General features: G+C 69.5%; 50 protein-coding genes and 4 pseudogenes (1 of these 54 only partly in view). 28 read left to right on the forward strand and 26 right to left on the reverse strand.

The genetic code is table 11. The features are described 5' to 3' along the window. Positions 1 to 115 precede the first annotated feature (115 nt). Positions 116 to 883, reverse strand: a pseudogene (locus M2271_RS36080) (VWA domain-containing protein); the annotation flags it as partial. Positions 884 to 1311: 428 nt separating this feature from the next. On the opposite strand from M2271_RS36080, the gene M2271_RS36085 reads away from it, so the two are divergent. Further along, entirely contained in the window at positions 1312 to 2337 is a 1026-nt protein-coding gene (locus tag M2271_RS36085; RefSeq protein ID WP_280891750.1) for a C40 family peptidase, read from the forward strand. A gap of 174 nt (positions 2338 to 2511) precedes the next feature. Here the strand turns inward: M2271_RS36085 and M2271_RS36090 are convergent, their stop codons facing one another. Genes M2271_RS36090 through M2271_RS36110 form a run of 5 tightly spaced genes read right to left on the reverse strand, consistent with a single transcriptional unit; the run spans position 2512 to position 8314 of the window. After that, on the reverse strand, positions 2512 to 3765 hold the full coding sequence (locus tag M2271_RS36090) for a styrene monooxygenase/indole monooxygenase family protein (RefSeq protein ID WP_280891683.1): 1254 nt from the start codon (positions 3763 to 3765) through the stop codon (positions 2512 to 2514). Positions 3766 to 3794: 29 nt separating this feature from the next. Next, entirely contained in the window at positions 3795 to 4442 is a 648-nt protein-coding gene (locus tag M2271_RS36095; RefSeq protein WP_280891684.1) for an ATP/GTP-binding protein, read from the reverse strand. Beyond that, complete coding sequence (locus M2271_RS36100) at positions 4423 to 4833, reverse strand: DUF742 domain-containing protein (protein ID WP_280891685.1); 411 nt, start codon at positions 4831 to 4833, stop codon at positions 4423 to 4425. Before M2271_RS36100 ends, M2271_RS36095 begins: the two co-directional genes overlap by 20 nt. Beyond that, complete coding sequence (locus M2271_RS36105) at positions 4830 to 5339, reverse strand: roadblock/LC7 domain-containing protein (protein ID WP_280891686.1); 510 nt, start codon at positions 5337 to 5339, stop codon at positions 4830 to 4832. The genes M2271_RS36100 and M2271_RS36105 overlap by 4 nt, the downstream gene beginning before the upstream one ends. Beyond that, positions 5336 to 8314 carry a nitrate- and nitrite sensing domain-containing protein gene (locus tag M2271_RS36110; protein WP_280891687.1) on the reverse strand — a complete coding sequence of 993 codons (2979 nt, stop codon included), beginning with the start codon at positions 8312 to 8314 and terminating at the stop codon, positions 5336 to 5338. The genes M2271_RS36105 and M2271_RS36110 overlap by 4 nt, the downstream gene beginning before the upstream one ends. Positions 8315 to 8701: 387 nt before the next feature. On the opposite strand from M2271_RS36110, the gene M2271_RS36115 reads away from it, so the two are divergent. Continuing rightward, positions 8702 to 9490 carry a protein phosphatase 2C domain-containing protein gene (locus M2271_RS36115; protein WP_280891688.1) on the forward strand — a complete coding sequence of 263 codons (789 nt, stop codon included), beginning with the start codon at positions 8702 to 8704 and terminating at the stop codon, positions 9488 to 9490. Positions 9491 to 9546: 56 nt separating this feature from the next. Here M2271_RS36115 and M2271_RS36120 read toward each other — a convergent pair whose 3' ends face one another. Beyond that, positions 9547 to 10041, reverse strand: coding sequence for a MarR family transcriptional regulator (locus tag M2271_RS36120; RefSeq protein WP_280891689.1), 495 nt, complete (start codon positions 10039 to 10041; stop codon positions 9547 to 9549). A gap of 332 nt (positions 10042 to 10373) precedes the next feature. Then, complete coding sequence (gene lon, locus M2271_RS36125) at positions 10374 to 12788, reverse strand: endopeptidase La (RefSeq protein ID WP_280891691.1); 2415 nt, start codon at positions 12786 to 12788, stop codon at positions 10374 to 10376. 414 nt (positions 12789 to 13202) lie between these two features. Between lon and M2271_RS36130 the strand changes: the two genes are divergently transcribed. From M2271_RS36130 to M2271_RS36160, 7 genes are all read left to right on the forward strand, one after another. Next, positions 13203 to 13901: a spermidine synthase gene (locus M2271_RS36130; protein ID WP_280891692.1), complete on the forward strand. Its 699-nt coding sequence runs from the start codon at positions 13203 to 13205 to the stop codon at positions 13899 to 13901. A 125-nt stretch (positions 13902 to 14026) separates the two neighbouring features. After that, positions 14027 to 14764 carry a response regulator transcription factor gene (locus tag M2271_RS36135; protein ID WP_280891693.1) on the forward strand — a complete coding sequence of 246 codons (738 nt, stop codon included), beginning with the start codon at positions 14027 to 14029 and terminating at the stop codon, positions 14762 to 14764. Further along, entirely contained in the window at positions 14761 to 15870 is a 1110-nt protein-coding gene (locus tag M2271_RS36140; protein WP_280891694.1) for an ATP-binding protein, read from the forward strand. Before M2271_RS36135 ends, M2271_RS36140 begins: the two co-directional genes overlap by 4 nt. A 283-nt stretch (positions 15871 to 16153) precedes the next feature. Then, positions 16154 to 19960, forward strand: a complete 3807-nt coding sequence (locus tag M2271_RS36145; protein ID WP_280891695.1) for a multifunctional oxoglutarate decarboxylase/oxoglutarate dehydrogenase thiamine pyrophosphate-binding subunit/dihydrolipoyllysine-residue succinyltransferase subunit — start codon at positions 16154 to 16156, stop codon at positions 19958 to 19960. 87 nt (positions 19961 to 20047) lie between these two features. Then, complete coding sequence (locus tag M2271_RS36150; RefSeq protein ID WP_067236968.1) at positions 20048 to 20230, forward strand: DUF6104 family protein; 183 nt, start codon at positions 20048 to 20050, stop codon at positions 20228 to 20230. Between the two features lie 250 nt (positions 20231 to 20480). After that, the gene (locus tag M2271_RS36155) at positions 20481 to 21482 is read left to right on the forward strand and encodes a DUF4097 family beta strand repeat-containing protein (RefSeq protein WP_280891696.1); all 1002 of its coding nucleotides are present in this window, start codon (positions 20481 to 20483) and stop codon (positions 21480 to 21482) included. A 1-nt stretch (position 21483) separates the two neighbouring features. Beyond that, positions 21484 to 22563 (forward strand): helix-turn-helix transcriptional regulator, encoded by a 1080-nt coding sequence (locus tag M2271_RS36160; protein ID WP_280891697.1) that lies wholly within the window; start codon positions 21484 to 21486, stop codon positions 22561 to 22563. A gap of 104 nt (positions 22564 to 22667) precedes the next feature. On the opposite strand, the pseudogene M2271_RS36165 reads toward M2271_RS36160, so the two are convergent. From M2271_RS36165 to M2271_RS36175, 3 genes and pseudogenes are all read right to left on the reverse strand, one after another. Continuing rightward, positions 22668 to 22793: pseudogene (locus M2271_RS36165) on the reverse strand (peptidase); the annotation flags it as partial. 56 nt (positions 22794 to 22849) lie between these two features. Next, the gene (locus M2271_RS36170; RefSeq protein ID WP_280891698.1) at positions 22850 to 23815 is read right to left on the reverse strand and encodes a zinc-binding dehydrogenase; all 966 of its coding nucleotides are present in this window, start codon (positions 23813 to 23815) and stop codon (positions 22850 to 22852) included. Between the two features lie 382 nt (positions 23816 to 24197). Then, positions 24198 to 25421, reverse strand: coding sequence for an NADP-dependent malic enzyme (locus M2271_RS36175; protein WP_280891699.1), 1224 nt, complete (start codon positions 25419 to 25421; stop codon positions 24198 to 24200). Positions 25422 to 26065: 644 nt separating this feature from the next. Between M2271_RS36175 and M2271_RS36180 the strand changes: the two genes are divergently transcribed. The 3 genes from M2271_RS36180 to M2271_RS36190 are packed head-to-tail and all read left to right on the forward strand — an operon-like array spanning position 26066 to position 28787. After that, complete coding sequence (locus M2271_RS36180) at positions 26066 to 27022, forward strand: ABC transporter substrate-binding protein (RefSeq protein ID WP_280891700.1); 957 nt, start codon at positions 26066 to 26068, stop codon at positions 27020 to 27022. Positions 27023 to 27057: 35 nt separating this feature from the next. Further along, complete coding sequence (locus M2271_RS36185; RefSeq protein ID WP_280891701.1) at positions 27058 to 27984, forward strand: amino acid ABC transporter permease; 927 nt, start codon at positions 27058 to 27060, stop codon at positions 27982 to 27984. A gap of 50 nt (positions 27985 to 28034) precedes the next feature. Beyond that, a complete protein-coding gene (locus M2271_RS36190) occupies positions 28035 to 28787 on the forward strand; it encodes an amino acid ABC transporter ATP-binding protein (protein WP_280891751.1) in 753 nt (250 codons plus the stop codon). Between the two features lie 68 nt (positions 28788 to 28855). On the opposite strand, the gene M2271_RS36195 is transcribed toward M2271_RS36190, so the two are convergent. After that, complete coding sequence (locus tag M2271_RS36195; protein ID WP_280891702.1) at positions 28856 to 29257, reverse strand: hypothetical protein; 402 nt, start codon at positions 29255 to 29257, stop codon at positions 28856 to 28858. A 512-nt stretch (positions 29258 to 29769) separates the two neighbouring features. On the opposite strand from M2271_RS36195, the gene M2271_RS36200 reads away from it, so the two are divergent. After that, the gene (locus M2271_RS36200) at positions 29770 to 30399 is read left to right on the forward strand and encodes a CGNR zinc finger domain-containing protein (RefSeq protein WP_280891703.1); all 630 of its coding nucleotides are present in this window, start codon (positions 29770 to 29772) and stop codon (positions 30397 to 30399) included. On the opposite strand, the gene sodX is transcribed toward M2271_RS36200, so the two are convergent. Beyond that, entirely contained in the window at positions 30303 to 30737 is a 435-nt protein-coding gene (gene sodX, locus M2271_RS36205) for a nickel-type superoxide dismutase maturation protease (protein WP_280891704.1), read from the reverse strand. The genes M2271_RS36200 and sodX overlap by 97 nt on opposite strands. 145 nt (positions 30738 to 30882) lie before the next feature. Between sodX and sodN the strand changes: the two genes are divergently transcribed. Continuing rightward, positions 30883 to 31278, forward strand: coding sequence for a superoxide dismutase, Ni (gene sodN / locus M2271_RS36210; protein ID WP_030928916.1), 396 nt, complete (start codon positions 30883 to 30885; stop codon positions 31276 to 31278). Positions 31279 to 31529: 251 nt separating this feature from the next. Here sodN and M2271_RS36215 read toward each other — a convergent pair whose 3' ends face one another. After that, positions 31530 to 32216, reverse strand: coding sequence for a DUF2848 domain-containing protein (locus tag M2271_RS36215; RefSeq protein WP_280891705.1), 687 nt, complete (start codon positions 32214 to 32216; stop codon positions 31530 to 31532). A 122-nt stretch (positions 32217 to 32338) separates the two neighbouring features. On the opposite strand from M2271_RS36215, the gene M2271_RS36220 reads away from it, so the two are divergent. From M2271_RS36220 to M2271_RS36230, 3 genes are all read left to right on the forward strand, one after another. Continuing rightward, the gene (locus M2271_RS36220; RefSeq protein ID WP_280891706.1) at positions 32339 to 33697 is read left to right on the forward strand and encodes an MFS transporter; all 1359 of its coding nucleotides are present in this window, start codon (positions 32339 to 32341) and stop codon (positions 33695 to 33697) included. Between the two features lie 115 nt (positions 33698 to 33812). Continuing rightward, positions 33813 to 34616: a carbon-nitrogen hydrolase family protein gene (locus tag M2271_RS36225; RefSeq protein ID WP_280891707.1), complete on the forward strand. Its 804-nt coding sequence runs from the start codon at positions 33813 to 33815 to the stop codon at positions 34614 to 34616. Next, complete coding sequence (locus M2271_RS36230; RefSeq protein ID WP_280891708.1) at positions 34613 to 34966, forward strand: cupin domain-containing protein; 354 nt, start codon at positions 34613 to 34615, stop codon at positions 34964 to 34966. The genes M2271_RS36225 and M2271_RS36230 overlap by 4 nt, the downstream gene beginning before the upstream one ends. A gap of 127 nt (positions 34967 to 35093) precedes the next feature. On the opposite strand, the gene M2271_RS36235 is transcribed toward M2271_RS36230, so the two are convergent. After that, positions 35094 to 35720: a GntR family transcriptional regulator gene (locus tag M2271_RS36235; protein WP_280891752.1), complete on the reverse strand. Its 627-nt coding sequence runs from the start codon at positions 35718 to 35720 to the stop codon at positions 35094 to 35096. Positions 35721 to 35876: 156 nt separating this feature from the next. Between M2271_RS36235 and M2271_RS36240 the strand changes: the two genes are divergently transcribed. Both M2271_RS36240 and M2271_RS36245 read left to right on the forward strand, forming a co-directional pair. After that, the gene (locus M2271_RS36240) at positions 35877 to 36290 is read left to right on the forward strand and encodes a helix-turn-helix transcriptional regulator (RefSeq protein WP_280891709.1); all 414 of its coding nucleotides are present in this window, start codon (positions 35877 to 35879) and stop codon (positions 36288 to 36290) included. Positions 36291 to 36299: 9 nt separating this feature from the next. Further along, the gene (locus tag M2271_RS36245; RefSeq protein WP_280891710.1) at positions 36300 to 36710 is read left to right on the forward strand and encodes a VOC family protein; all 411 of its coding nucleotides are present in this window, start codon (positions 36300 to 36302) and stop codon (positions 36708 to 36710) included. A 228-nt stretch (positions 36711 to 36938) separates the two neighbouring features. Here the strand turns inward: M2271_RS36245 and M2271_RS36250 are convergent. The 3 genes and pseudogenes from M2271_RS36250 to M2271_RS36260 form a co-directional block, all read right to left on the reverse strand. Further along, positions 36939 to 37103: pseudogene (locus M2271_RS36250) on the reverse strand (GNAT family N-acetyltransferase); the annotation flags it as partial. Positions 37104 to 37424: 321 nt separating this feature from the next. Further along, entirely contained in the window at positions 37425 to 38528 is a 1104-nt protein-coding gene (locus M2271_RS36255; protein WP_280891711.1) for a family 2 encapsulin nanocompartment cargo protein polyprenyl transferase, read from the reverse strand. A 112-nt stretch (positions 38529 to 38640) separates the two neighbouring features. Further along, the gene (locus tag M2271_RS36260; RefSeq protein WP_280891713.1) at positions 38641 to 40047 is read right to left on the reverse strand and encodes a family 2B encapsulin nanocompartment shell protein; all 1407 of its coding nucleotides are present in this window, start codon (positions 40045 to 40047) and stop codon (positions 38641 to 38643) included. 416 nt (positions 40048 to 40463) lie between these two features. Between M2271_RS36260 and M2271_RS36265 the strand changes: the two genes are divergently transcribed. Both M2271_RS36265 and M2271_RS36270 read left to right on the forward strand, forming a co-directional pair. Next, complete coding sequence (locus tag M2271_RS36265) at positions 40464 to 41054, forward strand: N-acetylmuramoyl-L-alanine amidase (RefSeq protein WP_280891714.1); 591 nt, start codon at positions 40464 to 40466, stop codon at positions 41052 to 41054. A gap of 33 nt (positions 41055 to 41087) precedes the next feature. Further along, complete coding sequence (locus tag M2271_RS36270; RefSeq protein ID WP_280891715.1) at positions 41088 to 41981, forward strand: pyridoxal-phosphate dependent enzyme; 894 nt, start codon at positions 41088 to 41090, stop codon at positions 41979 to 41981. A 26-nt stretch (positions 41982 to 42007) separates the two neighbouring features. Here M2271_RS36270 and M2271_RS36275 read toward each other — a convergent pair whose 3' ends face one another. Continuing rightward, entirely contained in the window at positions 42008 to 43603 is a 1596-nt protein-coding gene (locus M2271_RS36275; protein ID WP_280891716.1) for a Na+/H+ antiporter, read from the reverse strand. Between the two features lie 109 nt (positions 43604 to 43712). On the opposite strand from M2271_RS36275, the gene M2271_RS36280 reads away from it, so the two are divergent. The 3 genes from M2271_RS36280 (at position 43713) to M2271_RS36290 (ending at position 45782) form a co-directional block, all read left to right on the forward strand. After that, positions 43713 to 43973, forward strand: coding sequence for a UBP-type zinc finger domain-containing protein (locus M2271_RS36280; protein ID WP_280891717.1), 261 nt, complete (start codon positions 43713 to 43715; stop codon positions 43971 to 43973). Positions 43974 to 44223: 250 nt separating this feature from the next. Next, positions 44224 to 44637: an anti-sigma regulatory factor gene (locus M2271_RS36285; RefSeq protein ID WP_019058277.1), complete on the forward strand. Its 414-nt coding sequence runs from the start codon at positions 44224 to 44226 to the stop codon at positions 44635 to 44637. Then, the gene (locus M2271_RS36290; protein ID WP_280891719.1) at positions 44634 to 45782 is read left to right on the forward strand and encodes an RNA polymerase sigma factor SigF; all 1149 of its coding nucleotides are present in this window, start codon (positions 44634 to 44636) and stop codon (positions 45780 to 45782) included. The genes M2271_RS36285 and M2271_RS36290 overlap by 4 nt, the downstream gene beginning before the upstream one ends. An 8-nt stretch (positions 45783 to 45790) precedes the next feature. Here the strand turns inward: M2271_RS36290 and M2271_RS36295 are convergent, their stop codons facing one another. Beyond that, the gene (locus tag M2271_RS36295; protein ID WP_280891721.1) at positions 45791 to 46255 is read right to left on the reverse strand and encodes a hypothetical protein; all 465 of its coding nucleotides are present in this window, start codon (positions 46253 to 46255) and stop codon (positions 45791 to 45793) included. A 133-nt stretch (positions 46256 to 46388) separates the two neighbouring features. Between M2271_RS36295 and M2271_RS36300 the strand changes: the two genes are divergently transcribed. Together M2271_RS36300 and M2271_RS36305 are read left to right on the forward strand one after the other, a co-directional pair. Continuing rightward, a complete protein-coding gene (locus M2271_RS36300; protein ID WP_280891722.1) occupies positions 46389 to 47357 on the forward strand; it encodes a diacylglycerol kinase family protein in 969 nt (322 codons plus the stop codon). A 320-nt stretch (positions 47358 to 47677) separates the two neighbouring features. Further along, a complete protein-coding gene (locus M2271_RS36305; protein ID WP_006142322.1) occupies positions 47678 to 47935 on the forward strand; it encodes a WhiB family transcriptional regulator in 258 nt (85 codons plus the stop codon). Positions 47936 to 48168: 233 nt separating this feature from the next. Here the strand turns inward: M2271_RS36305 and M2271_RS36310 are convergent, their stop codons facing one another. Both M2271_RS36310 and M2271_RS36315 read right to left on the reverse strand, forming a co-directional pair. Then, positions 48169 to 49635: a PAS domain-containing sensor histidine kinase gene (locus M2271_RS36310; protein WP_280891753.1), complete on the reverse strand. Its 1467-nt coding sequence runs from the start codon at positions 49633 to 49635 to the stop codon at positions 48169 to 48171. Between the two features lie 397 nt (positions 49636 to 50032). Then, positions 50033 to 50110 (reverse strand): annotated as a pseudogene (locus M2271_RS36315) (TetR/AcrR family transcriptional regulator); the annotation flags it as partial. A 242-nt stretch (positions 50111 to 50352) separates the two neighbouring features. On the opposite strand from M2271_RS36315, the gene nagB reads away from it, so the two are divergent. Continuing rightward, complete coding sequence (gene nagB / locus M2271_RS36320; RefSeq protein WP_280891723.1) at positions 50353 to 51138, forward strand: glucosamine-6-phosphate deaminase; 786 nt, start codon at positions 50353 to 50355, stop codon at positions 51136 to 51138. A gap of 144 nt (positions 51139 to 51282) precedes the next feature. Here nagB and M2271_RS36325 read toward each other — a convergent pair whose 3' ends face one another. The 4 genes from M2271_RS36325 to M2271_RS36340 form a co-directional block, all read right to left on the reverse strand. Next, positions 51283 to 52887, reverse strand: coding sequence for a glycoside hydrolase family 3 protein (locus M2271_RS36325; protein WP_280891724.1), 1605 nt, complete (start codon positions 52885 to 52887; stop codon positions 51283 to 51285). A gap of 9 nt (positions 52888 to 52896) precedes the next feature. Beyond that, the gene (locus M2271_RS36330) at positions 52897 to 53787 is read right to left on the reverse strand and encodes a carbohydrate ABC transporter permease (protein ID WP_280891725.1); all 891 of its coding nucleotides are present in this window, start codon (positions 53785 to 53787) and stop codon (positions 52897 to 52899) included. Beyond that, positions 53784 to 54767 (reverse strand): sugar ABC transporter permease, encoded by a 984-nt coding sequence (locus M2271_RS36335; protein ID WP_280891727.1) that lies wholly within the window; start codon positions 54765 to 54767, stop codon positions 53784 to 53786. The genes M2271_RS36330 and M2271_RS36335 overlap by 4 nt, the downstream gene beginning before the upstream one ends. Positions 54768 to 54906: 139 nt before the next feature. Beyond that, the gene (locus tag M2271_RS36340; protein ID WP_280891728.1) at positions 54907 to 56193 is read right to left on the reverse strand and encodes an extracellular solute-binding protein; all 1287 of its coding nucleotides are present in this window, start codon (positions 56191 to 56193) and stop codon (positions 54907 to 54909) included. A 360-nt stretch (positions 56194 to 56553) separates the two neighbouring features. On the opposite strand from M2271_RS36340, the gene M2271_RS36345 reads away from it, so the two are divergent. Beyond that, on the forward strand, positions 56554 to 57315 hold the 5' portion of the coding sequence (locus M2271_RS36345; RefSeq protein WP_280891729.1) for a GntR family transcriptional regulator. It continues 3 nt past the right edge of the window; the window shows 762 of its 765 coding nt (coding positions 1-762); it begins with the start codon at positions 56554 to 56556; its stop codon lies off the right edge, out of view.

Consider the following 57315-nt stretch of genomic DNA (forward strand, 5'->3'; position numbering starts at 1 on the left):
GCCATGGTCATCGGCCGCCGACCGGCACGAGTACCCAACTCGCCATTCAGACCAGACCCGTGACCTGCGACTTCACGATGCACACCACTCATTGATAATCAGAGCATGATGGATTTCAGAGCATGATGAGCAGACGCGTCCCCTGCTTGAGCTTCCTGTTCACCGAACGGCTCTGTACGTACACCTCCAGCTTGGGGTTGTTCCCCGCCTTCACGGAGACGGTCCCCTGGACATCCGTACCGAACAAAAGGCTGCGTGCCGCGTCGCCCGTATAGGCGCGGTCGGTGTCCTTCTCGACCACGACTTCCTTGTTCTGCTGAACCTGAGCCCGAGCACCCAGCTGGTAGTAACACGAACCACGTTCGTACGTCACGCCCGGATGCGAGTCGACGAAGGAGCGAATCTCGACCTCCTTGTCGACTTTCAGGAGCCGGTACTTGTCAGCCGGAATCGGTTCGAGGTTCGCCCGCACCTCGTCAACCGATATGTCCTGGCCGACGGTGAACAGGTTCTTCGTACCGCGCACCCCCTGCTCTCGCCCGCGGAGGAAGCTGGTGGCAGCAGCACGCGCGGCGCCGATCGCCTCCTCGACGCCCTTCTGGGAATCCGCATCCCAGATGGCGATGTTCCCGGCCGGGAAACCGTAGTTCTGGGCGGTCCGCTTGGCCAGGGAGTTCGGAACGAGGATCGCGGAGGTCCAGTGGCCCGGAAGCCCCCTCATTTTCGCCGCGATCTTGTCGAGCCAGGGGCCGAGAATGGCCATGTCGCCGTCGTGCCTCCGGTCGCCGCCGGAGGCGTTCTCCTCACCGTCCGTCACGACGATCTGGAGGAAACTGTGCTCGCCGTATTCCTCCCAGATATGGCCCAGGTCGTCCAGGGACTTGTGTTCCCCCTCCGAGGCTCCCCAAGTGTTGTCTTCACTTTATGGGGAGGCACTGACAACGGCGTTTGGCGCTTCGGCCGGGGCCGGGGCGGTTGGGTGTCGGCGCACGTACGGCTTCTGACGCCAGCCCTGACGCAGGGTCGGACTCCGAACCCGACGCCGGCCCGGACACCGAACCCGACCTCGGCCCGGACGCCGAACCCGACGCCGATCCAGACGCCACGCCGGGCGGCAAGCCGGACGACACCCACGGGTGACCCCGTTGCGCCGAACCGCGCACACCCGGCGCGCGAACCTCCGGCACACGTCTGAAGCTCGCGATGCGGAGCCCCGCGGAAAGACCGCCCGCTCCCCGCAACGGAGGTGATGACGTGTCAGGAAGGCTTCTGCGTCTGGTCTGCACGACGGCGATGGCGGCGACGGCGGCGATGGCGGCCGGAACCGTCCTCGCACCCCGGCCCGCGACGGCCGTCCCCGAGCCCCGGGAACCAGGCAGCCGTTCCCTGCCCGCTCTGCTGACGGACCTTCAGCGGCTGTACCGGGAGGCCGAACAGGCCACCGAGACGTACAACGCCACCGAGGAGAAGCTGACGAGACAGCGGGCCGAGACCGGACGGCTGGAGAAGGAACTCGCCCGCGCCCGCCTCTCCCTGCACGACAGCCGGGGCGCGGCGGGCCGCCTGGCCCGGCAGCAGTACCAGAACACCGGCGATATCTCCCCGTACGTCCGTCTCCTCCTCGCCCGCGATCCCCAGCACGCGCTCGACCAGGGCCACGTGATCGGTCAGGTGGCCCGCGAACGGGCCGAGACGGTCGGACGCCTGGCCGGCACCGAGAAGAAGGCCGCCGGCCTGGCCCGTGCGGCCCGCAAGGCCCTCGACAACCAACTCACCCTCGCGGCCCGGCGGAAGAAGACCCGCGACGACGTCCACAGGCGCCTGGGGGACGTCGAGAAACTCCTCGCCTCTCTCACCCCCGAACAGCTCACCGCCCTCGCCGCGTTCGAGAAGGACGGCGTCGACAAGGCCCAGAAGAAGCTCATCACGTCCGGCACCCTCAACGACGACGACAACAAGCCGTCGGCCAAGGGTCAGAGGGCCGTACGCTACGCCGTACGCCAGATCGGAAAGCCGTACGAATGGGGCGCCGAGGGCCCCAGGTCGTACGACTGCTCGGGCCTGACCTCCGAGGCCTGGCGGAACGCCGGGACCCCCATCCCCCGCACCAGCCAGGAACAGTGGGCGAAACTCCCGAAGATCCCGCTGAGGAAACTGCGCCCCGGCGACCTGGTGATCTACTTCCCCGAGGCCACCCACGTGGCGATGTACGTGGGCAAGGGCAAGGTGGTCCAGGCCCCCCGCCACGGGGAGAAGATCAAGCTCTCACCGCTCGCGTCCCACCCGGTCCTTGGAGCCGTACGCCCAGATGTGCGGCCTTCAGGGGCGCGGAGCTGAGACCTGGTGCGGCTCCGGCGCGTGGGCATCACGCGGCTCCGGCGCGTGGGCATCACGCGGCTCCGGCGCGTGAACGCTCCCGGCCGCGCACAACCCGCAGCCGCCGGCAGCCGCGCCCCCAGCCCCTCGGCGCCCCAGCCCCAGCCCCTGGCACCCCAGCGCCCCCTACCGCCGCTAGGCTCCGGCGACCGACCCCAGATACGCCTGCGTCTTCTCCGGCTCATAGAAGAAGTTCTCGAAGTCCGCGGGGTTGTCGAAGGCGTTGGCGAAACGATTCGCCACCGGCTGCAGCTCGCCTGCCGCGCCCATGAGGTTCAGCACATGCTCCGGCGGCGGGGCCAGCATCGCGTTCGTCCACTTGGTGACATGCTGAGCCATCTCCCAGTACCGGTCGAACGTACCCAGCATCCACTCCTCGTCGAACTCCTTCTCCCCGTGGTCGAGAATCGACGCGAGATAGGCCGCCGCGCACTTGGACGCCGAGTTGGCCCCCTGCCCGGTGATCGGGTCGTTCGCGACGACCACGTCCGCGACGCCGAGGACCAGACCGCCGCTGGGCAGCCGGCCGACCGGATTGCGCACGGTCGGCGCGTACCGTCCGCTCAGCACCCCGCCCGCATCCGTCAGTTCGGCCTTCATAGCCCGCGCGTACTCCCAGGGGACGAACTTCTTCATGAGTTCCAGGGTCAGGGAGAGGTGCTCCGACGGGTCCTTGACGCCGTTGAAGACGTCGAGCGGGCCGCCGGGTACGCCCTCCAGGAAGAGGATGTCGGCGCGGCCGGAGGTGGTGAGCGTCGGCATGACGAACAGCTCACCGACGCCGGGGACGAGGTTGCTGCGGACCGCGTCGTAGTCGGGGTGTTCCGGGCGCGGGCCCACCCCGTGGACGTACGCCACCGCCAGGGCCCGCTGCGGCTCGCTGTAGGGAGAGCGCCCGGGATCCCGGGCGAACATCTGCACCAGCTCGCCCTTGCCCGCCGACACCAGCACCAGATCGTACGTACGGGAGAAGTAGTCGAGGTCGCCGACCGCCGCGCCGTGGATGACCAGCTGGCCGCCGCGCTGCTCGAACGTCTCCATCCAGCCGGCCATCTTCACCCGCTGGTCGACCGACTGCGCGTACCCGTCGAGCCTGCCCACCCAGTCGATCGCCCGCTGCGTCGGACCCGGGTCGTGCGAGCCGGGGGCCGCCACCGAGACGCCGAGTCCTTCGATCTTCGGGGCCTGGGACTCCCAGAAGTTCAGCTGGAGATCACGCTCGTGCTGGAGCGCCGTGTCGAACATGCACTGCGTCGACATCACCCGGCCGGAGCGGATCTCGTCCGCCGTCCGGTTGGACATCAGGGTGACTTCGTAGCCGTGCGACTGGAGCCCGAGGGCGAGCTGGAGACCGGACTGGCCGGCTCCGACGACGAGTATCTTCCGCATACGGGTGCTGGCTCCTTACGGGGGACTGCTCAGGACTGCTCGGGGGTCTCGTCCAGCGCGTGGCGGACGAGGGACAGGAGGGTCTCGATCGCCGAGATCCTGCGCCGAGCATCCATGATCATGACAGGTATATGTGCGGGAATCGTGAGCGCGTCGCGCACATCATCCGCGTCGAACAGCTCGCTGCCGTCGAAGTGGTTGACCGCGACGACGTACGGCAGCCCGCAGCTCTCGAAGTAGTCCAGCGCCGGGAAGCAGTCCTTCAGGCGGCGGGTGTCGGCCAGCACGACCGCGCCGATCGCGCCGCGCACCAGGTCGTCCCACATGAACCAGAACCGCTGCTGGCCCGGCGTGCCGAACAGGTAGAGCACCAGGTCGTCGTCGAGCGTGAGACGGCCGAAGTCCATGGCCACGGTGGTGGTCAGCTTGCCCGGGGTGGCGGTGAGGTCGTCGTGGTCCTCGCTCGCCTGGGTCATCAGCGCCTCGGTCTGCAGCGGCGTGATCTCCGAGACGGCGGTGACCATGGTGGTCTTGCCGACGCCGAACCCGCCCGCCACGACGATCTTCGTGGCGATGGGGGCGCGGGTGCGGTCCGTCTGCCAGGACCTCAGGTCCTCCTCGGCCTCGACGAACGGGGAGACGACGCTACGACCGGCGTCAGAGACGACGGAGTCCACTCAGCACCCTTTCCAGCAGCGCACGTTCCGGGCGGCCGGTGCCATGACCGGTCCCCGTTCCGTACACACGGATCTTTCCCTGGTCAGCGAGGTCGCTCAGGAGCACCCGGACCACACCGAGCGGCATCTTCAGCAGCGCGGCGATCTCGGCCACCGTGCGCATCCGGCGGCACAGTTCGACGATGGCCCGCATCTCCGGCATGACCCGGCTGGTGAGCGAACCGTTCGGCAGTTCCTTGCGCTCCTCGGGCGCTTCGATCGCCGCGACGAACGTCTCCACGAGGAGGACGTGTCCGAAACGGGTACGGCCGCCGGTGAGCGAGTAGGGGCGCACCCGGGCCGGCTTGCGGTCGGCGCCCCGCACGGGAAGCCTGTCCGGCGAATCGCTCATGGCGTACTCCCCGTCGCGGTCGACTCCTGCTCCAGTGATTCGCGTAGCTCGCTGCGGAGTTCGGGCGTCAGGACGTGCCCGGCGCGGCCGACGAAGAGCGCCATGTGGTACGCCACGACGCTCATGTCGCAGTCCGCGTTGCCGTGCACACCGAGCAGCGAGCCGTCGCTGACCGACATCACGAACAGGCTGCCCTCGTCCATCGCGACCATGGTGTGCTTCACCGGCCCGGAGTCCATCAGCCTGGCGGCGCCGACGGTGAGGCTGCCGATGCCGGAGACGATGGTGGCCAGGTCGGCGGCGGAGCCGCGCGGGCCGGAGGGTCTGACCTCGCGGGCATCCCGGGCCTCGGTGTTGCGGCCCTGGTCGGAGGAGAGCAGCAGCAGGCCGTCGGAGGAGACGACGGCCACGGACTGGATGCCCGGCACCTCCTCGACGAGATTGGTCAGCAAGAAGTGAAGATTGCGGGCCTCACGGCTCAGTCCGAAGGTACTGGGCGCGGTCAACTGCTTGCCTCCTCGGCTGTGGCCCCCGTGGTCTCTTCGGCTTGTGCGGTTCCTGCGGCGTCCCTGGCGGGTGCCTGGTGCTGGCCCGGCTGCCCCGGCTGCTCGGAGATCTCAGCCTCCACGTCGCGGTAGCCGGCCTCAGCCCCCCGGCGGAAGCCGCCCAGCCGGCGGCGGAGGGCCTCGGCGTCGACGGATCCGCCCCGCGAGCGCGAGGCGGTGGCCGGGGCACTGATCTTCGGGGTGCGCTTGGGAAGACCCTTGTCGGTGACGCGCTCTTCCGGCTGGTCGAGGACGCGCTCATGGCTGTCGGGACCGATCGTGTACGGACCCGTGTCCGTCGTCTCGGACGTCTCGGACAGCTCGTGCGACTCGGACGGCTCGGACGGCTCCTCGGCCGACTGGTGGAGTTCCGCCTCCGGTTCGTACGGCTCGGCGGCCGGCTCCGAGAGCTCCGGGAGCAGGAGTTCCATCGTGGTCTCGGCCGGCGTCTCCGGGACAGCCTGAGTCTGCGGGACCGGTCGTTCGTCCCCGTTACCGTCCCCGCCCCGGCTGCCGTCCCCATCCCGGCTGCCGTCCCCGGCCCGGTCTGCCTCCGACCGCCGTACGGCCTTCTCGGCGAGCGCGACCAGCGGGTCCTCGTCCTTCGAGCGGCCGCTGACGATGTTGGAGTTGACCTCCGCGTCCGCGCCGGGCAGGGAGAGGTGCGGGTCACCGGCCTCGGGCGGCGCTGACACCGTCGCTACGGCGGCGGTCGGCTGCGCGGCGGACGGCGCGGCCGCCAGCAGGCCCTTCGGCAGGACGACGACCGCGGCGATCCCGCCCTGCTTCTGCAACCGCAACCGCACCCGCACTCCGTGCCGGTGGGCGAGCCGGGCCACCACGTACAGGCCGAGGCCCAGCCCCTCCTCGCCCTCCGTGGCCGCGGAGTCGTAGGACTCGTACGAGATGTCGGGAGTGAAGTCCGCGAGGCGGGTGTTGAGCCGGGCCAGCCGGTCGTCGGTCATGCCGATGCCCTCGTCCTGGACGGAGAGCATCACCTCGCCGCTCTCCAGGAACCAGCCGGAGACCTCGACGGGCAGGTCGGGCGGGGAGAACGAGGTGGCGTTCTCCATGAGTTCGGCGAGCAGGTGGGAGAGGTCGTCCGCGGCGAAGCCGGCCACCTGCCCGTGCGGCGGCAGCGCGGCGATACGGACGCGCTCGTACCGCTCGATCTCGCTGACCGCGGCGCGTACGACGTCGACCAGCGGCACCGGACCGGCGGTCTGCTGGACGTGTTCGGTGCCGGCGAGGACGAGGAGGTTCTCGCTGTGCCGACGCATGACGGTGGCGAAGTGGTCGAGCTTGAAGAGCGTGGCGAGCCGCTCCGGATCCTGCTCGCGCTCCTCCAGGCCCTCGATGACGGCGAGTTGCCGCTCGACCAGGCCCAGGGTGCGCAGCGCGAGGTTCACGAAGGTGGCCGAGATGCTGGTGCGCAGCCGCTCCGACTGGGCGGTGGACTCGGCGAGTTCGGCCTTCAGCTGCTCGCGGGCGTCGGCCATCTTCTGCCGCTGCCCGACCAGGTGCTTGCGGTCGGACTCGAGAGTGGTGACGCGCTCGGCGAGGGCGACGGCGTGTGCGTGCAGGGCGTTGACCGAACGGACGACCTGGGCGAACTCGTCGTTGCGGCCGGTGAAGGCGACCGGCTCCTCGGCAAGGTGGTTCTCCGCCTCGGCGAGCCGGGCCGAGCCCCGCCGCAGGACGGACAGCGGCCGGGTGAGGGTGCGGGCCATGGCCGTGGAGATGCCGACGGCCAGCAGCATCAGGGCGCCGAGGACGGCGATACGGATCTCCAGCGCGGTGACGTCGTCGTCGCGCAGCTGGGCGAGGTCCTTGACCTGGCGGTCGTAGAGGGCGGCCTCCGCACCGCGCATCGCGTCGACACGGGCGGAGAGGGCGGCTTCCGCCTTGCTGGTACTGGTGTCGAGCTCGTCGGCGCTCAGGGCCGGCTGGTCGGTGAGGGTGGCGAGGTACTTCTCGGCGGAGTTGACCTCGGGGCCGGTGACCGTGGCGTCGTAGCGCGACCTGGCCTCGGTGGGCGCGGAGTCCTGGAAGCCGGCGAGGTCCGCGTCGGAGCGCAACCGGGCCTGCTGGGCGGCGGCGCTGAGGGCACCGCGCAGCCTGGAGTCGGCGCCCGAGGAGCCGGTCTGCGTGGTCGGCAGGCCGGTGATGGGGTCGATGACGGTCCGGGTCGTCGTCGGCACGTCGAGCGCGGCGAGCAGCAGGCCCCGGGTCGCGGCGGCCTGCTGGACGGCGGAGTCCAGCTCGGCCAGCGCGTGGGCGCCGGAGCCCGCGCGGGGCGGCATCTGCTCGGCCAGCTGCCCGGCGAGCCGGTGCAGGTCGGTGATGGCGGCGGAGTAGGCCTGGTGCGTTTCGAGGGCGCCGCTCTTGCCGGTGAGCGCGGCCCGGCGTACGGCGGCGACGTCGCCGAGGTCGCCGCGCAGGGAGGCGGGCGTGTCCGTGTCGCCGCGCATCTCCTCGACCTGCCGGTCGACCCGGGAGCTCTGCTGCTCGGAGGGGGCCTTGGACTTGGGCCGGCCGGCCGCGACGTACGAGGTGACCTCGTCGCGTTCATCGGCGAGCGAGTGGGCGAGGGCGAGCGCGTCCTGGGTCTGCTCGGCGAGGGTCACCAGATCCTGGGAGTCGCTGAGCTGCCCCGACGCGGTGATCAGGGAGGGGGTGCCGGCCCCGGCGATCGCGGCGGCCACGACGACGGCGGCGAGAATGAGCCGCGTACGGACGTGGGTGGGACGGCCCTTGCCGACGGCAGCGGCGGCGAGGCCGGCAAAGGCGGCGCCGGGCGTGTCGGGGTGCGGGATTCCGGGCGTGCCGGGGTGCGGGATTCCGGGCGTGGCGGAGTGGGGCGTGCCGGGTGCCTGCTCCACGCCTTTGCCGGAGGCCGCCTGCTTGCCTGTACGACGAGGCCGCGTCTTCTGCACCGGTGCTCGCATTCCTGACTCGTGAATACCCATGGCCCGGGTGACGTCCCGTCAACCCCCCTACAGGGTCGAACTGGTGCATCCACCCGGTGCGGTCCCCGACCCTCCCAGTGCCGGTGGGCGGTGGTCGCGCATCACCTGACCCGCCACCCGAAGGAGTGAACATCGGACAGGAGCGGGCGGGCAAGTTCCTGCGGCCCATGCGGCGGCCTTGTCCGGCGGGCCGGTTGGACGTCCACGGCAGGCGGTGGCACTATTCGCCACCACGCCTTCCCGGAGCTATCGATTCCACCCCAAATCAGGCGGCTGACCTGCGCGGCTGCGTCAGTTCCGCAATGATTGCCAGCCTCTTGCGCACCGCGTGAAGGGCTCGTGCAGACTGGCCGAATGCGTACGGAACTTGTTTCGGAGCCCGGCGACCGGGACCGCCCCAACGAGGACTTCGCGAGCGTCGCCCTACCGGCTTCCGGACTGGGCGGCACGCTCGTGGTCCTGGACGGCGTGACGCCGCCGAAGGGCGCGACCGGTTGTCTGCATTCCGTCCCCTGGTTCACCGCACGCCTGGGCGGAGCGCTGACCGAACTGACCGTTTCCTGCCGAGATCTGACCCTGTCGGAGATTCTCTCCCGGGCGATTCTTCGAACTGCCGAGCCCCACCGATCCTCTTGTGACCTTTCTCACCCACGCACCCCGCAGGCCACGGTGGTTGTGGCCCGCTGGTCGGCGGAGACCGTCGAGTACCTGGTCCTCTCGGACTCGGCGCTCCTGCTGGAGTCCCCCGACGGCACGGTGACCCCCCACCTCGACGACCGTCTCGCCCTCCTCCCCCGTTCCGCCCTGGCCACGGACGCCCTCGCCGACGCGACCATCCGCAACAAGGAGGGCGGTTTCTTCACAGCGGCGGCGGACCCGACGGTGGCGACGCGGGCAGTGACGGGGGTGGTACCGCGCGCCGAGGTCCGCGCCCTGGCCGCCCTGACGGACGGCGCGACCCGCTGGGTCGAGAAGTTCCAGGAGGGCGACTGGACCGACTGCTTCACCTACGTCCACAAGGAGGGCGCGCAAGCGCTGGTGGACCGCGTACGGACGCTGGAGCGGGCGGACGCGGAGCAGCGGGCGCACCTGGGCCGCAGCAAGACCCACGACGACGCGACGGTGGTGTACGTGGAGCTGTGAGGCGGCCGTGGCGGACGTCGGCGGACCCGGCCGGCGCGAACGCGAGACCGGCGAACCTATTTCTCCGTTCCCCGGTTCAACTGGTGCAGCAGCCGGGCCAGTTCCGCGACCTCCCGTGACTGCCAGTCGTCCAGGCGGCGGGCGTACCGAGCGCGCCGCGCCTGTCGCACCCGGGTCACCCGGTCATGCCCCTCCTGGGTGAGGGCGACCAGCCAGGCGCGACCGTCGGCCGGGTCGGGTTCGCGGGCCACCAGGCCGAGGTCCTCCAGGGCGCGCAGCTGACGGGACATCGTGGCCTTGCCGACGCCGATGTAGGCGGCGAGTTCGGTGGCCCGCTGCCGACCGCACTCGTCCAGACGTACGAGGAGGCCGTACGCCGCCGATTCCAGGTCCGGGTGGACCTCCCGGGCCATCTCGGCCTGGTTGGCGCGGGCACGCCGCAGCAGAACGGTCAGTTCCCGTTCCAGCGCCAGGAACGCGGGGTGGTCCATCCCGCTCGCGGACACGCCGGATTCGACTCCTCGTCCGTCGCCGTTTCCGTCTTCGTGCACGTCAGCCCCTGCCTCGGTTTCCCGATCCTGATTGTTTCCGCCCGCCGCCGTCATCACCGCAGCTCCGCCAGTATTTCGCAGGGCTGGGCCAACGGCAGCTTTCGGTGCCCCTTCCCACCCCCGGGTCTACGTGCGTAGCTCGCCTTATCAGGCAACGACGGGCATGCCCACGCCAGTACCGCAGCCAGTGCCACAGGCCGGCAGCTGCCCGCGCTTTCCCGTGGTCGCGCTCGCCCATGGCTGACGACCACACCACACGTACGGCGAAGGCCCGGGCCTCCCTCACGGGACCCGGGCCTTGCCCTGACCGATGACGATGACGCTGACCTACGTCACGCCGCCACCGGAACCTCCGACGCTGCCCCGTTCGTCGCCGGGGCGAGCGCCAGCTCCAGGACCTGGCGGACGTCCGTGACGGCGTGGACGTCGAGCTTGTCCAGCACCTCCGCCGGAACGTCGTCCAGGTCGGGCTCGTTGCGCTTCGGGATGATCACGGTCGTGACGCCTGCCCGGTGCGCGGCAAGCAACTTCTGCTTCACACCACCGATGGGCAGCACCCGACCGGTCAGCGAGACCTCACCGGTCATCGCCACGTCCGTACGCACCGGACGACCGCTGAGCAACGACGCCAACGCCGTCGTCATCGTGACGCCCGCGCTCGGTCCGTCCTTCGGCACCGAGCCCGCCGGGAAGTGAATGTGCACGCCCCTGTCCTTCAGGTCGGCGACCGGCAGCTCCAGCTCGGCTCCGTGCGAGCGCAGGAAGCTCAGCGCGATCTGCGCCGACTCCTTCATCACGTCACCGAGCTGCCCGGTCAGGGTCAGACCCGCGGCACCCGTCTCCGGGTCGGCCAGCGACGCCTCGACGTACAGGACGTCACCGCCCGCGCCCGTGACGGCGAGACCCGTCGCCACACCCGGCACCGCGGTCCGCCGCTCGGCCGGATCCTGGGCGGACTCCGGCACATGGTGCGGCCGGCCGATCAGCCCGCGCAGATCCTCGTCCCCGACCGTGAACGGCAGTTCCCGCTCGCCCAGTTCGTGCTGGGCCGCGACCTTGCGCAGCAGCCGCGCGATGGCCCGCTCCAGGGTGCGGACACCGGCCTCGCGGGTGTACTCGCCGGCGAGCTTGCGCAGCGCGCTCTCGTCCAGCGTGACCTCTTCCGTCTCCAGACCGGCACGCTCCAGCTGACGCGGCAGCAGGTGGTCCCGTGCGATGACGATCTTCTCGTCCTCGGTGTACCCGTCGAGCCGGACCAGCTCCATCCGGTCGAGCAGCGCCTCCGGGATGGCCTCCAGCACGTTGGCCGTGGCGAGGAAGACGACATCCGACAGATCGAGCTCGACCTCCAGGTAGTGGTCCCGGAAGGTGTGGTTCTGCGCCGGGTCGAGGACCTCCAGCAGAGCCGCGGCCGGGTCGCCCCGGTAGTCCGACCCCACCTTGTCGATCTCGTCGAGCAGCACGACCGGATTCATGGACCCGGCCTCCTTGACGGCCCGGACGATCCGGCCGGGCAGCGCACCCACATACGTACGCCGGTGCCCGCGGATCTCGGCCTCGTCCCGCACCCCGCCGAGCGCGACCCGTACGAACTTCCGCCCCATGGCGTGCGCCACGGACTCGCCCAGCGAGGTCTTACCGACACCAGGAGGCCCGACGAGTGCCAGTACGGCACCGCCACGGCGCCCGCCGATGACACCCAGCCCCCGGTCCGTACGACGCTTGCGCACCGCCAGGTACTCGGTGATCCGCTCCTTCACGTCCTGCAGCCCGGCGTGCTCGGCGTCGAGGATCGCCTTGGCGCCCTGGATGTCGTACTGGTCCTCGGTCCGCTCGTTCCACGGCAACTCCAGCACCGTGTCGAGCCAGGTACGGATCCACGACCCCTCGGGCGACTGGTCACTCGCCCGCTCCAGCTTCTCGACCTCCTTGAGAGCGGCCTCGCGGACCTTCTCCGGCAGATCGGCGGCCTCGACGCGGCTCCGGTAGTCGTCGGACTCGTCGCCCTCCGACTCCCCGTTGAGCTCGCGCAGTTCCTTCCGCACGGCCTCCAGCTGACGGCGCAGCAGGAACTCCCGCTGCTGCTTGTCGACGCCTTCCTGGACGTCCTTGGCGATGGTCTCGGCGACATCCTGCTCGGCGAGGTGGTCACGCAGTTGCTGGGCGGCGAGCTTCAGCCGGGCCACCGGGTCGGCGGTCTCCAGGAGCTCCACCTTCTGCTCGGTGGTCAGGAAGGGCGAGTACCCGGAGTTGTCGGCAAGAGTGGACACATCATCGATGGCCTGCACCCGGTCCACGACCTGCCAGGCCCCACGCTTCCGCAACCAGGCCGTCGCAAGAGCCTTGTACTCCTTGACGAGTTCGGTGACCTGCCCCGGCAGCGGCTCGGGCACGCTCTGGTCGATCCTCGTCCCCTCGACCCACAGGGCCGCCCCCGGCCCGGTGGTCCCGGCACCGATCTTCACCCGCTCCCGCCCGCGGATGAGGGCGCCCGGGTCGCCGTCGGCCAGCCGGCCGACCTGCTCGACGGTGCCGAGCACACCGGTGCCCGCGTACGTCCCGTCGATGCGCGGCACCAGCAGAACCGTGGGCTTCCCGGGTTCCGACCGCGCGGCAGCCTGAGCCGCCTCCACCGCGGCTCGCACGTCGGCGTCGTTCAGGTCGAGCGGAACCACCATTCCGGGCAGAACGACCTCGTCGTCGAGCGGCAGCACGGGCAGAGTGAGCGGTGTGGACGTCGAAGCCATGATCTCCCCTTCGGTAATCAAGTTGAGCTATGCCGACTCAATGCACGTGAGCCCCAGAATGTTCCCCACCCCGCGTTCGCTGTGAGCGATCACCCCGCCGGCGCAGGCAGGCCCCCTGGGCTCCGCCCTTACGCCCGCCGCCACCGACGCCCTCGTGCCGGCGGCGACCCTCGCAGTCCGTTCCACGGTGAGGCGCTCCTTCCATTTCGCCCCACCCTTCGCCCCCCCGCGCGACGCTGTCTATGACGGGCCGCCACGGGAGCCACCATTCACAGCAAGTTCCCAGCAAACCCCGCACTCCCACCCTCGTCCCTCCGCCCCCTTCCCACTCCCCTCCCCATCCCTTTGGCTCGCCCTCCCCTCCCCCTCCCCCTCCCTCTCCCCCTCCCCCTCCCGCCCTGCCAAAATGGCCCGATGCTCACCCCGTACGACATCCCTGAAGTCCTGGACCGTCGCGAGGGCCCCCACGGCGAGATCGTGTTGCGGCGGCACGGCGGGTTACTGCAGATCATCGCCAACGGCTGCTTCCTGATGGACACCTCGGACGGCCGCTCGGAAAAACGGCTGGTCGAAGCGGCACTGGACGCACTCGACGCACTGGACGCCCCCCGCGAACGCGCCAAGCCAAGCATCCTGATCGGCGGCCTGGGCGTCGGCTTCTCGCTCGCGCACGCCGCCGCCAACCCCCGCTGGGACCGCATCACGGTGGTGGAACGCGAGGCCGCCATCATCGACTGGCACCGCGACGGCGGCCCGCTGTCGCCCCTCTCCTCCCGCGCCTTGGCCGACCCCCGCACCGAGATTGTGAAAACCGATCTGGTCGCATTCGTCAATGAGACATGCGACACGTTCGACGCACTGTGCCTCGACATCGACAACGGCCCCGACTGGACGGTCACGGACGACAACGACGGCCTGTACTCCCCCGCCGGACTCGCGGGCTGCGCAAGGGCGTTGAGGCCGGGAGGGGTACTGGCGGTATGGTCGGCCCAGCCCTCTCCGGAATTCGAGGGAACCTTGCGGAATGCCGGGTTCCAGCAGGTGCGTACCGAAGAGATCCCCGTTGCCCGGGGCGTTCCGGACGTCGTGCATCTCGCCGTCCGGCCTGGATAGCAAAGGCGCGGTGACTCCCCGTACCCTGCTTCTCTGACGCCAATGATTCAAGCGTCAATCGCAGTCATGCATAGACAAGGAACCACCCCACTGGTTCCGGAAAAGCCACACCTCAGGGGCGGGCGATGGAGCAGACACACACCTCCCACAACGGCACGGCGGCGACTCCGGGCGCTCAACGCCGGGTCCTGGTCGTCGAGGACGACCCGACGATCGTGGACGCCATCGCGACCCGCCTGCGCGCCGAGGGATTCCTCGTGCAAACGGCGGTCGACGGTCCGTCCGCCGTGGATACGGCAGAGGCCTGGCAGCCCGATCTGCTGATCCTCGACATCATGTTGCCCGGCTTCGACGGTCTGGAGGTCTGCCGACGCGTGCAGGCCGCCCGGCCGGTGCCGGTCCTCATGCTCACCGCGCGCGACGACGAGACCGACATGCTGGTCGGGCTGGGCGTCGGCGCCGACGACTACATGACGAAGCCTTTCTCCATGCGGGAGCTGGCGGCACGCGTGCACGTGCTGCTGCGGCGCGTCGAGCGGGCCGCGCTGGCCGCCGCGACACCGCGCAGCGGCATCCTGCGACTCGGCGAGCTGGAGATCGACCACGCGCAGCGCCGGGTCCGGGTGCGCTCCGAGGACGTCCATCTGACGCCCACGGAGTTCGACCTCCTGGTCTGCCTGGCGAACACCCCGCGGGCGGTGCTCTCCCGGGAGCAGCTGCTGGCCGAGGTGTGGGACTGGGCCGACGCCTCCGGCACCCGCACGGTCGACAGCCACATCAAGGCGCTGCGCCGGAAGATCGGCGCCGAGCGGATCCGTACGGTGCACGGCGTGGGTTACGCCCTGGAGACGCCGACGCCATGAGCGACGGGCCGGCCGGTCGGAGCAACCCCAGGGATCCCTGGGGCGGCGGGGTGAGCCCGTACTCGATCAAGACCAAGCTGGGCGCGCTGGTCGTCTCCTCGGTACTGATCACCACCGGGCTGTCGATGATCGCGGTGCGCACCAACACGGAGCTGCGTTTCATCACGGTGTTCTCGATGATCGCCACACTGCTCATTACGCAGTTCGTGGCGCATTCGCTCACCGCTCCGCTGGACGACATGAACGCGGTGGCCAAGTCGATATCGCACGGCGACTACACCCGCCGGGTGCCCGACAACCGCCGGGACGAGCTGGGTGACCTGGCCCAGACGATCAACCGCATGGCGGACGATCTGGAGGCCCAGGAGCAGGAGCGCAAGGAACTCGTGGCGAATGTCTCGCACGAGTTGCGCACACCGATCGCAGGTCTGCGCGCGGTCCTGGAGAACATCGTCGACGGTGTGACCCAGGCCGACCCGGAGACCATGCGCACGGCCCTGAAACAGACGGAGCGGCTGGGCCGGCTGGTCGAGACGCTGCTGGACCTGTCCCGGCTGGACAACGGGGTCGTACCGCTGCGGAAGCGGCGTTTCGAGGTGTGGCCGTACCTGTCGGGCGTGCTGAAGGAGGCCAACATGGTCGCCTCCGCGCGCGCGGGCATCGCCTCCGGCTCCGGAAGTCACACCCGTACCGACGTCCATCTGCACCTGGACGTGTCCCCGCCGGAGCTGACCGCACACGCCGACCCGGAGCGGATACACCAGGTCGTGGCGAATCTCATCGACAACGCGGTCAAGCACAGCCCGCCGCACGGCCGGGTCACCGTCAAGGCACGGCGCGGGGCCCGGCCCGAGTCCCTGGAGCTGGAGGTTCTCGACGAGGGCCCCGGCATTCCGCCGTCGGAGTGGCACCGGGTCTTCGAGCGATTCAACCGCGGCAACGTCAGCCGGCCGCACGGGCCCGGCAGCGACGGCGGTACGGGGCTCGGTCTGGCGATCGCCCGCTGGGCGGTGGATCTGCACGGCGGCCGGATCGGAGTGGCCGAATCCGAGCGGGGCTGCCGAATCCTTGTCACCCTTCCGGGACTTCCTTCTTTGCCAAGTTGACGTAAAGTCCGAAGCGGAACCGCAAGATCCACGAGCGTCCGCACAGCTGGACACGTGTGATCAGGCACAGGCCCGCGCGCTCGGCGCGCCGAGGCCGGGCCGAGCCATCCCCTATGAAGCGGAACTACGCTTGTTTCCCGCCATTTCCACCCCCGAAACCCGCTCTTCGATGTGACTTGCACGACGATGAGCGGGCCCGGCCTGACCTTCCCGGTCAAGGGGGCGTAGCCTTTATTCCCGCTGTCCATCACCTTGTGAGAAGCGGAAGAGGGCGGTTGCCGCCGTGTCGCCACAGTCCCCCAGTAACTCGAGCATCTCGACCGACACCGACCATGCGGGCAAGAACCCCGCGGCCGCGTTCGGACCCAATGAGTGGCTCGTCGACGAGATCTATCAGCAGTACCTCCAGGACCCGAACTCGGTAGACCGTGCCTGGTGGGACTTCTTTGCCGACTACAAGCCGGGGGCAGCTGTCGCCTCGGCTCCGGCGGGTACTGCGGCCGCGGGGGCCGCAGGGACCACCACCCCGGCCCGGACCGCACCCGCGGCCCCACCGGCCCAGGCGCCAGCTCCAGCGCAGGCTGCTCCGGCTCCTGCAGCGAAGCCCGCCGCCGCGGCTCCGGCGCCCGCCAAGGCCGCCGCGCCCGCCCAGGCTCCGGCTCCGGCCGCGAAGCCGGCCGCCGCCAAGCCGGCGGCCAAGGCCGAGCCCGCCGGGGCCCCGGAGGGCCCTGAGCTGGTGACGCTGCGCGGTCCCGCCGCCGCGGTCGCGAAGAACATGAACGCCTCCCTGGAGCTGCCCACGGCCACGTCCGTGCGCGCGGTCCCGGTGAAGCTGCTCTTCGACAACCGCATCGTCATCAACAACCATCTGAAGCGGGCCCGGGGCGGGAAGATCTCCTTCACGCACCTGATCGGCTACGCGATGGTGCAGGCCATCAAGGCCATGCCGTCGATGAACTGGCACTACGCGGAGAAGGACGGGAAGCCCACCCTCGTCAAGCCCGCGCACATCACCTTCGGCCTGGCCATCGACCTGGTGAAGCCGAACGGTGACCGCCAGCTCGTCGTCGCCGGCATCAAGAAGGCCGAGACGCTGAACTTCTTCGAGTTCTGGCAGGCCTACGAGGACATCGTCCGCCGCGCCCGTGACGGCAAGCTGACGATGGACGACTTCACCGGCGTGACGGTCTCCCTGACCAACCCCGGCGGCCTCGGCACCGTGCACTCCGTGCCCCGCCTGATGCCCGGCCAGTCGGTCATCATGGGCGTCGGCTCCATGGACTACCCCGCGGAGTTCCAGGGCACCTCCCAGGACACCCTGAACAAGCTCGGCATCGCGAAGGTCATGACGCTCACGTCGACCTACGACCACCGGGTGATCCAGGGCGCCGCGTCCGGCGAGTTCCTGCGGGTCGTCGCGAACCTCCTCCTCGGCGAGCAGGGCTTCTACGACGACATCTTCGAGGCGCTGCGCATCCCGTACGAGCCGGTCCGCTGGCTCAAGGACATCGACGCCTCGCACGACGACGACGTCACCAAGGCCGCCCGGGTCTTCGAGCTGATCCACTCCTACCGGGTCCGCGGCCACGTCATGGCCGACACCGACCCGCTGGAGTACAAGCAGCGCAAGCACCCCGACCTGGACATCACCGAGCACGGGCTCACCCTCTGGGACCTGGAGCGCGAGTTCGCGGTCGGCGGCTTCGCCGGCAAGTCGATGATGAAGCTGCGCGACATCCTCGGCGTCCTGCGCGACTCCTACTGCCGCACCACCGGCGTCGAGTTCATGCACATCCAGGACCCGAAGCAGCGCAAGTGGATCCAGGACCGCATCGAGCGCTCACACTCCAAGCCGGAGCGCGAGGAGCAGCTGCGCATCCTGCGCCGGCTGAACGCGGCGGAGGCCTTCGAGACCTTCCTGCAGACGAAGTACGTCGGCCAGAAGCGCTTCTCGCTCGAAGGCGGCGAGTCGGTCATCCCGCTCCTCGACGCGGTCATCGACAGCGCGGCCGAATCCCGTCTCGACGAGGTCGTCATCGGCATGGCCCACCGCGGCCGCCTCAACGTCCTCGCGAACATCGTCGGCAAGTCGTACGCGCAGATCTTCCGCGAGTTCGAGGGCAACCTCGACCCGAAGTCGATGCACGGCTCCGGCGACGTGAAGTACCACCTGGGTGCCGAGGGCGTGTTCACCGGTCTGGACGGCGAGCAGATCAAGGTCTCGCTGGCCGCCAACCCGTCGCACCTCGAGGCGGTCGACCCGATCCTCGAGGGTGTCGTCCGCGCCAAGCAGGACGTCATCAACAAGGGCGGCACCGACTTCACGGTCCTGCCGGTCGCCCTGCACGGCGACGCGGCCTTCGCGGGCCAGGGCGTGGTCGCGGAGACCCTGAACATGTCGCAGCTGCGCGGCTACCGCACCGGCGGCACGGTCCACATCGTCATCAACAACCAGGTCGGTTTCACGGCGGCGCCCGAGTCCTCGCGCTCCTCCATGTACTCGACCGACGTGGCCCGCATGATCGAGGCCCCGATCTTCCACGTGAACGGCGACGACCCGGAGGCCGTGGTCCGCGTCGCGCGGCTGGCGTTCGAGTTCCGCCAGGCGTTCAACAAGGACGTGGTGATCGACCTCATCTGCTACCGCCGCCGCGGTCACAACGAGTCGGACAACCCGGCGTTCACGCAGCCGCTGATGTACGACCTGATCGACAAGAAGCGCTCGGTGCGCAAGCTGTACACCGAGTCCCTGATCGGTCGCGGCGACATCACCCTGGAAGAGGCCGAGCAGGCCCTGCAGGACTACCAGGGCCAGCTGGAGAAGGTCTTCACGGAGGTCCGCGAGGCCACCGCGCAGCCGGCGTCCGTGGAGTCCTCGGACCCGCAGGCGGAGTTCCCGGTGGCGGTCAGCACGGCCGTCTCCACGGAGGTCGTCAAGCGGATCGCCGAGTCCCAGGTCAACATCCCCGACCGCATCACCGTCCACCCGCGGCTGCTGCCCCAGCTGCAGCGCCGGGCGGCCATGGTCGAGGACGGCACGATCGACTGGGGCATGGGCGAGACGCTGGCGGTCGGCTCCCTCCTCCTGGAGGGCATCCCGGTCCGTCTGTCCGGCCAGGACTCGCAGCGCGGCACGTTCGGCCAGCGCCACGCCGTGATCATCGACCGCGAGACCGGCGACGAGTTCACGCCGCTGATGTACCTCTCCGAGGAGCAGGCGCGCTACAACGTCTACAACTCCCTCCTGTCCGAGTACGCGGTGATGGGCTTCGAGTACGGCTACTCGCTGGCCCGCCCCGACGCGCTCGTCATGTGGGAGGCGCAGTTCGGCGACTTCGTCAACGGCGCGCAGACGGTCGTGGACGAGTTCATCTCGTCGGCGGAGCAGAAGTGGAACCAGACGAGCGGCGTCACGCTCCTCCTCCCCCACGGCTACGAGGGCCAGGGACCGGACCACTCGTCCGCCCGCCCGGAGCGCTTCCTCCAGCTGTGCGCGCAGAACAACATGACGGTCGCGATGCCGACGCTCCCGTCGAACTACTTCCACCTCCTGCGGTGGCAGGTGCACAACCCGCACCACAAGCCGCTGGTCGTCTTCACCCCGAAGTCGATGCTGCGCCTGAAGGCGGCGGCCTCGAAGGCGGAGGAGTTCACCACGGGCCAGTTCCGCCCGGTCATCGGCGACGCGTCGGTGGACCCGGCGGCGGTCAAGAAGGTCGTCTTCACCGCGGGCAAGGTCTACTACGACCTCGATGCCGAGCGGAAGAAGCGCGGCGCCACGGACACGGCGATCATCCGCATCGAGCGCCTGTACCCGCTCCCGGGTGCCGAGCTCCAGGCCGAGATCGCCAAGTACCCGAACGCCGAGAAGTACCTGTGGGCCCAGGAGGAGCCGGCGAACCAGGGTGCCTGGCCGTTCATCGCCCTCAACCTGATCGACCACCTGGACCTGGCGGTCGGCGCGGACGTGCCTCACGGCGAGCGTCTGCGGCGCATCTCCCGCCCGCACGGCTCGTCGCCGGCCGTCGGTTCGGCGAAGCGGCACCAGGCGGAGCAGGAGCAGCTGGTGCGTGAGGTGTTCGAGGCGTAACCGCCACCCTCACAGGCTGTACGTGACCGGGCCGCACCCTCTATCGGGGGTGCGGCCCGGCCGTTTCCTCGCATTTATCCTTGAGCCATGTACTTCACGGACCGAGGCATCGAAGAGCTGGAGAAGCGGCGAGGCCAGGAGGAGGTCACCTTCGAATGGCTCGCCGAGCAGCTGCGGACCTTCGTCGATCTGAACCCGGACTTCGAGGTGCCGGTGGAGCGGCTGGCGACGTGGCTGGCTCGGCTGGACGACGAGGACGACGACGAGTAGCCGAGCGAGGGGAACCACGCGTAGCCGGGCGGCGGGGACTACGAGTGGACGGGCGGCGGGGACTGCGAGTAGACGGGCGACAGGTGGACGAGTCGCCGGGCAGAGACCGATTTCGGCACAGGGCGCCCCTCGGGGCGCCCTTCGCTGTGAGCGGATCCCCCGAACGAGTGTCTTGACTTTCCGTGTCCGCGATATATCGTGAATAGCGAGAGGACGCGATATGGCGCGTTGCGACGGGGAGGTCTGCACCATGCCCGAATGGTCACTGACGGAGCCCACCAAGCTCACATTCGATGATCCCGTCACTACCCTCCACGTACGCATCGTCAGTGGAACGGTGAACGTGGTGGGTACGGACGAAGGTTCCGCCCGCCTGGAAGTGTCCGAGATCCAGGGCCCACCCCTGGTGGTGACCCAGGACGCCGGCACGCTCACGGTGGCCTACGACGACCTGCCCTGGAAGGGTTTCCTCAAGTGGCTCGACCGCAAGGCCTGGCGACGCAGCGCCGTCGTCTCGCTGGCCGTGTCGGCCGACACCCGCGTGCAGGTGGGCGTGGTCGACGCCGGGGCCGTCGTCTCCGGGGTGCGCGGGGCGTCGGTGGTCAAGGGCGTCAACGGCGACACGACACTCGTCGCACTCTCCGGCCCGGTCCACGCCGACACGGTCTCCGGAAACCTGGAGGCACAGGCCGTCACCGGCGACCTCCGGTTCAACTCGGTCTCCGGGGATCTCACGGTCGTCGAGGGCTCCGGTCCCTCGGTGCGGGCCGACTCGGTCAGCGGTTCCATGATCGTCGACCTGGATCCGGACGGACCCACCGACGTCAGGCTGACCAGCGTCTCAGGTGAGATCGCGATCCGGCTGCCCCAGCCGGCGGACGCGGACGTCGAGGCCAACACCGCGAGCGGCACGATCTCCAACGCCTTCGACGGCCTCCGGGTGCACGGCCAGTGGGGCGCCCACAAGATCACCGGCCGCCTCGGCGCGGGCACCGGCAAGCTCCGCGCAACGACCGTCTCCGGCTCGATCGCCCTGCTGCGCCGGCCACCCCGCGAGGACGAGAGCGGACCGCACGAGGACGAGAGCGGACCGTCGGGGCACGAGAGCGGACCGCGGAAGGACGCCGACACCGCGACCGGCGCCCCGGCGGACGGGCCGTGGGAGACCTCGGGGGACAATTCCGTTACCGGCCCGGGCACCGGACCCACCAGCGCCCCGGCCGACGGCACGACCGACAAGAAGGTGCTCTGACATGCCCCCCGTCTTCGCCCACGGCCGCCTCCGTCTCTACCTGCTGAAGCTGTTGGACGAGGCCCCGCGTCACGGCTACGAGGTGATCCGCCTCCTGGAAGAGCGTTTCCAGGGCCTGTACGCACCCTCCGCGGGCACGGTGTACCCTCGCCTGTCCAAGCTGGAGGCCGAGGGCCTGGTCACCCACACCACGGAGGGCGGCCGCAAGGTGTACGCCATCACGGACGCCGGCCGCGCCGAGTTGGCCGACCGCAGTGGCGAACTGGCCGACCTGGAGCTGGAGATCCGCGATTCGGTCGCGGAACTCGCCGCCGAGATCCGGTCCGACGTGCGCGGCGCGGCGGGAGACCTGCGGCGCGAGATGCGGGCGGCGGCCTCCGAGGCCCGCAACGGTCCCGCTCCCCGGGGCGCCGACGGTAAGGCGGTCGGCGAACAGGGCGGCTCTTTCGGGGACTTCACGGACCACACCGACAACGAGGCGTGGCGCATCGCCAAGGAGGAGATGCGCCGGGTCAAGCAGGAGTGGAAGGAACAGGCTCGCCGTGCCAAGGACGAGAGCCGGCGCGCCCGTGAGGAGGCCCAGCGGGCCCGCCGCCAGGCCAAGGAGGCCCAGGAGCACGCCCGGACACAGGCCCAGGAGGAGGTACAGCGCATCGCCCGGCGCGTCCAGGAACAGGTGCAGGACCACTTCGCGCGGGGCGACTGGCCGACGGGCGTCCGCGAGGGCCTGACCGAACTGGCCAAGGAATTCGGCGAGTTCGGAAAGGACTACGGCAAAGAGTTCGGGAAGGACTTCGGCTTCGGCAGGGGCCACGGCGGCGCAGAGAAGGCCGCCCCGGCACCCGAGTACTCGCACACCCCGGAGGACTTCCCCGCCCAGTACGAACCGTCGTGGGCCCACGAGGACCCCACCGACGACCCGGCCCGCGACCTGGACCGTCTCCTCGACCGCTTCCGCGACGACATCCGCGACACCGCCCGCGATCACGGAGTAACAGCCGACCAAGTCCGCGACACCCGCCGCCACCTCTCCACTGCGGCCGCCCACATCGGGGCACTCCTGCGCACCCCGAAGACCTGAGCAACGCCCTTGGGGCGGTACGGCCGGCCAACCGCCCCCGGACCGACAACGCGGCCGGGCGCCCGTCCCGCCCACATCGACGTCAGCCGCGCTCCTCCCAGCCTTCAGCCCGCCTTGGCGTCTCCCCCGCCATACCTCACACGGGTCAGCGTCTCGTACGTCACGCCGTGGTCGGCGAGAACCTCGGCGGGGACGCCTGGGCGGGCGGTGAGGGCCAGCGGCAGGTGCTCCGCCACGTCGGAGTGCGCCTCCGAGCGCTCGGCCTGCTCGACCGCCCCTCGCACCCCTAGTCTCCCGTCAGGACGACCTTGCCGAACTGGTCACCGGACTCCAGCCTTTCGAACCCCTCACGGGCCCGGTCCAGGGGAAGCACCTGGTCGATGACAGGGCGTACGCCCGTGGCGGCGCAGAAGGAGAGCAGATCCTCCAGCTCGTCCTTGGTCCCCATCGTCGACCCCACGACCTTGAGCTCCAGGAAGAAGATCCGCGTCAGCTCGGCGTGCGAGGGCCGGTCACCGCTCGTTGCCCCGGAGATGACGAGCGTGCCGCCCGGCTTCAGCGACTTGACCGAGTGCGACCAGGTGGCCGCGCCGACGGTCTCGACCACGGCGTCCACGCGCTGCGGCAGCCGCGCCCCCGACTCCAGTGCCTCCACGGCCCCCAGCTCGACGGCCCGCTTGCGCTTCGCCTCGTCCCGGCTGGTGGCGAAGACCCGCAGCCCCGCGGCCTTCCCGAGCACGATGGCGGCGGTGGCGACGCCGCCGCCCGCGCCCTGGACGAGGACGGAGTCGCCGGGACGTACACCGGCGTTGGTGAAGAGCATCCGGTACGCCGTCAGCCAGGCGGTGGGCAGACAGGCGGCCTCCTCGAAGGAGAGTTCCTCGGGCTTCGGGAGGAGGTTCCAGGTCGGTACGGCGACCTGCTCGGCGAACGTGCCCTGGTAGCGCTCGGTGAGGATGGAGCGGGATTCCTTCGGGCCGACGCCGTGACCGGTCTGGCCGATGACGGAGTGCAGGACGACCTCGTTGCCGTCCTCGTCGACGCCGGCGGCGTCACACCCGAGGATCATCGGCAGCTTGTCCTCTGCGAGGCCGACGCCGCGCAGGGACCACAGGTCGTGATGGTTGAGGGAAGCGGCCTTGACGTTGACGGTGCTCCAGCCGGGGCGGGCCTCGGGCGCGGGACGCTCTCCCACCTCAAGGCCACAAAGAGGCTGGTCGCGGTCGATGCGGGCGGCGTAGGCAGCGAACATGACCTTGACGATAGGCTCCGCCGACGGCGCGGGGAACCGGACGGCTCTGTGACACACGCCCTCTTGCCTCGGCGCACTCCACCCGGCACAGCCCGGTACGACCTCGCACCGCCCAGCACAGCCCGGTACCACCTCGCACCGCCCGCACCACCGGGCTCACCCGCACCCGCACCCGCACCACGGGCCTCACCCCGCACCACCCGAACTGCCGCAGCCTCCAGGTAAAGAAAACGGCCCCGCCCAGATCAACCAGGACGGGACCATTCACCCAGCGCCCGCGACTCAGCGCCGGCTACACCCCGGCAGCGACTCAGCGCAGCACCTCAGCGCCTCAGTACCTCAGTACCTCAGCGCCTCAGCACCAGCAACTCCGTGGCACGACTCAGAGCCGAGCCACGCCCTCCGCCCGAGCCGCCGCGGCGACCGCGGCCGTGACCGCGGGTGCGACGCGCTCGTCGAACGGCGAGGGAATGACGTAGTCCGCGGCCAAGTCGTCCCCGACCACCGCCGCCAGCGCCTCGGCCGCCGCGATCTTCATGCCCTCCGTGATCCGCGACGCCCGCACCTGCAGCGCGCCCGCGAAGATCCCGGGAAACGCCAGCACGTTGTTGATCTGGTTCGGGAAGTCCGACCGCCCGGTGGCCACGACCGCCGCGTACTTGTGCGCGACCTCGGGATGCACCTCGGGATTCGGGTTGGCCATGGCGAAGACGAACGCGCCCTGCGCCATCGAGGCCACCGCCGGCTCCGGCACCGTACCGCCGGACACCCCGATGAAGACGTCGGCGCCTTCCAGCGCCGCCTCCAGCGACCCGCTGATCCCGGCCTTGTTCGTGAAGGAGGCCAGCTCCTGCTTGACGGACGTCAGATCGTCCCGGTCCCCCGACACGATCCCCTTGCGGTCCGCGACCGCAACGTCCCCGATCCCGGCCTCGATCAGCATCTTCGCGATGGCGACACCGGCCGCGCCCGCGCCCGAGATCACCGCCCGCAGATCCCCGAGGCCTCGCCCCGTCAGCCGTGCGGCGTTCCGCAGAGCAGCCAGCGTCACGACCGCCGTACCGTGCTGGTCGTCGTGGAAGACCGGAATGTTCAGCCGCTCCTGCAGCTTCCGCTCGATCTCGAAGCACCGCGGCGCCGAGATGTCCTCCAGGTTCACGCCACCGAACGACGGCGCGAGCCGCACCACGGTCTCCACGATCTCGTCCACGTCCGTGCAGTCGAGCGCGATCGGCACCGCGTCGACGCCGCCGAACTGCTTGAAGAGGATCGCCTTGCCCTCCATCACCGGGAGGGAGGCCTCGGGCCCGATGTCACCGAGCCCCAGCACCGCCGTACCGTCGGTCACGACGGCGACGACGGACGACTTCCAGGTGTAGTCGTAGACCAGCTCCGGCTGCTCGGCGATGGCGCTGCACACTTTCGCCACGCCGGGCGTGTACGCCAGGGACAGGTCGTCCTTGTCACGGATCGGCACGGTGGCCTGCACGGCCATCTTGCCGCCACGGTGCAGCGCGAACGCCGGATCGAAGGAATCGAGGGGCTCGGCCCTGCCCTCCTGCTCCGTACTGCTGTCGCTGCGAGGATTGACGATCTCCGCTGCCACTTTGTTCTACCCCTTAGGTATGCATGGTCGAGGGTGGCCACTCCTGGTTGAGAAGTGGGCGGGCACCGCGCACGGCCCTGATGGTGCCGCAGTGAAAGTGATGCTGCGTACGGGGGTACGTACGGGCACATACGCCACGGGCGCGCCGCACACGCGCCCTGAGCCCCGGATGAGGGGTGTAAAGAACCTTCTTACCGGACGGACCACGCCGAGGACGAGTCCACGGCACACAAGGCCAGCTAGATCACATCCCACAGAGCATCCCGCGACGCGGCGCGCGGCGCATCCCGCGGCGCATCCCGCATCCGACCCCCACACCCCTTCGCTTCCCGAGAGGCACCGAAGATCTTCCGGCCGGAAGCACACAATCCCACAGATGGTGCGGTCGGGATGTACCGACCTGATGCGGTTCGGGGGTCGCCCGTTATCCGATTTTGACATGGCGCGCCCCCTGAATACCTTCGTCCAAATGACAAGATGCCGTCATCGCACGAGGTCACGACATTCGAAGGCGTGTGCACTCGTCGACCAAGGACCAACCCAGGACCAACTCAGGACCAACCAGGGTCCAAGGCACCTGCCGAACGCATCGGCGGCTGCCCCGCCCCATCGGCAAACCCACCCTTCCGCCGGAGGAACCCACCATGACCGCAAGCTCCACCCGTCGTCCGACCGCCGCGCACTCCCGGCTAGGAGCGGTCGGTGCGATCGCGGTCGCAGGCGCCCTGCTGCTCACCGGCTGCGGTGACCAGACCAAGGACAAGAACTCGGACAGCAGCGCGGCGGCGAGCTCGGCGCCACTGGCGGACAAGCTGCCACAGGCGATCCGCGACAAGGGCGTCGTCAAGGTCGGTTCCGACATCGCGTACGCGCCCGTCGAGTTCAAGGACAAGTCCGGCAACGTCGCCGGCCTCGACCCGGAACTCGGGGCCGCGATGGGCAAGCAGCTCGGCGTCACGTTCCAATTCGAGAACGGCACCTTCGACGCCCTGCTCACCGGTCTGCGCTCCAACCGCTACGACATCGCCATGTCCGCGATGACCGACAACAAGAACCGTCAGGAGGGCGTCGACCCCGACACGGGCAAGAAGGTCGGCGAGGGTGTCGACTTCGTCGACTACCTGACCGCCGGTGTCTCGATCTACACGCGAAAGGGCGACACCGGTGGCATCACCACCTGGTCCGACCTGTGCGGAAAGAAGCTTGCCGTGGAGCGCGGCACCGTCTCGGAGGACCTGGCCAAGTCCGAGACCAAGAAGTGCACCGGCGGCAAGAAGATCACCATCGAGGCCTTCGACGACGACCAGCAGGCTCAGACCCGTCTGCGCTCCGGCGGCGCGGACGCGGCCTCCTCGGACTTCCCGGTTGCCGCGTACGCGGTGAAGACCTCCGGCGGAGGCAAGGACTTCCAGATCGTCGGCGACCAGGTCGAGGCGGCCCCGTACGGCATCGCGGTCTCCAAGGAGGACGTCCAGCTGCGGGACGCGCTGCAGGCGGCCATGAACGCGGTCATCAAGAACGGCGAGTACCAGAAGATCCTCGACAAGTGGGGCGCGGAGGACGGCGCCGTCAAGGAGTCCGTCGTCAACGGCGGCAAGTGACCGCGCATCCGAGCGGACACTGAGAGGTAACACCCGTGACTGCTGACACTGACAAGACGGTGGCTACCCCCTCGGCCGGACCGGAGCCCATCAAGGCCATCCCGGTCCGGCACTACGGACGGTACGTCACCGCAGTCATAGCCATCGCGATCCTCGTCGCGATCATTTACGCGTTCGGCCAGGGCAAGATCAACTGGAATGCCGTTCCGGACTACTTCTTCGACGACCGGATCATGACCGGCGTCGGCAAAACCCTCCTGCTGACGGTCCTGTCGATGGTGATCGGCATCGTGGGCGGCATCATCCTCGCGGTGATGCGCCTGTCGAAGAACCCGGTGACCTCGTCGATCTCCTGGTTCTACATCTGGTTCTTCCGGGGCACCCCGGTCCTGGTCCAGCTGTTCCTCTGGTTCAACCTGGGCCTGGTCTTCGAGTACATCAACCTCGGTCCGATCTACAAGGACTACTGGTCGGACTTCATGACGCCGCTTCTGACGGCGTTGCTCGGGCTCGGCCTCAACGAGGCCGCGTACATGGCGGAGATCTGCCGCGCCGGTCTGCTCGCCGTCGACGAGGGCCAGACCGAGGCAGCCCACGCGCTGGGCATGAGCCACGGCAAGACGCTGCGCCGGATCGTCATCCCGCAGGCGATGCGCGTGATCGTGCCGCCGACGGGCAACGAGGTCATCAACATGCTGAAGACGACCTCACTCGTGGCGCAGGTGCAGTTCGCGGAACTCTTCCGCTATGCCCAGGACATCGGCCAGAACTCCGGCGCCCCGGTGGAGATGTACTTCCTCGCCGCGGCCTGGTACCTGGTCATGACCTCGGTCCTGAGTGTGGGCCAGTACTACATCGAGCGGTACTACGCGCGCGGGTCGAGCCGCGCCCTGCCGCCGACCCCGTGGCAGAAGGTCAGGGCGCACCTGACGACCTTCTCGAGCAGGAAGGTCACGGCATGACCGACAAGACGGGCAAGACGGACGCCGTCCCGCGCGACGGATCCACCGCCATGGTCAAGGCCGAGGGCGTCCACAAGAACTTCGGCCCCGTCGAGGTCCTCAAGGGCATCGACCTGGAGGTGAGGTCCGGTGAGGTGTTCTGCCTCATCGGCCCCTCCGGCTCCGGCAAGTCGACCTTCCTCCGCTGCATCAACCACCTGGAGAAGATCAACACCGGCCGGCTCTACGTGGATGGGGAGCTGGTCGGATACCGCCAGAAGGGGGACAAGCTGTACGAGCTCAAGGACAGCGAAGTCGCCCTGAAGCGCCGGGACATCGGCATGGTCTTCCAGCGCTTCAACCTGTTCCCGCACATGACGGCGGCGGAGAACGTCATCGAGGCACCGATCCAGGTCAGGGGCACCAACAAGACCCAGGCCAGGGAGCGTGCGACGCAGCTCCTGGAGCGGGTGGGCCTGGCCGACAAAGCCGGGAGCTACCCCTCGCAACTCTCCGGCGGCCAGCAGCAGCGCGTCGCCATCGCCCGGGCCCTCGCCATGGACCCGAAGCTGATGCTCTTCGACGAGCCGACCTCGGCCCTCGACCCGGAGTTGGTCGGCGACGTCCTGGACGTCATGCGCGACCTCGCCGAGTCCGGCATGACGATGATCGTCGTCACCCACGAGATGGGCTTCGCCCGGGAGGTGGGCGACTCGCTGGTCTTCATGGATGACGGCGTGGTCGTCGAGTCCGGTCACCCGCGGGACGTGCTGACCAACCCCCAGCACGAGCGAACGCAGTCGTTCCTGTCCAAGGTGCTGTGAGCAAAAGCAGGGGGCCTGACGCCAATTACGGCGTTAGGCCCCCTGTTCACATTCCAACGGAACCGCAACTACCTCGGGGAGATGTATCCCGTGTACGCCCATGACGCGTTGTGCTTCGGGCCGGTGTTGCCGTCACGCGTGAACCCCATGAAGGACACGTAGTTGTTGGTTCCCTCCTTGAAGTCGTAGTCGCAGACGACTGGACCATTGTTCGATCCGTTGGCATCCGCACACTCGCCTTCGCGACCGGAGCCGTCATAGGCGTACCACTTGACGACCGCGCGCTCTCCGTCCGCCCTCAAGTCGTCAACAATGAACTTGTCACCATCGCCGTCGAAGCAGATGCTGTACGCCGACTGATCGACCGTACATGTCTTGGTGTAGGCCGAGGCAGGTGACGCCACGACTACACTTCCTGCCAGGACAAGCCCCAAAGTTGCCGCCGACGTGGCGATTGCCCGGATACTCATCTGATTCCCCTCCCGTGCTCGCGTCCTCGCGACTCACTCGAAGAGCCGACCAGGCGTCGAGCCCTTGACTATCTCTTGGCGACGACACTGCCATCAAGATGGTCCCGGCAGGAATGAATCTGAGCGAAAATTGAGCTTGATGCCTCGGATCCATTTCAGCGCGAGTTCCAACGTGTCCGAAATTCGAGCCGCACATCGGCCAAAACTCGCCGACCCGTTTCTTGCGCAGCACGTGCTTGTCGGCGGTCGCTGAACCTGGGTTCTGGATCAATTTCCGCGCCAGAGCCACGGTTCAGAGAACAGCGACAGTGCGCAGCCGCGCAGCGGACGGCGCGTCCCCGTCGGCGTCGCCCTCCACCTCTCCGTGCCTGGGCCGGGCCACCAGGTCCGATCGACAGATCTCACCACCAGGGGTGGCGTTTCACACGCTCGACATAGCACCGCTATTCACGTAATACCCTTAACATCAGCCACCCCTTACACAGGTACGCTCAGGAAGCCAAAGGACCCTCATGGAACTGGCCTATTACTCGGATTACGCCGTACGTCTCGTCAACAGCGAGGAACCGGCCCGGGGCAAGGACACGTTGACCTCGGTCGAGGCGATCCACGGCCTCTTCGGCGGGAACAAGGGGGTGGCCCGGCGTGCCACGGACGCGGACGTCACCCGGTTCCGGGGCGTACGGGCCCGTCTCCGGGCGGTCTTCCAGGCGGCGGACACCGGCGACGAGACCCTGGCGGTGGACCTGCTGAACTCCCTGCTGCTGGAGTTCCCGGTGAGCCCGCAGATCTCCGGCCACGACCACCGGGACGACGAGGACCGGCCGCTGTGGCACATGCACCTGGCGGACCACCCGTCCAACGCGACCGCCGGGTACGCGGCGATCGCGGCGATGGGCCTGGCCATCCACCTGACGGAGTACGGCGTGGACCGCCTGGGCCTGTGCGAGGCGGCCCCGTGCCGCAACGCCTACCTGGACACGTCCACCAACCGCTCCCGGCGCTACTGCTCCGACCGCTGCGCCACCCGCGCCAACGTGGCGGCCTACCGGGCCCGCAAACGCCTGGAGGCGGACCGGTCGGACAGCACGAGCCGGGCGGCCGACAGCGCCCAGCGCACCGCGGCGAACAGCGAGCGCTGATCCGGCTTCAGCGGCCGGTAACGGAAGCGGACCTTGCCCAGGACCAACTCGTCCGGCACGGTGCCGTAGTCGGTGCTGTCGCCGCCGGCGTACGGATTGTCGCCGAGCACCCACCAGCCCCCCTCACGCCGCTCCACGGCCCGCTTCACGACGAGCAGGTCCTGTTGGAACGGATGGCGCAGGACGACCACCTCCCCGGGCCTGATCCGGGCGCCCCACTGCACCACGAGACGGTCCCCGTGGCGGAGCGTGGGCACCATCGACGGCCCGGTCACCTCGGCCAACCCGAACGGCAGCACGGCGCCCCTGCGCTCGGTTTCCTGCGACAGCTCCGGCATCACCCGGCACCTCCCCGGTCCATCCTCCACCAGTCTCAGTCTGACCCTGGACTTTTGCCCTAAGCCCATGGGGGCACCCGCCAAAACCCTTCCCCCGGGGAGTAATGTCGCACCTGAGAAGACGATCACGAGGAAGGAATGCTTCATGCTTTCCCGCCTGTTTGCCCCCAAGGTCAAGGTCAGCGCCCACTGCGACCTGCCCTGCGGCGTGTACGACCCGGCCCAGGCCCGCATCGAGGCGGAGTCGGTCAAGGCTGTCCAGGAAAAGATGGCCGGCAACGACGACCCGCACTTCCAGGCACGCGCCACCGTCATCAAGGAGCAGCGTGCCGAGCTGGCCAAGCACCACGTCTCCGTGCTGTGGAGCGACTACTTCAAGCCCCCGCACTTCGAGAAGTACCCGGAGCTGCACCAGCTGGTCAACGACGCCCTGAAGGCCCTCTCGGCCGCCAAGGGTTCGACCGACCCCGCCACGGGCCAGAAGGCCCTGGACTACATCGCCCAGATCGACAAGATTTTCTGGGAAACCAAGAAGGCCTGATCTCCGATCATGCCGCTTGACCTGCGGTTTCTTTCGATCGCCTGGTCTAACTGCCCGCACCCGGTCCGCAGGACGCCGAGCTCGGCGTCCATGACGGTCCGGGTGCGGTCTTTTTCGCTCGGCGGACGCACGGCCGAGAACCAGCTGGACCCGCCGGCGCCCGCCCCGCCGCCGTCGACGAGGGCGCAGGCGCAGGCGCAGGCGCAGGCCGGAGATCGTAAACAGCCGCTCCGGGCCGTCGGCGGGCCGTTTCAGCCGATCGGTTCCGGCAGCGGGACGACCTCGTAGGCCAGGCGGATCGTGTCTCCGGTGGCCGGATCGCCCAGTTCCACGCGCCAGGCCTCGGCGAACTGGTCCACGTCCTCGGTCATCGGAATCGTCCCGGAGATGAGAACGGTACCGGGCACCAAGTCGCCGCGGGAGCGCAGGACTTCGGCCCAGTAGCCCGGAGTGAGCAACTCCGCGAGCGTGCCGCGCTGGATCTCGGTCTCCTGCCCGCGGTGGGTGACCCAGGCCCGCAGCGTGAGGTCGTCGACGCGCGCCTGGACGTCGTCCAGGCGCCAGGCACGGCGGGCGATCACGTCCGGGCCCGCGTTCTTGCTCCAGGCGACTCCGTGCACCTCGAGATCCCGGTCGGTGTGATCGCAGGCGGCCGTGAGCAGCAGCTCACCGTCCGCGGCGACGACCAGGGCCCACTCGGCCTCGCCGGAGGTGCGCGCGTGCTGGACGGCGACCCGGTCGGTCTGCTGGGCCAGATACGGGGAGACGGGGTAGAGCGCCGGGGTCACGGACGGCGCGGGAACACCGAGTTCGGCCAACTCCGCAACGTGCGCGGCGACCTCGCCCTGGCTGCGCCCGGCATACCCGGCGTTGAACACTTGATGGACGTCGACGTCACGGGTGGAACCGTCGGGCAGCTCGAAGGTCAGCACGGCCACAAGAACTCCTGAAAGGGTCGGTTTCGAAGCGGTTAACTTCCGGCGCGGGACTTGCGCATACGACCTGTATACAAGAAGTATGCCGAAAGGTCGATGTCCCCACGACGCAAGGAACAGGCAGCATGCAACCCACCCAGCAGGCCACGGCGACGCCGCGCCCCGGCCGCTCAGGTATCCGCCGCGCCTTCTTCGCCAGCCTCACCGGGACCGCCCTGGAGTGGTACGACTTCGCGGTCTACTCGGCCGCCGCGGCCCTGGTCTTCGGCGATCTGTTCTTCCCCTCGGAAGACCCCCTCACGGGCACCCTCCTGGCGTTCTCCACCTATGCCGTCGGTTATGTCTCCCGCCCACTGGGCGGTTTCGTCTTCGGCTGGCTCGGCGATGTGATCGGCCGCAAGAAGGTCCTCATCGCCACGCTGGTCCTGATCGGCGTGGCCACCTTCCTGATCGGGCTGCTGCCCGCCTACGGCACGGTCGGCGTGGCCGCGCCGATCGCCCTGGTCGTGCTGCGCTTCGCGCAGGGAGTCGGGGTGGGCGGCGAGTGGGGCGGCGCCGTCCTGCTGTCCAGCGAGTTCGGCGACCCGCGTCGCCGCGGTTTCTACGCGTCGGCCGCCCAGATCGGACCGCCTGCGGGCAACCTGCTGGCCAATGGCGTCCTGGCCACGCTCGGCGCCCTGCTGACGGAAGACCAGTTCCTTTCCTGGGGCTGGCGCGTGGCGTTCCTGCTGTCCGGTGCGCTGGTCGCCTTCGGCCTGTGGATCCGGGCGAAGCTGGAGGAGACACCGGTGTTCAAGGCGATGGAGGCCGAGGGCACCCGGCCCGAGGCGCCGGTCCGCGAGGTGTTCACCACCGAGCCCCGCGCGCTGTTCGCGGCCATTCTCAGCCGGGTGGCCCCCGACGTGCTCTACGCGATGTTCACCGTCTTCGTCCTGACCTACGCAACCGATGAACTGGGCATGTCGCGCGGCTCCGCGCTGATCGCCGTACTCATCGGCTCGTCGCTGCAGGTCTTCCTCATCCCGCTGGCCGGCGCCGTGTCCGACCGGGTCAACCGGCGTCTGCTGTACGGCTGCTCCGCCGTGGCCGCGGGCGTGTGGCCGTTCGTGTTCTTCCTCATGGTCGACGGCGGCAGCTGGATCCTGCTGGTGTGCGGCGTCGTCGGAGGACTCGTGATCCATTCCTTCATGTACGGGCCGCAGGCGGCCTTCGTCGCGGAGCAGTTCTCGCCGCGCCTGCGCTACACAGGCTCCTCGCTGGCCTACACGCTCGCCGGTCTCATCGGTGGCGCGATCGCTCCGCTGCTGTTCACCGCCCTGCTCAGCTCCTACGACAGCTGGGTTCCACTCGCGCTGTACATCGCGGTCGCCGCGGCCGTCACCATCGCAGGACTGGCCCTGGGCCGGGACGCCGACCAGGCCGGGGAAGAAGAGACGCGGCTCGTCCCCCACGCCACGACCGAACCCGCCGCCGAGATCACCTGAGCACGCGGCACACAGCCCCGGCTCCCCGCTCCCCTGGCTCCGCACTCCACCCCGCTCCATCGCCCTTCCACCCCCGTTCACCCCCGTCCACCCCGCCCTCGAGAAAGGCCACCTTGTGCGTCTCGCCCTGAGTCAGTTCACCAGCGGACCCGAGCCGGAGAAGAATCTTGAACTCATCGAGGACGGCGTCCGACGCGCCGCCGACGCCGGGGCACGCGTCGTCGTGTTCCCCGAAGCGTCGATGGTCTGCTTCGGCACCTCTTTGGCCCCGATCGCACAGCCGCTCGACGGCCCTTGGGCCAACGCGGTACGCGCCATGTCGGCCGCAGCCGGCATCGTCGTGGTGACGGGCATGTTCACCCCGGCCCCGCGAGGACGGGTGGCCAACACCCTGCTCGTCACCGGGCCGGGGGTCGAGGCCGCGTACGACAAGATCCATCTGTACGACGCCTTCGGCTACACCGAGTCCGACACCGTCGCCGCGGGCTCGCGGATCGTCACCGTCGACGTCGACGGCGTACGCATCGGACTGGCCACCTGCTACGACGTCCGCTTCCCCGAACTCTTCCGGGCGCACGCCGACGCGGGGGCCGTGGCGACGCTCCTGGCCGCTTCCTGGGGCGCCGGGCCGGGCAAGCGTGAGCAGTGGGAACTGCTCGTCCGTGCCCGCGCCCTGGATGCCACCGTGTGGGTCGCGGCCGTGGACCAGGCCGATCCGGCAGCCGGGGGAACGGTCGCGCACGCGTCGGCGCCCACGGGCATCGGGCACAGCATGATCGTCGGGCCCGACGGAACCGTACGCCGCAGCCTGGGCGCGGAGCCGGGTCTGCTGCTGGCCGACCTGGATGTCGACGAGGTGGCGGCAGTCCGTGAGAAGACGTCGGTGCTGGCCAACCGCTGCCTGGGGCGGACCGCATGAGCAAACCGGAGCTTGAGTTCCATCTGCCCACCGGGCCCTGGACAGCACCCGCGGGCGCCTCCCCGGGGGTCGTGGAGCGCGTGCTGGCCACGGACGCATCCGGCACTCGCCGCACCACACTCGTCCGATGGGAACCGGGCACCGACACGTCCGCGCAGGGAGTTACCCGGCACGACTTCTGGGAGGAGGTGTACCTCCTCGAAGGAGATCTTCACGACCTGACCCTCGACGAGACCTTCACACAGGGCTCGTACGCCTGCCGCCCTCCGGGAATGCCGCACGGTCCGTGGACGACGGCCACTGGCGTCACGATGCTCGTCGTCGTCTGTCCGCCGGACCCGCAGACCTGACTCCGACTGTGCGCAGCGGGCGGATGCGACGACCAGCAACCAGCACCTCGCCATCCGCCCCACTGCCGACCGACGGGCCGACCCGGGCCGGCGGGCCGCCCCGGGCCGGCGGGCCGCCCCGGGCCGGCTAACCGGCGAGCAGTACCTTCAGGGTCGACTCCAGATGGCGGTCGATCGCGGCGCAGGCGGTCGGCGCGTCGTCGGCCGCGAGCGCGTCGAGGATCTCCCGGTGCTCATCCAGCACTGTCTCCTGGCGGCCGTGCTGGTTGTAGAGGGCCACCACCCCGGCTCGGATCTGGCGACTGCGCAGCCCGTCGTAGTGCCGGTCGAGCAGGGCGTTGCCCACCGCCGAGACGAGCGTGGCGTGGAAGAGGTGGTCCACGGCGATGAACTCCTTGGCCTGGCCGGGACCACTCAGCCCACTCTGCCGGTCCAGCAGTTCACCGAGCTCCTTCACCGGGGCTCGGCCCGCTTCGACGACGTGCCCGGCCGCGTACCGTTCGACGATCCCGCGCAGTTGCATCAGCTCGGAGATCTCCCGGCCCGACAGCGGCGCCACCCGCGCACCGCGCTTGGGTACCAGCTGGACGAGATCCTCGGCCGCGAGCAGCAGCAGCGCCTCCCGGATCGGAGTGCGCGACACCCCGATCCGGTCGGCGATCTCCTGCTCGGAGAGGAATTCCCCCTGCATCGCCGGGTCGGTCAGCACCGTGTCCTTGAGGTACGCATACGCCTTCTCCCGACCGGACGTCACCACTACCCCCAGAGATCGCATACACCTCGTATACAGAAGTTATCACGGGGCGTGGCAGGTCACGGCGGGTGCCGGAAACGGACCGGAAGTGCCGCCTCGAACCCGGGTCGGTGGAACTGCGGCACGATCAGGTGGAGGCCGTGTGACCCTGGGGGTGTGACCCTCGAAGACCTCGTCCGGCTGCGGAAGGCTCGCGACCGCATGGACCGTGAGTACGCCGAGCCGCTCGACATCGCCGCCCTCGCCCGCACCGCCCTGATGTCACCCGGCCACTTCCAGCGCAGCTTCCGCGAGGCGTTCGGCCAGACACCGTACGGCTATCTCATGACCCGCCGGATCGAACGCGCCAAGGCCCTGCTGCGCCGCGGCGACCTCAGCGTGACCGAGGTGTGCATGGCGGTCGGCTGTACCTCACTGGGCTCCTTCAGCTCCCGCTTCACCGAACTCGTCGGCGAGACCCCGAGCGCCTACCGGGCCCGTTCGCACGAGGCGGGCGCGGTGATCCCGGCGTGCGTGGCCCGGACGTACACCCGGCCGAGGCGACCGGCGCGGCGCCCGTTCCCGTCCTAGGCTGCGCATATGGACCTGAAACTCAAGCAGTGCTTCATCGCCGTCGACGACCATGACAAGGCGATCGCCTTCTACCGGGACGTACTGGGCCTGGAGATCCGCAACGACGTCGGGTTCGAGGGGATGCGCTGGGTGACCGTCGGCTCACCGCTGCAGCCGGACGTGGAGATCGTGCTGGAGCCGCCCGCCGCGAACCCGGACACCTCGCCCGCCGACCGGGAGGCCATGGCCCGGCTGCTGGCGAAGGGCGTACTGCGCGGGGTCATCTTCACCACAGCCGACTGTGACGCCCTGTTCTCCCGGGTCGAGGAGTCCGGCGCCGATGTCCTCCAGGAGCCGATGGACCAGCCGTACGGAGTGCGGGACTGCGCCTTCCGGGACCCGGCGGGGAACATGCTGCGGTTCTTGGAGCGGGCCTGACATCCGGGGCCGGACCGCGGTACGTGGAGTCGGCCTGACATCTGGGGATCCCGGCTGCGGTACACGGAGCCGGCCCGACGTCCGGGGGACCCGGGCCGTCGCGCACTACGGTCGCCGCCCGAGCGCTGCACGACCGGGCAGGGCTCAAGCAGAGCTCGAGCAGGACCCGGCCGACCCGGCTCCGCTCGGCCTCCGCTCGCCTCCGCTCGGCCTCTGTTCAGCCATAGCTCAGCCCTGGGGCTCGCGCCACATCGGCCACATCCGCGGGCCGTCGTCCGGGAGGCCGAGAGGGCGGCCCGTGAGCTCGAAGCCGAGGCGCTCGTACAGCCTGCGGCTGCGGGCGTTGCTCGCCTCCAGGTAGGCGGGCAGCCCGTCGCGGTCGCAGCGGTCGAGGTGGGGCCCGCACGTCGTGGGGATGTGCGGACCCCGCCGGGCCGAAGCCCCGCGGCCGTGCGGGAGTCAGGAGCCGCACGGCCGCGGGGACTCCGGGGCCCTGGGCGCCCTCCCCCCTTGATGGACGCCCGTCGGTGGTGCCGGTCGGTGACGCCTATCGGTGAACCCGGCGGTGACGCCCGTCGGTGAACCCGTCGGTGGTGCCGGTCAGTGGCACTCGTCGGTAGCTCCCGTCGGGATCAGGCCGGTCCACCCGTCGATGACACCCGTCGGGGATCCGGCCGGTCCCTCTTGTCGATGACACCCGCTGCCGGGTTTCCGTCAGCTGCTGCGACGGGTCACGAACTCGGCCAGCGAGAGCAGGCCGCCCGCCGCTTCCGGGTCGGACACCGCGCGGGACAGCTCCTGCATCGCGAGGGCCATCCGGTCGGCGGCCTGGACCTGCGCCCAGTCGCGCCCGCCCGCCCGTTCCACGACCAGAGCGGTCCGCTCCAAGTCCTCCTCCGCGTATGGGGCTTCGTACAGCGAAGCCAGTTCAGTGGCTTCCGGGGTGCCGGAGGCGAGCGCGGCGACCACCGGCAATGACTTCTTGCGGGCGGCGAGATCCGCGCCCACGGGCTTGCCGGTGCTGCGCGGGTCGCCCCATATGCCGATCACGTCGTCGATGAGCTGGAAGGCGAGCCCGGCCTCCCGGCCGAACGCGTCCAGCGCCTCGACGCCCTCGTCCTCCGCTCCCGCGTACAGCGCGCCGAGAGCGCAGGCACACCCGAGCAGCGCACCCGTCTTGGCCTCGGCCATCGCGAGCACCTCGTCGAGGGCGACATCACGGGGGCCGAGCGCCTCCATCGCCGTGTCCTCGTGCTGCCCTGCGCACAGTTCGACGACACAGCCGGCGAGCCGGGCGGCGGCCCGCGCGGAGGCCGGATGCGGATCCTCGGCGAGCAGCCTGAGAGCCAGCGCCTGGAGCGCGTCCCCGGCAAGGATCGCGTCGGGAACGCCGAACACGGTCCAGGCGGTGGGCCGGTGGCGCCGGGTGGCGTCCCGGTCCATCACGTCGTCGTGCAACAACGTGAAGTTGTGGACCAGTTCCACCGCCGCGGCCGCCCGCACCGCCGCCGCCCGCGCCTCCGGTCCGCCGAGGGCGGCGGCCGCGGTGAGAACGAGCGCGGGCCGGATCGCCTTGCCTGCGTTGCCCGCCGCCGGGGTGCCGTCCGCGTGTTCCCAGCCGAAGTGGTAGAGCGCGACACGGCGCATGGAGACGGGCAGCGACTCGATCGCTGAGCGCAACTGCGGGTCGACCATGGCCCGGGCCCGCTCCAGGATCACCCCCGCCTCGGGCCCGTCCAGGATCACCCCCGCCTCCTGCCCCTCCAGCGGATGCGTTCCGGTGGAGCGTTGCCTCGTCTCCGCCATGAACTCGGTCATGGGGTCCCCTCGGAGAGTCCGCGGACGCTGCCGCCCGCGCTGTGGCCGGGCACATACGACCAGGACGTACCCGCCCCGCAGGGCGGGGACACGGCCCTCAGGTGCGGAAACGTCACCCCCAGCGGCCGATCTCGACGTTCTCCAGCACCCCGAGCGCGTCGGGCACGAGCACCGCCGCCGAGTAGTAGGCGGTCACCAGGTACTTGATGATCGCCTGCTCATTGATGCCCATGAAGCGGACGGACAGGCTCGGCTCGATCTCGTCCGGGATCCCGGCCTGCTGGAGGCCGATGACGCCCTGCTCGGCCTCGCCGGTACGCATCGCGATGATCGAGGTCGTCCGGGCCTCGGTGACCGGGATCTTGTTGCACGGGTAGATCGGCACCCCGCGCCAGGTGGGGATCCGGTTGCCCGCCACCTCGATGGTCTCGGGCACGAGTCCGCGCTTGTTGAGCTCACGGCCGATCGCGGAGATCGCGCGCGGATGGGCGAGCAGCAGCTTGGTGCCTCGGCGCCTGCTGAGCAACTCGTCCAGGTCGTCGGGACCGGGCACGCCTTCGTGCGGCTGGAGCCGCTGGTCGTACTCACAGTTGTGCAGCAGCCCGAACTCATGGTTGTTGACCAGCTCGTGCTCCTGGCGTTCCTTCAACGCCTCGACCGTGAGCCGGAGCTGCTGCTCGGTCTGGTTCATCGGCTGGTTGTAGAGGTCGGCCACGCGGGAGTGGATGCGCAGCACGGTCTGGGCGATGCTCAGTTCGTACTCGCGGGGCCGAGCCTCGTAGTCGACGAAGGTGTGCGGGATGTCCGGCTCGCCGTCATGTCCGGCCGCGAGGTCGATCTCCTTCTCGCCGTACTTGTTGGTGCGCTGCGAGGGGATCGAGCGCCGCTCCTGGAGGTGTTCGCGCAGGGAGTCGGAGCGCTCCGCGATCTGCTCGACCGCGTCGCGGGGCAGCACCAGCGCCGTGCAGGCGGTGACCGCGCGGGCCGTGTACTCCCAGATGGCGTCCTCGTCGAGCAGTGCCTGATCGCCGAAGTAGGCGCCGTCGGCGAGGACTCCGAGGACCGCGTCGTCGCCGTACGGACCGGTGCCGACCTTCTCGACCCTGCCGTGCGCCAGCAGGAAGACCTCGCCGGTCGGGCTGCCGAACTCGGCGATCACGGCTCCTGGTTCGTACTCCCGCTGCTCACAGCGCCGAGCGAGCTCGGTGAGCACCTCCTCGTCTTGATAGGACCGCAGCGCGGGCAGTTCGCCGAGTTCCGCGGGGATCACCTCGACACTGTCGCCGGTCTTCACGAACGTCACCCGGCCGTCTCCGACGGCGTAGCTCAGTCGCCGGTTCACCCGATACGTGCCGCCCTGCACGTTCACCCAGGGAAGCATGCGCAGCAGCCAGCGGGAGCTGATCTCCTGCATCTGGGGTACGGACTTGGTGGTGGTGGCCAGGTTCCGCGCGGCCGCCGTGCCGAGACTCTGCTGCGGCCTGTCCTGCTCGGTGCGGACCTCTTCGCCTACCGACATAAGGAATTGCCCTCCCGGTCATGCGCGGCAGCGTCTGCTGCGCGCATCGATCTGCACGGACGAGCCTTCCATCACAGAGGGTGCCGGTGCTATTACACGAAAGAGCGGGGTTGGATCACCGGCGGCTGGGCACATAGGAGGCTCCTCTCCAGTCGGACGCTGCCGACGGAGCGGTCGGGGCGCGCGGCCCGGACGAGCGGTCGGGGCGCGCGATCCGGGCCGGCGGTGCGGACGAGCGGTCCCGGCAGCCAGCCCGGGCAGCCGGTCCGGACGAGCGGCCCGGGCGAGCGGAACCACATTGTCCGGACCGAGTCGCACTCTGAGCGAAGTAGTGGTCCGGACCGTACGTTCCGGTAGAAGCAGCGATACGAGACGGCCGCGCACCGCGGTCGGCGCGCACCACTAAGGAGCCGGTCATGGCCTCACCCATGTCAGCGGGCAGTTTCCTGGCAGCTCTCAGGGCCGAGGGCCTCACCGTCGTCGAGGTGGGCGACTGGGAGCATCACAACCGCAACCACAAGGGCCCCTGGGGGCCGGTCAACGGTGTGATGATCCATCACACCGTGACCAAGGGCAGCGCACAGACGGTGAAGATCTGCCGCGACGGCTACGAGGACCTGCCCGGCCCGCTGTGCCACGGTGTCATCACCAAGGACGGCAAGGTCCACCTCGTCGGCTACGGCCGCGCCAACCACGCGGGGTTCGGCGACGACGAGGTCCTGCGCGCGGTGATCGCCGAGAAGGGGCTTCCGCTGGACAACGAGGCCAACACCGACGGCAACCGCCACTTCTACGGCTTCGAGTGCGAGAACCTCGGCGACGGGAAGGACCCCTGGCCGAAGGCCCAGCTCGAGGCCATCGAGAAGGCGGCCGCCGCGCTCTGCCGCCACCACGGCTGGACGGAACGTTCCGTCATCGGCCATCTGGAGTGGCAGCCGGGGAAAGTGGATCCCCGAGGGTTCACGATGGCGTCGATGCGGGGGTGGATCCGGGACCGTCTGAAGTGACGGATGCCGGTATCGGGCGGTGACAATGGACCCGTGACCAGCCTTGCCGCCCTGCATCCCCGGCTTCCCTCCCCCGCGCAGGAGATCGAGGACGACCGCTTCACCCGCCACGGCATCCGTCTCCTGCTCAAGCGCGACGACCTGATCCACCCGGAGCTCATCGGCAACAAGTGGCGCAAGCTGGCGCCGAACCTCACCGCCGCGGCCGGCCGTACCGTCGTCACCTTCGGCGGCGCGTACTCCAACCACCTTCGCGCCACGGCCGCCGCCGGCCGTCTGCTCGGCCTGCCCACCGTCGGTGCGGTCCGCGGCCAGGAGCTGGCCGACCGGCCCCTGAACCCCTCGCTGGCCCGGTGTGCGGCCGACGGTATGCGGCTGCACTTCGTCGACAGATCGACTTACCGCCGCAAGACCGAACCGGAGACGCTGGCGGCCCTGGTGCGCGCCGCGGACGCCGAGGGCGCGTACGTCGTCCCGGAGGGCGGCAGCAACGCCCTCGCGGTTCGCGGCTGTCACGCTCTCGGCGAGGAACTGCGCGGGCACGCCGACGTCGTCGCCCTCGCCTGCGGCACCGGCGGAACACTCGCGGGCCTCGCCGCCGGGCTGGCCCCGGACCAGCGAGCCCTGGGCATTCCCGTCCTCAGGGGCGGTTTCCTGACCGCCGACATACAGACACTCCAGGACCGGGCCTTCGGCGGCCGGCGCGGCTCCTGGCGGCTCGATGAGCGCTTCCACTTCGGCGGTTACGCCCGCACCACCCCCGTGCTCGACGCCTTCGCCGAGGACTTCGAGGACCGCCACGGGCTCCCGGTCGAGCGCCTCTATGTCGCCAAGTTGCTGTACGGACTTGTCGCCCTGGCAGAAGAAGGCGCCTTCGCGCGCGGGACGACGGTCGCGGCCGTCATCACCGGCCGGCCCTTCCCATAAGCCCTCCCGCCCTGCTCCCCGCCTCGCTACATCGCCTCCCGGTAGGCCGCCGCCTCCTCCAGGTCCAGCCTGCGCAGCAGGGTGCGCAGCATCTCGTCGTCGATGTAGCGGGCGTCGCGGAGTCTGACGAAGACCGAGCGCTCGACGCCGATCACCTCCCGGGACAGCCGCCGGTAGGTGTCGTCGACGCTGTCGCCGGTGAGCGGGTTGACCTGGCCGAGGCGTTCCCAGACGGCGTTGCGGCGGCGCTCCAGGACCGAGCGCAGGCGGTCGGCCAGGGGACCCGGGAGGGTGTTGCGCTCGTCGGAGAGGAGCTCGTCCAGACGCTGCTCGGCGATCCTGGAGGCCTGGGCCTGGGCGTTGGCCTCCGCGAGCGTCTCGGTCTGCTGGTCCCTGCCGGGGAGCTTCAGGAGGCGGACCAGCGGGGGCAGGGTCAGGCCCTGGAGGACCAGGGTGCCGATGACCGTGGTGAAGGTCAGGAACAGGATGAGGTTGCGCCCCGGGAAGGGTTCGCCGCTCTTCATGGTCAGCGGGATGGAGAAGGCGATGGCCAGGGAGACCACGCCCCGCATGCCCGCCCAGGCGATCACGAAGGGCCCCTTCCAGGTCGGGTTGTCCTCGCGTTCCCGGATCCGCGCCGACAGCAGGCGGGGCAGGAAGGTCGCCGGATACACCCAGACGAAGCGGGAGACGACGACCACGAGGAAGATCGCGATCGCGTACAGGGCGGCATGCCACCCTTCGTACTCCCCGAGACCCTTGAGGATCACCGGTAGTTGCAGTCCGATCAGGGCGAACACCGCGGACTCCAGGACGAACGCGACCATCTTCCAGACGGCCTCCTCCTGAAGGCGGGTCGCGAAGTCGACCTCCCACGCGCGGTGGCCGAGATAGAGCGCCACGGTCACGACCGCGAGGACACCGGAGGCGTGCACCTGCTCGGCGGTCGCGTACGCGACGAACGGGATGAGCAGGGAGAGCGTGTTCTGCAGCAGCACCTCCTTCAGGTGGGTGCGCAGCCAGTGGAGCGGCACCATGAGCGCCAGCCCGAAGCCGACACCGCCGACCGCCGCGAGCAGGAACTCACCGATCCCGCCGGCCCAGGTGGCCCCCTCGCCGACCGCGGCGGCGAGGGCCACCCGGTAGGCGGTGATCGCGGTGGCGTCGTTCACCAGGGACTCGCCCTGCAGGATCGTGGTGATCTTGGACGGCAGGCCGACCCGGCGCGCGACCGCCGTGGCCGCGACGGCGTCGGGCGGCGCCACCACCGCGCCCAGCACCAGGGCCGCGGTCAGCGGCAGCTCCGGCACGATCAGATAGGCGGCCCAGCCGACGGCGAAGGTCGCGAAGAGGACGTACCCGACGGACAGAAGCGCCACGGGCCGCAGTTGCGCGCGCAGGTCGAGGTAGGAACTGTCGGTGGCCGCCGTGTACAGCAGCGGGGGCAGTACGAGCGGCAGGACGATGTGCGGGTCGAGGGTGTAGCCGGGGACTCCGGGGACGTAACTGATCAGCAAACCGACCGCGACCAGCAGCAGCGGCGCCGGTACCGGGGTCCGCCGGGCGGCCGCCGCGACCGCGGCACTGCCCGCCACCAGCAACAACAGTGGCATCACGTCCATGCTTCTCGCCCGCCCTCGTTCATCGTGGTGCGCCCCGCCTCGTACATTCGTGCGCCCGCCCTCGGTTTTTCCGCGCGGCAATCCGCACACCCGTCGTAATCTGGCAATCATGAAACAGTGCACGCACGCCGACGAGCTGCCGCACCCGGAACCCGAGCCGCTGAGCGACACGTGCCTCGAGTGTCAGGCGGCCGGGACGCACCCGATACAAGTGCGGCTGTGCCTGACCTGCGGTCACGTCGGATGCTGCGACTCCTCGCCGGGACGGCACGCGACCGAGCACTACAAGGACTCCGGACACCCGATTATGCGGACGTTCGAGCCCGGCGAGGCGTGGCGGTGGTGCTTCGTCGACCACGTCCTCGTTTGACCTTCGATCCGGACGGTTCGAAGGCCTGACCTCTGGGTACGTCAACCCGACGCGCGCTCTTCCCAATTGGGCCCGCGGACCCCCTAGCCACGGAGCGTATCCGTGTGTTTACTATGAGTGACAGCGCGGGGCTGGGGTCCCGGGGACAGGAAAGTTCAGAGCGCGATAGCGTCACCGCTGAACACATATCGCGTTACCCCGGGGGGCGACCCCTCGGCCCCGAACAGCTTGTACCACCTTGGAGGTGAGGGTGTCCCAGATCGCAGGCGAGCCCGCGACCCAGGACTTCGTTGAAGTCCGGCTGCCGGCCGCGGGTGCCTACCTGTCGGTGCTGCGTACGGCCACGGCCGGCCTCGCGGCCCGTTTGGACTTCACCCTCGACGAGATCGAGGATCTGCGCATCGCCGTGGACGAGGCCTGCGCGATCCTGCTCCAGCAGGCCGTGCCCGGCTCGGTCCTCAGCTGCGTGTTCCGTCTCGTCGACGACTCACTGGAGGTCACCGTGTCGGCGCCGACCACGGACGGTCACGCCCCGGCACGGGACACCTTCGCGTGGACGGTGCTGTCGGCCCTGGCGGGCAAGGTCTCATCAGCCGTGGACGAGGACAAGACCGTTTCGATCAGCCTCTACAAACAGCGCGGCGCCGGACCCGGGCCGGCGTGAGGAACGGGGACGGGCCGGTGCGGGACGAAGAGCGCGGCACACAGGAGTTGCCGGCCGCCGCGGGCGCGGGCGGTCCGAGCACATCCCGACGCATGGCGGACGGCATCGACGGCATCCCCGAGCAGGCCCGGCCGCACCCGGAGGACGGCTCCTCGGAGGCGGGCCTCCTGGACGACGGGCAGGGTGATCGGGAAGGTGCCGTGCAGAGCACGCCTCTGGACGGAGGGATCGAGGCCACCCCTGTCCGAGTCGAGGCGAGGGCTCAGGGAAGGGCGACGGGCGGGACGATGAGCGAGCACGAGCGAAACTCCGAGATCGACGCGACGAGCGCGCCGCCTGTGCCGCCCGCGCCGCCCGCGCGGAATGTGCCGCGTGTGCAGGCCGCGCATCATCCGGACCGCAGCGGGGCGCGCGCCAAGTTCGTCGAGCTGCGCGCCCTGAAGGACGGCAGCCCGGAGTACGCGGAGCTGCGCAACCAGCTGGTCCGTATGCACCTGCCGCTCGTGGAGCACCTCGCGCGCCGCTTCCGCAATCGCGGTGAGCCGCTGGACGACCTCACCCAGGTCGCCACCATCGGCCTGATCAAGTCGGTCGACCGCTTCGACCCGGACCGGGGCGTCGAGTTCTCGACCTACGCGACGCCAACGGTCGTCGGCGAGATCAAGCGGCACTTCCGCGACAAGGGCTGGGCGGTGCGTGTCCCGCGCAGACTCCAGGAGCTGCGGCTGGCCCTGACGACAGCCACCGCCGAGCTGTCCCAGCAGCACGGCCGCTCCCCGACCGTGCACGAGTTGGCCGAGAAGCTGGCCATCTCGGAGGAGGAGGTCCTGGAGGGCCTGGAGTCCGCCAACGCGTACTCCACGCTGTCCCTGGACGTTCCCGACACCGACGACGAGTCCCCGGCGGTCGCGGACACCCTGGGCTCGGAGGACGAGGCACTGGAGGGTGTCGAGTACCGCGAGTCCCTCAAGCCGCTCCTCGAGGACCTGCCCCCGCGGGAGAAGCGGATCCTGCTGCTGCGCTTCTTCGGCAACATGACCCAGTCGCAGATCGCGCAGGAGGTCGGCATCTCACAGATGCACGTCTCCCGGCTGCTGGCCCGCACTCTGGCCCAGCTGCGGGAGAAGCTGCTGGTGGAGGAGTAGCCGAAGGGCTACTTGCTGGGTTTCTGCGAACGACCCGGCCCCTTGATCCCGAGGGCCTGGGTCGTCGCCGGACTGACCAGCAGCACCAGCGCGGCGATCGCGACCACGGCGAGCGCGATCCCCGCCGGAATGGCCACGCTGTCGGCCTGGAGCAGGTTGTAGGCCACCGGCAGCGCCATGATCTGCGTGATCACGGCCGGGCCCCGGCTCCAGCTGCGCCGGCCGAGCAGCCCGCGCGCGGCGAGCAGCGGCAGCAGTGCGAGCAGAATCAGGGTGATACCCCCGGTGACGGCCGACTGACGGTCGTCCGGGGCACCCGCGAGGCCCTCGACGAGCATCCAGGCACCGCCGACGACCAGGGCGAGTCCCTCCAGCGCGGCCAGTGCAGCCGCGGCGGTCAGCCGACCGGGACGGGGGCCCGCCCGACGGGCGGCTTCCGCGATGTCCGGGGTGGAGTTCTGATCAGCGCTCACCGTTGAAGCCTAGTGCCGCGACAGGCACCAGCTCTCGCCCGGTACGCCTCCGTGTCGAGGTTCACGCCCTGAAGTCCTGCCTGATCCCCGCCCGCCCTGTGCCCGGTACCACCCAGTAGGTACGCTGCAATCCATGCGTGCACTTCTCGTGGTCAATCCGGCGGCAACCACCACAAGCGCACGTACGCGCGATGTCCTGATTCATGCGCTGGCGAGCGAGATGAAGCTGGACGCGGTCACCACCGAGTACCGCGGCCACGCGCGCGACCTCGGCCGGCAGGCGGCGGAGAGCACGGACATCGACCTGGTGGTGGCCCTCGGCGGTGACGGCACGGTCAACGAGGTCGTCAACGGCCTGCTGCACGCCGGCCCGGACCCTGAGCGTCTGCCCCGCCTCGCGGTGGTTCCCGGCGGCTCCACCAATGTCTTCGCCCGCGCCCTGGGCCTGCCCAACGACGCGGTGGAGGCGACCGGCGCCCTGCTGGACGCCCTGCGCAAGGAGAGCGAACGCACCGTGGGTCTGGGTCTGGCCTCGGGTACGCCCGGCACCGGGGACGAGGCCCTGCCGGGGCGCTGGTTCACCTTCAACGCGGGGCTCGGCTTCGACGCCGGCGTGGTCGGACGGGTCGAGCAGCAGCGCGAACGCGGCAGGAAGTCCACCCACGCGCTCTACGTCCGCCAGGCGCTGCGCCAGTTCTTCGGCGAGGCACACCGCCGGCAGGGCACGATCACCCTGGAACGGCCGAACGCCGAGCCGGTGTCCGATCTGGTGCTGTCCATAGTCTCGAACACCTCTCCGTGGACCTTCCTGGGCAATCACCCGATGTACGCGTCGCCTAAGGCCTCGTTCGATAAAGGCCTCGATGTACTCGGTCTCAGCCGTATGACGACGACCGCGGTTGCCCGGTATGGCACCCAGTTGCTCACTTCGTCCCCCGAGCGCGGACCGCACGGCAAGCATGCCGTCTCGCTGCACGACATGGACCAGTTCACCTTGCATTCGAAGGTGCCGCTCCCCCTTCAGATGGACGGCGACCACCTAGGACTGCGAACGAGCGTGACGTTCACAGGCGTACGCCGTGCACTGCGTGTGATTGTGTGAGCAGAAGAGGCTAAAGTCCTTTCACTCGAACGTTTAGACCAGGATCCACCCCATGGAAGTACGGCTGTGACCTAGCCGACACCGAGGAATCAAAAAAAACTTTCCAGAAGGGGTTGTATCCGTCGCTGAGGTTTGCGAGTCTCTACGTGGTGATCGAGACGGCCCGCAACATCGGCCTCCACTGATCACCAGAACCCCTCTTCAATTCACAGGACCTACGCCAGGCAACCTGGCGGTCGGCCCTTCACTTGTTGAGGGATTCGTGAAAGCGTTCACATTCACAAGCAACATGCATGTAATGTCAAGGAGAGGTAGCAGCCATGGACTGGCGTCACAACGCCGTTTGCCGCGAGGAAGACCCGGAGCTCTTCTTCCCCATCGGCAACACCGGTCCTGCGCTGCTGCAGATCGAGGAAGCCAAGGCCGTCTGCCGTCGCTGTCCCGTAATGGATCAGTGCCTGCAGTGGGCGCTCGAGTCCGGCCAGGACTCCGGCGTCTGGGGTGGTCTCAGCGAGGACGAGCGCCGTGCGATGAAGCGCCGCGCCGCCCGCAACCGGGCCCGTCAGGCTTCCGCCTGACAACACCCGCCCCGCAAACAGCCTGAGCTTGGCGGCACGTACAGCGAGTACGCATCTCCCGCCCCCGAGCCGCAGCGCGCAGTACCCCCGATGCGCAGCAATTGCTGGCAACGAGCATACAGAGCCCCGGACCCTCAATGGTCCGGGGCTCTTTGCTGTGCCACCGGAGCCGACGTCCGTGCGCGCGGGCCACTCCACCCAGCGCCGGCTCCCACAGGGCCTTTCGTACGGCGTTACTTGTGCGCCCGCACCGGAACGTCGAGGATCACCCTGGTCCCCCGCTCCGGGGCCGGGACCATGTCGAAGGTGCCGCCCAACTCGCCCTCCACCAGTGTTCGTACGATCTGGAGGCCGAGGTTGCCGCTGGTGTGGGGGTCGAAGCCGGCGGGGAGGCCGCGGCCGTCGTCCTGGACGGTGACCAGCAGGCGGATCTCCTGCGTGGTGCCGCCGCGTACGGCCGAGACCTCGACCGTGCCGGTCTCCCCCTCGCGGAAGCCGTGTTCGAGGGCGTTCTGGAGGATCTCGGTCAGGACCATCGACAGCGGGGTGGCGACCTCCGCGTCCAGGATGCCGAAGCGGCCGGTGCGTCGGCCGGTGACCTTGCCCGGGGAGATCTCGGCGACCATCGCGAGGACCCGGTCGGCGATCTCGTCGAACTCCACCCGCTCGTCCAAGTTCTGGGAGAGCGTCTCGTGCACGATCGCGATCGACCCGACTCGCCGTACCGCCTCTTCGAGGGCTTCGCGGCCGCGGTCGGACTCGATACGCCTGGCCTGCAGCCGCAGCAGGGCGGCCACCGTCTGGAGGTTGTTCTTCACCCGGTGGTGGATCTCCCGGATGGTCGCGTCCTTGGTGATCAACTCGCGCTCGCGGCGTCGCAGTTCGGTGACGTCACGGAGCAGGACCAGCGAACCGATGCGGGTGCCCTTGGGTTTGAGCGGGATCGCCCGGAACTGGATCACTCCGTCGTCGGACTCGATCTCGAACTCCCGCGGCGCCCAGCCGCTGGCCACCTTGGCGAGTGCCTCGTCCACCGGCCCATGACTCGGGGCGAGTTCGGCGGTGGTCCGGCCGAGGTGCTGTCCGACCAGGTCGGAGGCGAGACCGAGGCGGTGGTAGGCGGACAGCGCGTTCGGCGAGGCGTACTGGACGACGCCGTCCGCGTCGAGACGGATCAGACCGTCGCCCACGCGGGGCGAGGCGTCCATGTCGACCTGCTGGTTCGCGAACGGGAAAGCACCGGCCGCGATCATCTGCGCGAGGTCCGAGGCGCTCTGGAGATACGTCAGCTCCAGGCGGCTCGGGGTACGCACGGTGAGGAGGTTGGTGTTGCGGGCGATGACCCCGAGGACACGCCCCTCCCGTCGTACGGGAATGGACTCGATCCGGACGGGGACCTCTTCGCGCCACTCGGGATCGCCCTCGCGGACGATCCTGCCCTCGTCGAGCGCGAGGTCCAGCATGGGGCGGCGGCCGCGCGGGACGAGGTGGCCGACCATGTCGTCCTGGTACGAGGTGGGGCCGGTGTTGGGCCGCATCTGGGCAACCGACACATACCGGGTGCCGTCGAGGGTGGGGACCCACAGGACGAGATCGGCGAAGGAGAGGTCGGAGAGCAACTGCCACTCCGAGACCAGCAGGTGGAGCCACTCGAGGTCGGAGTCGCCGAGGGCCGTGTGCTGGCGTACGAGTTCGTTCATGGAGGGCACGTGTGCGAGCGTACCTGGCGGTACGGACCTCGCCCGGGACCAGCCGTGGGCGGCCCGGGAAACACCCGCGGGCCGCGGCGCCTGGGAGGGACCCTCAGCCCTCCCGGCACCGCAGCCCGGAGCAACATCGGCCGTGGGGTGTGCGGTCCCGGTCGGCCGAAGGATGAGGACCCGGGGCAGTCAGGGCAGAGAGCTCCGGTTCCTCGTCCGTCCTCCTGTGCGGGGAGGGCGGAAGTTCTTTCGTTTTCAGTTGCCTCCACGCATTGTGGACTAGACCACTACGTGTGTCCATGCATGGGAGGCTGTTTGTTCTGGGGACTTTCCCCCGCCGCGTCCGCACCACTCGGACGTCCTGGCATCCCTCAAGCAGCCTACCCGCGTGGGTTCCTGTGCGAGGCCGGACGGCCATGGCGATTTCCGCGAGCCCTTCCGACTCCGCCCGGCTCGCGCCGTCGCGCGCCTGCTGGTGGGTGCGCTCGACGGTGGCGCGGGCGGTGGGCCCTCTGCCCCGGCGTGAGACGGGCGGAGCGTAGGCCCGGGACGAATGGTTCACTGGCCGGACAATTGTCGGCGAGCGACCTCGGAGCCTGGTGGACACCTGGGCCGAAAAGGGTGGCTCTGTTAGATTGGTCTAAACCACATAGACCCCTCCCGGGTCCCCGTCGAGTCCCCTCTGTTCAGACCGTTTCTTCAGATCGGCAGGCCAGCGTGGAAGTTGTCATCGTTCCGGACGCCAAGGCGGGCGGCGAGCTCATCGCCGGAGCCATGGCCCAGCTGCTCCGGCGCACGCCCGACGCCCTGTTGGGCGTGGCCACCGGCTCCACGCCGCTGCCCGTCTACGAGGCACTGGCGGCGCAGGTCCGCTCCGGTGCCGTGGACTCCTCCCGAGCGCGGATAGCGCAGCTCGACGAGTACGTGGGGCTGGCGGCCGACCATCCGGAGTCGTACCGTTCCGTGCTGCGGCGCGAGGTCCTGGAGCCCCTCGGGATCGGGATGGTCGCGTTCATGGGCCCCGACGGCACGGCCGAGGACGTGCAAGGGGCGTGCGCTGCGTACGACAGGGCGCTGACCGAGGCCGGCGGGGTGGACCTGCAGCTGCTGGGGATCGGGACCGACGGTCACATCGGGTTCAACGAGCCGTGCTCGTCGCTGGCCTCGCGGACCCGGATCAAGACGCTGACCGAGCAGACCCGGGTGGACAACGCGCGCTTCTTCGACGGTGACATCGATCAGGTGCCGCACCACGTGATCACCCAGGGCATCGGGACGATCCTGGAGGCACGGCACCTGGTGCTCCTCGCCACCGGCGAGGGCAAGGCGGACGCGGTCGCGGCGACCGTGGAGGGGCCGGTCGCGGCGGTGTGCCCCGCCTCCGCACTCCAACTCCACCCGCACGCCACGGTCGTGGTCGACGAGGCTGCCGCGTCCAAGCTGAAGCTGGCGGACTACTTCCGGTACACGTTCGCCCACAAGCCGGACTGGCAGGGCATCTGATGACAGGGTCCGCCCGGGCGCCGGCCTGCGAAACAGGCGCGTCGGGTGCGGGCGCACCAGGAAAGACGGTCCGCGCAGCGGGGGCGGTCGACGGTACGTCGACCGCCCTGAGCGACCACTGACGTCCCTGGGCCGGCCGGGCCCTCACCGCCGCCGTCCCTGGACCGGCCGGGCCCTCGGCGTCGTACGGACAGTCGGCGCCTTCGTTGTCGTACGGACTGCGGGCTGCTCCCCGGCGATGACCTCCGCCGCCGCTCGGCCGCAGACACGGGCCGCGCCATGGGTGGCGATGTGGAGGGCGCCCCGGGGGGTGGCCTGCGGGAGGCCCATCTCGACGACGATCGCGTCGGGGCGGGACGACAGGAGGGTGTCGAGGGCCGCCGCCATCCAGGGGTGGCGGTGCTCGTCGCGGACGACGGCCACGATGCGACGTCCGTGGGCCGCCGTCAGGGCTGTGGCACCGGCGTGCTCGTCCGTGAAGGTGCCGGTCTCCGTGCCGGGGAGCAGACGGGTCAGCTCCGCCGCCACACCCCAGGGGGTCTCGTCGCCCACGGCGATGTTCGCCACCGGAGTGAACGCGGCGACGTACGGGGCTTCGGTGAGCGGGGTGAAGCCCTCGAGACCGGTGAGGCGCAGGGCGCGACGGGCGGCACGGAGGCCGACCTCGCTGATGTCACCGATGTCACCGACGGTGGTGGCCGGGGAAGCCGCCTGGGCGGAAGCGGTCCAACGGGCCAGGGCCCGGACCCGTTCCGCCGCGTCGGCGAGGCGTTCCTCGGGGAGGTCGCCGGAGCGTACGGCCGTGACGAGGGCGTCCCGGAGGCGGCGTACCGTCTCCTCGTCGGCCAGGCCGCCGCCCACGCAGATGGCGTCGGCACCGGCGGCGAGGGCGAGAACGCTGCCGCGTTCGATGCCGTAGGTGGCGGCGATGGCCCGCATCTCCATGCCGTCGGTGACGATGAGGCCGTCGTAGCCGAGTTCGCCGCGCAGCAGGTCGGTGAGAATCCGGCGGGACAGGGTGGCCGGGCGGTCCGGGTCCAGGGCCGGGACCAGGATGTGGGCGGTCATCACCGCGCGGGTGCCGGCGGCGATCGCCGCGCGGAACGGGGCCAGTTCACGGTCGTACAGGACCGTGGCGTCCGCGTCGATGCGGGGCAGCGCGTGGTGGGAGTCGATCGCCGTGTCGCCGTGGCCCGGGAAGTGCTTGGTGCAGGCGGCGACTCCCGCGGACTGGAGGCCGGTGACGTAGGCCACGGTGTGCCGGGCGACCAGGTCGGGGGCGGCGCCGAAGGACCGTACGCCGATCACCGGGTTGGACGGGTTCGAGTTCACGTCGGCCGAGGGCGCCCAGTTGAAGTTCACCCCGCAGGCGGCGAGGCGGCGGCCGAGTTCGGCGGCCACCTCCCTCGTCAGCTCCACGTCGTCCACCGCGCCCAGCGCGTGGTTGCCCGGGAAACCGGAGCCCGTGCGCGCCTCCAGGCGCGTGACGTCTCCGCCCTCCTCGTCGATCGCGACCAGCACGTCGTCCCGCTCGGCGCGCAGCTGGGCCGTCAGGGCCGCCAGTTGCTCGGGCGAGGCGATGTTGCGGCCGAACAGGCCGACCGAGGCGAGGCCCTCGCCGAGGCGGCGAAGCAGCCAGTCGGGGGCGGTGGTGCCCGGGAAGCCGGGCTGGAGGACCGTCAGCGCGTCGCGCGTGAGGCCATCCTTTTCCGGATCGAATGCAGTGGTACCGCCGGCGGTTGTCGTCATCGGGTGGCGTTATCCCTTCACGGCGCCCGCGGTCAGGCCCGCGGCCATCTTGCGCTGAACGAGGAGGAAGAGGACCACGATCGGCACGGCCATCATGGTGGCTCCGGCCATCATCGGGGCGTATTCGGTGCCGTGCTTGGTGGTGAAGTTACCGAGCCATACGGTCGCGGTCTGGTTCTTCTGGCTGAGCAGCATGAGGGCGTACAGGTACTCGTTCCAGGCCTGGATGAAACCGTAGACCGAGGTGGCGACCATGCCGGGAGCCAGCAGCGGGAAGACCACGCGGACGAAGGCGCCGGTGCGGGAGCAGCCGTCGACCATCGCCGCCTCCTCCAGTTCCTTCGGGATGTTGACGATGAATCCGCGCAGCGTCCACACCGTGAAAGGGAGGATGAAGGTCAGGTAGGTGATGATCAGGCCGGAGAGCTTGTCGTACTGGTCGAGGTCGTTGAGCAGCAGGAACACCGGGATGATCATCGCGACCAGCGGGATCATCTGCACGGCGAGGATGCCCACGATCACGATCTTGCGGCCGCGGAAGGCGAACCGGGAGATGGCGAGCGCGGCCAGCATGCCGACGACCATGCCGATCACGACCACCGCGAGCGACACGATCAGGCTGCGGCCGACCGGGCCCCAGAAGTCGGCGATGTCCAGCGCCCGGCTGAAGTTGGAGAGCGTCAGGCCCGTGGGCAGCAGGCTCGGGTCCGGGTCGATGGCGTCCTTGGCCGGCTTGAACGCCGTGTTCAGCATCCAGTAGACGGGGAAGCCGGCGGTGACGAAGACGAGGAGGCCGAGGAGGTTCCAGCCGGCCTTCGACTTCCGGGGTGCGGGGGTCCCCCCGGGTGTCCCCCCGGTCGTCCGCACGGGGGTCCGCACGGGAGTCGTCAGCGTGCTCATTCGACCTCTCCGATCTTCAGCATCTGGCGCATGTAGACGGCGACCACGCCCAACAGCAACAGCACGGTCAGCAGGGCGATCGCCGAGCCCTGCGCGTAGTCGTTGACGACGAACGCGCGGTCGTAGGAGTAGGTGGTCAGGAGCTGGAACTCCGCCTCGGGATGGCCGTTGCGCATCACGAAGACCTGCGGGAAGACGCCCATGTCCCAGATGACCGAGAGGGTCGTGAGCATCACGACGATCGGCTTGAGGATGGGCAGGGTGACGTACCGGAAGACGTTCCAGGAGCCCGCGCCGTCGAGGCGGGCCGCCTCCTCCAGTTCCTTGGGGACCTGGGTGAGACCGGCGCTGAGCGTGATGACCACGAAGGGCACGGCGCCCCAGACCACCAGCAACATGATCACGACCAGGCCCTGCGGACCGCTCGCGAACCAGTTGTGGCCGATGAGGTCGACGCCGGGCAGCTTGCTGAGGACCGCGTTGAGGATGCCGTAGTCCGCATCGAACAGCCACTTGAAGACGGTCGTGGCGACGACGATCGGCATGCCCCAGCTGGCCACCAGCGCGATGTTGATCAGGACCTTCACCCAGCCGGAGACTCGCTGGAGCAGCAGGGCGATCGCCATGCCGGAGACCATGGTGAAGGTGACGCAGCCGGCCGCGAAGACGATGGTCCGGACGACGACCGCCCAGAACTCGCCATCGCTCAGGATGCCCGTGAAGTTGTCGAATCCGACCGATTCGGCCGGCTGGAAGCCCCACAGCTGGGACTGGCCGAACTTCTGGAAGGAGAGGGTGACCATGCGGACCAGCGGATAGCCGAGGACCAGCCCGAGGATCAGCAGGCAGGGGGCGAGCAGCAGCCAGGGGGTGCCGGCCCCGCCCGGCGTCCGCTTTCTGCGGGGGGCGTCCGCGACAGGGGGCGGCGGTGCCTGCCGCGGCGGCGGCACCTTGGCAGGGGTGGTCGTGTCGGCACTCATCCGCGCGCTCCTCAGCGGTCCCTCGGGTCGTACACAAGCAGACGCCCCGCGCCGGGCGGGCCGTACGAGAGGCAGAGCCCGCGCCGGGCGGGCCGTACGAGAGGCAGAGCCCCGCACTCGGCCAGGCCCTGCCCTCACGTCACTTCGTGTTGATCACCTTGTCGATCGCGGCGTCCGCTTCCTTCGCGGCAGCCTCGACCGACTTCTTGCCGGTGCCGATGTTCTGCAGCATGGTCTGCAGGACCTGGGCCTTCTCGACCTGGCCCCAGCCCGGCGCCATGGGGACGAACCAGTTGGACTCGGCCGCGGTGGCCGGGACCGCCGTCGCCGGGTCCTTCTTCAGCGAGGCGAGGTCGGTCTTGTTGTTGGGCAGGTTGCCCTTGGCCATCAGGCCCTTCTGGCCGGAGGGACCGGTGAACGCGTTGATCCACTCGGCGGCGACGGCCTGCGCGTCCGACTTCACCGGGACGGCGAGGTCCGAACCGCCCAGGAAGACGGGGAGGTTCTTGCCGGACGGGCCGGGCATCACGAAGTTCTGGAGCTCGCCCTTGAGCTTGCCGGTCTTGTCGTTCTTCGGGTCCTCGGAGGTCGTGCCCTCCCAGGCCGCGCCGAAGATCATGCCGGACCTGCCCTGGCCGTAGACGATGTAACGGTCGGACTCGTCCTTGGTCTTGTCGCCGTGCATGTACGTGTCGACGACGTTCTTGAACTCGGTGAGGCCCTTGACCGACTCGGGCGAGGAGAGGTTGCCCTTCCACTGGCCGCCCGACTCGACGGCGATGGAGCCGCCGGCGTCGTAGACGAAGGACATGGCCGCGTACCAGTCACGGGTGGGCTGGTACCAGGCGGAGAACTTGTCGCCCTCCTTCTTCTGCACCGTGTCCAGGGCGGCGGTCAGCTCGGCGTACGTCCTGGGGACGGACTTGACGCCCGCCGAGGCGAACAGGTCCTTGCGCCAGTTGGCGACACGGCCGCCGGCGTAGTAGGGGACGCCGTAGGTCTTGCCGTCGTAGGTCACCGAGGCCTTGAGGCCGTCCAGCCAGGCGGAGGAGTTGTCGAACTTCGCCGGGTCGAGGGGGGCGAAGGCGCCCTTGACCATGTAGCCGAGCATCTCGGTGTTGCCCATCTCGACCACGTCGGGCGCCTTGTCGGTGGCGAGGACGGCGTCGAGCTTGGCGTTCTTGTCCGGCCAGCCGTAGTACTCGTAGTTGATCTTGATGCCGGGGTGTGCCTTCTTGACCGTGGCATCGGCTGCCTTCACCAGCTCCGGCCAGTTGTTCTGCGCGTCGACGGTGAGCCAGACCGTCAGCTCCTTGGCGTCCGCGCCGCTCTTGCCCGAGCCCTCGCCACCGCCGTCGCCCCCGCACGCCGCGATGGAGACCATCATGCCCGCGATACCGATCGCGGCTATCAGCTTGCGCTTCACGCCACCCTCCTCAGGGATGCCCTCGAACCCCCCAGGCACCCCGCGGTGCACGTGGGGCCGGGACCTGGACCAATGGTGTAGACCAGTACCGGGAGCTTGGCTCAGACCAAGGGGCCTGTCAAGGGTGGCGAATGGGCTCTGACCAGCCGTTATGCGACCTACATATGGAGGAACCTTTAAGTAAGAACCCATCGAAAACATCCACGCCGGAGGGCACACTTCCGATAGACCACATGACTTGGTGGACTAGACCAAAAGAGATGGCGGCGGTATACAGAAGGGATCACGGAGCGTGCGGAAGACATCCCGATACGCTGCCGTGCCACGATGTGAGCGCATCCGGAGCCGGGAAGGCAGAGCATGAGCACCGACCTCAGCAGTGCGGAGAACGAGGGTGGGGCGAGTGTCCGTACCGCGCGCGTGCCCAAGTACTACCGCCTGAAGAAGCACCTGCTCGACATGACGGAGACCCAGTCGCCCGGCACGCCGGTACCGCCCGAGCGCACCCTGGCCGCCGAGTTCGACACCTCACGCACCACTGTCCGTCAGGCACTGCAGGAGCTGGTCGTCGAGGGACGCCTGGAACGCATCCAGGGCAAGGGCACGTTCGTCGCCAAGCCGAAGGTCTCCCAGGCGCTCCAACTCACCTCGTACACCGAGGACATGCGCGCCCAGGGTCTCGAACCCACCTCCCAACTGCTGGACATCGGCTACATCACCGCCGACGACCGGCTCGCCGGGTTGCTCGACATCACGGCCGGCGGGCGGGTGCTGCGCATCGAGCGTCTGCGCATGGCGAACAGCGAACCGATGGCCATCGAGACGACCCACCTGAGCGCGAAACGCTTCCCGGCCCTGCGCAGGTCACTGGTCAAGTACACCTCCCTCTACACCGCACTCGCCGAGGTGTACGACATCCATCTCGCCGAGGCCGAGGAGACCATAGAGACCTCGCTGGCCACCCCGCGCGAGGCGGGCCTGCTCGGCACGGACGTCGGCCTGCCGATGCTGATGCTGTCGAGGCACTCCCTCGACCGGCAGGGACAGCCGGTGGAGTGGGTGCGGTCGGTGTACCGGGGGGACCGGTACAAGTTCGTCGCCCGACTGAAGAGGCCTGTCGAC

The sequence above is a fragment of the Streptomyces sp. LBL genome, from assembly GCF_029893585.1.
In the GTDB taxonomy this organism is placed as follows: domain Bacteria; phylum Actinomycetota; class Actinomycetes; order Streptomycetales; family Streptomycetaceae; genus Streptomyces.

Coding starts and splice junctions, on each gene's coding strand:
- M2271_RS36310 (WP_280891753.1), bottom strand. CDS start 49,635: ATGAACGAACTCGTACGCCAGCACACGGCCCTCGGCGACTCCGACCTC.
- M2271_RS36090 (WP_280891683.1), bottom strand. CDS start 3,765: ATGCGGAAGATACTCGTCGTCGGAGCCGGCCAGTCCGGTCTCCAGCTC.
- M2271_RS36135 (WP_280891693.1), top strand. CDS start 14,027: ATGGAGCAGACACACACCTCCCACAACGGCACGGCGGCGACTCCGGGC.
- M2271_RS36230 (WP_280891708.1), top strand. CDS start 34,613: ATGAGCAAACCGGAGCTTGAGTTCCATCTGCCCACCGGGCCCTGGACA.
- M2271_RS36335 (WP_280891727.1), bottom strand. CDS start 54,767: ATGAGTGCCGACACGACCACCCCTGCCAAGGTGCCGCCGCCGCGGCAG.
- M2271_RS36100 (WP_280891685.1), bottom strand. CDS start 4,833: ATGAGCGATTCGCCGGACAGGCTTCCCGTGCGGGGCGCCGACCGCAAG.
- M2271_RS36325 (WP_280891724.1), bottom strand. CDS start 52,887: ATGACGACAACCGCCGGCGGTACCACTGCATTCGATCCGGAAAAGGAT.
- M2271_RS36220 (WP_280891706.1), top strand. CDS start 32,339: ATGCAACCCACCCAGCAGGCCACGGCGACGCCGCGCCCCGGCCGCTCA.
- M2271_RS36280 (WP_280891717.1), top strand. CDS start 43,713: ATGAAACAGTGCACGCACGCCGACGAGCTGCCGCACCCGGAACCCGAG.
- M2271_RS36160 (WP_280891697.1), top strand. CDS start 21,484: ATGCCCCCCGTCTTCGCCCACGGCCGCCTCCGTCTCTACCTGCTGAAG.
- M2271_RS36300 (WP_280891722.1), top strand. CDS start 46,389: ATGCGTGCACTTCTCGTGGTCAATCCGGCGGCAACCACCACAAGCGCA.
- M2271_RS36195 (WP_280891702.1), bottom strand. CDS start 29,257: ATGAGTATCCGGGCAATCGCCACGTCGGCGGCAACTTTGGGGCTTGTC.
- M2271_RS36130 (WP_280891692.1), top strand. CDS start 13,203: ATGCTCACCCCGTACGACATCCCTGAAGTCCTGGACCGTCGCGAGGGC.
- M2271_RS36150 (WP_067236968.1), top strand. CDS start 20,048: ATGTACTTCACGGACCGAGGCATCGAAGAGCTGGAGAAGCGGCGAGGC.
- M2271_RS36260 (WP_280891713.1), bottom strand. CDS start 40,047: ATGTCGGTAGGCGAAGAGGTCCGCACCGAGCAGGACAGGCCGCAGCAG.
- sodX (WP_280891704.1), bottom strand. CDS start 30,737: ATGCCGGAGCTGTCGCAGGAAACCGAGCGCAGGGGCGCCGTGCTGCCG.
- M2271_RS36255 (WP_280891711.1), bottom strand. CDS start 38,528: ATGACCGAGTTCATGGCGGAGACGAGGCAACGCTCCACCGGAACGCAT.
- M2271_RS36265 (WP_280891714.1), top strand. CDS start 40,464: ATGGCCTCACCCATGTCAGCGGGCAGTTTCCTGGCAGCTCTCAGGGCC.
- M2271_RS36200 (WP_280891703.1), top strand. CDS start 29,770: ATGGAACTGGCCTATTACTCGGATTACGCCGTACGTCTCGTCAACAGC.
- M2271_RS36170 (WP_280891698.1), bottom strand. CDS start 23,815: ATGTTCGCTGCCTACGCCGCCCGCATCGACCGCGACCAGCCTCTTTGT.
- lon (WP_280891691.1), bottom strand. CDS start 12,788: ATGGCTTCGACGTCCACACCGCTCACTCTGCCCGTGCTGCCGCTCGAC.
- M2271_RS36085 (WP_280891750.1), top strand. CDS start 1,312: ATGGCGGCCGGAACCGTCCTCGCACCCCGGCCCGCGACGGCCGTCCCC.
- M2271_RS36305 (WP_006142322.1), top strand. CDS start 47,678: ATGGACTGGCGTCACAACGCCGTTTGCCGCGAGGAAGACCCGGAGCTC.
- sodN (WP_030928916.1), top strand. CDS start 30,883: ATGCTTTCCCGCCTGTTTGCCCCCAAGGTCAAGGTCAGCGCCCACTGC.
- M2271_RS36190 (WP_280891751.1), top strand. CDS start 28,035: ATGGTCAAGGCCGAGGGCGTCCACAAGAACTTCGGCCCCGTCGAGGTC.
- M2271_RS36330 (WP_280891725.1), bottom strand. CDS start 53,787: ATGAGCACGCTGACGACTCCCGTGCGGACCCCCGTGCGGACGACCGGG.
- M2271_RS36140 (WP_280891694.1), top strand. CDS start 14,761: ATGAGCGACGGGCCGGCCGGTCGGAGCAACCCCAGGGATCCCTGGGGC.
- M2271_RS36155 (WP_280891696.1), top strand. CDS start 20,481: ATGCCCGAATGGTCACTGACGGAGCCCACCAAGCTCACATTCGATGAT.
- M2271_RS36180 (WP_280891700.1), top strand. CDS start 26,066: ATGACCGCAAGCTCCACCCGTCGTCCGACCGCCGCGCACTCCCGGCTA.
- M2271_RS36275 (WP_280891716.1), bottom strand. CDS start 43,603: ATGGACGTGATGCCACTGTTGTTGCTGGTGGCGGGCAGTGCCGCGGTC.
- M2271_RS36115 (WP_280891688.1), top strand. CDS start 8,702: ATGCGTACGGAACTTGTTTCGGAGCCCGGCGACCGGGACCGCCCCAAC.
- M2271_RS36245 (WP_280891710.1), top strand. CDS start 36,300: ATGGACCTGAAACTCAAGCAGTGCTTCATCGCCGTCGACGACCATGAC.